The organism is Streptomyces sp. NPDC026515 (genome assembly GCF_055567595.1).
This window is the reverse complement of record NZ_JBVHQD010000009.1, coordinates 335,800-392,900: the sequence shown is the minus strand read 5'-3', so window position 1 is coordinate 392,900 and position 57,101 is coordinate 335,800. Positions and strand designations below refer to the sequence as shown.

Genomic DNA, 57,101 nt, shown 5'->3' with positions numbered 1-57,101 from the left:
ACGCTGCGGATCCCCGGGCGTCGGGTCCCGGTCGAGGTCGAGTGGATGCCAGTCCGCCGGCCGATACCCCGCCATGTCCCCGCAACCCCCGTCGCCGGCGTTCACTCATTGCGCGTGCGTTCGGGCAAAGGTACCGGAGAGGTCAGGAGCGCCTCGGGGTCATGTCCTGCAGGCCCACCACTCTGAGCAGTTGCAGGCGTTCGTGGGAGTCGGTGCCCGGACGGGCGGTGTGGATGACCAGTTGCTGGTGGGTGTCGGCGTTGTGGAGGACCTCGCAGTCCAGTTCCAGGAGGCCGACCGTGGGGTGCTGGAAGCGTTTGACGGTCGCACGCCGGACCGCCACTTCGTGTTCGGCCCACAGGCGGGCGAACTCCTCACTGCTCGCCAGGAGTTCGGCGACGAGGGCGGCTGGGGCCGGGTCGGCGGGGCGGGCCGCGGCCACCGCCCGGAGGCCGGCGACATGGTCCCGGGTGTGTGCCGGCCGGTCCTCCGGCGGGAACAGGTCGCGGGCCGACGGGTCCAGGAAGTAGCGGCGGAGCAGGTTGCGCTCGTGCGGCGGACGGGCCAGGACGTCGCCGCTCAGCGCCCGTGACAGCGCGTTCTGGGCCAGGACCTCGCCGTAGTCGGTCGCCACCAGCGCCGGGGTGTCGTGCAGCCGGTCCAGAACCAGCAGGAGGCCGGGGCGCACGTGCGTGCTCGTCGCCTCCGGGCGCGGGGGTTCCTCGCCGGCCAGGTGGAACAGGTGGTCGCGTTCGTCCTCCGTCAGGCGCAGCGCGCGGGCCATCGCCGTCAGCATCTGGCGGGACGGGCGCGGGCCCCGGGACTGTTCCAGCCGGGTGTAGTAGTCCGCCGACATGCCCGCCAGGGACGCCACCTCCTCGCGGCGCAGCCCCGGGGTGCGGCGGCGGGCGCCCGGGGCCAGGCCCACGTCGGCGGGGTCCAGGCGGGTGCGGGCGTGGCGCAGGAAGTCGGCGAGTTCGGGGCGGTTCACCCCTCCAGGGTCGCCCGGCCCGCCCCGCTTATCCAGGGACTGCCGATCCCCTGATCCGGAGGTCTCTCCCGGCCGTGCCCCGGGAGGCCGAGGGTGGTGGCGTCGAAGCGAAGCCACAGAAGGAGAGCGTCGTGATCACTCTTGTCACCGGTACGACCGGACAGGTCGGGCGGCGGTTCGTGCCCAGGCTGCTGGGGCAGACCCGGCCGGGGGAGCGGGTGCGGGTGCTCGTACGGGACGCGGCCCGCGGCGAGCCGTTCGCCGCCCTCGGCGCCGAGGTGGCCGTCGGCGACCTGCGGGACGAGGAGGTGCTCGGCAAGGCCGTCGCCGGGGCGGACGCCGTCGTGAACGTCGCCGCCGCCTTCCGCGGGGTGCCGGACGAGGAGGCCTGGGCCGTCAACCGGGATGCCGCGGTGGCCCTCGGCAAGGCCGCGCTCGCGGCCGGCGTACGACGGTTCGTGCAGGTCAGCACCGGGAACGTGTACGGCACCGGGCGCGGCCGCCCGCTCACCGAGGACGACGAGAGCCGGCCCGGCGGCGAGCTGTGGGGCGCCTACCCCGAGTCCAAGGCGGCCGCCGAACGGGACCTGCTCGCGCTGGCGGACGGCATGGAGGTGCGGATCGGGCGGCTGCCCTTCGTCTACGGCGAGCAGGACCCGCACCTCGCCGACGTCATGCGCTGGGCCGCGAACTGGGCGCCCGCCCAGCGGCTGCAGATGGCCCACCACGCGGACGTCGGCCAGGGCCTGATGCGTCTGCTGTACGCCCCGGCGGTGAACGGCCCGCTCTACAACATCGCCGACGACGCGCCCGTCACGACCGTGGAGCTGCACCGGCTCAACGGCATCGAGGTGCCCGCGGACCTGCACACCCGCACCGACCCCGACCCCTGGTTCGGGATCATGTCCAACCAGCGGATCCGCCGCGACCTCGGCTTCCGGCCGATCTATCCGAGCGTGTGGACCGCCCGCGACGCCGGCGCCCTGTGAGCGCCTGAGCGGCCGGGGTCTGTCGCGCCCTAGTCGACCCCCCGGATCCGCCCCACCAGCCCCGCCCCCGCCAGCCCGATCACCGCCGCCACCAGGTACAGCACCCGGTAGCCGCCCAGATAGGTCACGATCGGCGCGGCGAGGGCGGGCGCGGCCACCTGGGGCAGGGCGTTGGCCACGTTGATGACGCCGAGGTCCTTGCCGCGGTCCAGGGCCTTCGGCAGGACGTCCGTCATCAGGGCGAAGTCGACCGAGGTGAACACGCCGAAGCCGACGCCGAGGAAGGCCGCCGCGACGATCGCCCCCGGCCAGGTCTGCCACGCCGCCAGCAGCGCCGTGGCCGCCGCCATCAGCAGCCCCGACCAGACCACGAACGGCTTGCGCCGGCCCACCCGGTCCGACCAGACGCCGCCGACCACGACCGTGGCCATCAGCGTCAGCCCGTTCACCGCCGTCAGGATCAGCACGCCCTGGTCGGGGTCGGCGTGGTGGAGGCGGTCGCGGAGGTAGTACAGCAGGTACAGCAGCACCAGCGCGTTGCTCAGGTTGATCAGGAACCGGGTCAGCCAGGCCCAGCCCAGGTCCGGATGGCGGCGCGGGCTCAGCCAGAACCCGGTCAGGAAGGCCCGCCACGACCAGGGCGGCCGGTCCCGCGGGGCCAGCCGCAGGTCCGGGTGGCGGAGCACGTACGGCAGCACGCCCACCGCCGTGAACACCGCGCACGCCGCATAGCCCGCCCCGACGCCCCCGGCGGCCGTCGCCAGCCCGGTGCCGCCGACCACCCCGAGGATCTGCGCGGCGCCCAGCCAGCCGCCCACCGAACCCCGCTGGCTCCTGGGCACCTGGTCCGGCACGGCGGCCGTGACGGCCGCGAAGGCAGCGTTCAGCGTCAGCTGGACCAGACACCAGCCCAGCACCAGCGTCCCCATGCCGCCGGCGCCCCCGAGGAGCAGCAGGGACAGCGCCCCGCCGGCCGTGCCGGCGACGATCCAGGGCGTGCGGCGGCCCCAGCGGGACGTCGTACGGTCCGACAGCGCGCCGAAGACCGGGTTCGCCGCCAGCGACACCACCGCGCCGATGCCGGTCACCCACGCCAGCATCGTCTCCTTCGACATCCCGGAACCGGGCGCGAAGTCCCCAGCCTGGGAGGCGAGGAGGATCTGGAGCGGGCCGTACCAGCCCACCCAGATCGCCCCGTTGGCGAGGGAGAGCGCCGACGTCCAGCCCCGGCCGACCCGCTCGGCCGGTTCGGCCAGCGCGGCCGGTTCCCGAGTCGTCGTCATTCCCGCGCCCGGGACCGCTGCGCCCCGAGCAGGTCCCGGAACCAGGCGTACGACGACTTCGGCGTCCGTGCCAGGGTGTCGTAGTCCACGTGGACCAGGCCGAAACGGCGCGCGTAGCCCTCCGCCCACTCGAAGTTGTCCAGCAGCGACCAGACGAAGTAGCCGCGCACGTCCACCCCGGCCTCCGCCGCCCGGTGCAGCGCCCGGATGTGGCCGTCGAGGTAGGCGATCCGGTCCCGGTCGTCGAGGCCCTCGTAGGAGCAGCCGTTCTCGGTGATGACGATCGGCGGGAGCCGGTCGCCGTAGCGGTCCCGGAAGCCGGTGAGGAGTTCGGTGAGGCCCTCCGGGACCACCGGCCAGCCGAAGTCGGTCACCGGCACGTCCTCGACGTCCTGCACCGAGAAGGGGAGTTCGGCCGGGAGGGTGAGTCCGCCGAACTCGATCTCGGTGCCCCGCGGGGCACCCACCTTCGTCGGCGCGTAGTAGTTGACGCCGTACCAGTCGAGCGGCTCGGAGATCACCTTCAGGTCCGCGGCGACGTCGCCCGGCATCAGGTCGCCCATGCCCTCCGGGTACTCGCCCAGCAGAACCGGCTCCGCGAACAGCCGGTTGAGCAGGAGGTCGTAGAAGCCGGCCGCCTCCAGGTCCGGCTGCTCCCCGGAGGCCGGCCAGGTGGGGCCGTGGGAGTTGGCGATGCCGATGTCCACGGCGCCCGCCGCGCGCAGCGCCCGCACCGCCAGGCCGTGGGCGAGGAGCTGGTGGTGGGCGACCGGGAGCGCGTCGAACATCAGCCGCTCGCCGGGTGCGTGGGCGCCCAGCGCATGGCCGAACAGGGTGTGCTCGGCGGGCTCGTTGAGGGTGATCCATTTCCTGACCCGGTCGCCGAGCCGGTCCGCGACCGCCGAGACGTACTCGGCGAACCGCGCGGCGGTGTCCCGCTCCAGCCAGCCGCCCTTGTCGTGCAGGGCCGCCGGCAGGTCCCAGTGGAAGAGAGTGGGGACCGGCCGTACGCCCGCCGCGCACAGCTCGTCCACCAGCCGGTCGTAGAAGTCCAGGCCGCCCGCCGAGCGCACCCTCGGCCAGGAGACCGAGAAGCGGTACGCGTCCACGCCGAGGCCGGCCAGCAAGGCCACGTCCTCGCGGTGGCGGTGGTAGTGGTCGCAGGCCACCGCCGCCGTCGAGCCGTCCTTGATGCGGCCCGGCCCGGCCGAGAACACGTCCCACACGGAGGCCTCGCGCTCGTCTGCCGCGCCCTCGATCTGGTGGGCCGAGGTCGACACACCCCAGAGGAAACCGTCGGGGAAAGCGGGGAGCGGGGGTATCGGATGGACCGCGTCAGTCGCCATGGCCGGGATCATCCTTACCACCAGTAACGGAAGTCAACGCCCCGGCGTGAACTGCCCGTTGCCGGATCCGTTCAGGCTCCCTCCTTCAACACCCGTGAGACCAGCTCGCGTTGCTCGGCGGTCAGCCGCGGATCGGCCGCGTACACCGTCCGGCCGTCCACCGTGATCCGGTACGCGAACCCGTCCGGCACCCCCTGCGGGGGCGTGCCCCGGCCGGCCGCGAGCGCGTGCTCGGCCAGGGCCTGCCACTCATGGGCGTCGGGCCGCCCCGAGGTGTCCACCTCGGCCTGCCGCTCGATGCCCGCGAACCCGCCCGTACGCCTCACCTGAATACGCATGGGTCCCTGTGTAGTACGGGATCAGCCGGTCTGCACACCCACCTGGGCCCACGCCTTGAGGACCGCCTCGGTCTCCTCGCCCTCCTTGAAGCGGGCCCTGGCGGCGGTCACGGTGAGCTTCGCGAAGTCCGTGAAGCGGGCGTCCGAGCGCAGCTCCCCGCCGGTGAGCACGTCGTACCAGATCAGCCCGGCCCGCTCCCAGGCGTTGCCGCCCAGGGCGGCGGCGAGCAGGTAGAAGGCGTGGTTGGGGATGCCGGAGTTGATGTGCACGCCGCCGTTGTCGCGGCTGGTCCTCACGTACTCCGCCATGGTCGCGGGCTGCGGGTCCTTGCCGAGGCGGGGGTCGTCGTAGGCCGTGCCCGGGGCCTTCATCGAGCGCAGCGCCACACCGCGTACGCCCGGGGCGAGCAGGCCCTCGCCGATCAGCCAGTCCGCCTGGTCGGCGCTCTGCCCGAGGGAGTACTGCTTGATGAGCGAGCCGAAGACGTCCGAGACCGACTCGTTGAGGGCGCCGGACTGGCCGTAGTACTCCAGGTTGGCGGTGTACTGGGTGACGCCGTGGGTGAGCTCGTGGCCGATGACGTCGACGGAGCTGGTGAAGTCGGTGAAGATCTCACCGTCACCGTCGCCGAACACCATCTGCTCGCCGTTCCAGAAGGCGTTGTCGTAGTCGCGGTCGTAGTGCACGCTCGCGTCGAGCGCGAGGCCGTTGCCGTCGATGGAGTCGCGTTCGTACGCCTTCAGGTAGAGGTCGAAGGTGGCGCCGAGGCCGGCGTAGGCGCGGTTGACGCTGGCGTCCTGACCGGGCTCGGAGCCCTCCTCGCGGACCTTGGTGCCGGGCAGATCGGTGCCGTGTCCGGCGTCGTAGACCGTGCGGCGCGGCGCGCTGTCCGGGGCCGCCGGGGCGGCGACGGCGGTCAGGGTGCGCACGGCGGTGACCCGGCGGCGGGTGCGGGCCGCGGAGTCGTGCTGCAGGGTGCGCAGCGCGGAGTCGGCGAGTGCGCCGTCCTCGTGCCGGGCGAGCTGGTCGAGGATGTGCGGCGGCACGATCCCGCAGAAAACGGGCGTGCGGCGGATGACGGGCTCAGAGCCCCCGTTGGTCGTCATGCACCGCACCCTCGCACTGGGTCACTCGACTGTCACTACCCGCAACCATGATTGATGAAATACCGCGACAATTGATGACTCTGCGTGAGCGGGAGTGGTATGGCGCACGTTTTGTCCTTTTCGTCCCCCCGGTCCCGCATACTGATACGGCGCCCCGCGTCCGAAGGGGCTCGACTAGCATGCGGAGCATCATGCGTTTCGGGCTGCTTCTTCTTAGCTGCCGCGGCGAGGGCCTGTAGTCCAGGTCGACTCCCTCCCCGCGGAGCTTCGTGTTGCGTCGTCGGCCGTCCTTCCGGACATCCTGAGGAGCCCCGCATCATGGCGAACCGCCAGCAGCCCACCACCATGCCGGTGCACAAGTACGGCCGCTACGAGCAGGTCGACATCCCCGACCGCACCTGGCCCCAGCAGCGCATCACCACCGCCCCCCGCTGGCTCTCCACCGACCTGCGCGACGGCAACCAGGCCCTGATCGACCCGATGTCGCCCGAGCGCAAGCGCCGGATGTTCGACCAGCTGGTGAAGATGGGCTACAAGGAGATCGAGGTCGGTTTCCCGGCCTCAGGCCAGACCGACTTCGACTTCGTGCGCTCGATCATCGAGGAAGAGGGCGCGATCCCGGACGACGTCACGATCTCCGTACTGACCCAGGCCCGCGAGGACCTGATCGAGCGGACCGTGGAGTCACTGAAGGGCGCCCGGCGGGCCACCGTGCACCTGTACAACGCCACGGCTCCCGTCTTCCGCCGGGTGGTGTTCCGCGGCTCCAGGGACGACATCAAGCAGATCGCCGTCGACGGCACCCGCCTGGTGATGGAGTACGCGGAGAAACTGCTGGGCCCCGAGGCTGATGGGACGACGTTCGGCTACCAGTACAGCCCGGAGATCTTCACCGACACCGAGCTGGACTTCGCGCTGGAGGTCTGCGAGGCGGTGATGGACGTCTACCAGCCCGGTCCCGGCCGCGAGATCATCCTCAACCTGCCCGCGACCGTGGAGCGTTCGACGCCGTCCACGCACGCGGACCGCTTCGAGTGGATGCACCGCAACCTGTCCCGCCGCGAGCACGTCGTGCTCTCCGTCCACCCGCACAACGACCGCGGCACCGCCGTCGCCGCCGCCGAACTGGCGCTGATGGCCGGCGCCGACCGCGTCGAGGGCTGCCTGTTCGGGCAGGGCGAGCGCACCGGCAACGTCGACCTGGTCACCCTGGGGATGAACCTGTTCTCGCAGGGCGTCGACCCGCAGATCGACTTCTCCGACATCGACGAGATCCGTCGTACGTGGGAGTACTGCAACCAGATGGAGGTCCACCCGCGCCACCCCTACGTGGGCGACCTGGTCTACACGTCCTTCTCCGGCTCCCACCAGGACGCCATCAAGAAGGGCTTCGACGCCATGGAGGCCGACGCGGCCGCCAAGGGCGTCACCGTCGACGACATCGAGTGGGCCGTGCCGTACCTGCCGATCGACCCGAAGGACGTCGGCCGCTCCTACGAGGCGGTCATCCGGGTCAACTCGCAGTCCGGCAAGGGCGGTATCGCCTACGTCCTGAAGAACGACCACAAGCTGGACCTGCCCCGCCGGATGCAGATCGAGTTCTCCAGGCTCATCCAGGCGAAGACGGACGCCGAGGGCGGCGAGGTCACCGGTTCCGACATCTGGGCGGTCTTCCAGGACGAGTACCTGCCGAACCCGGAGAACCCCTGGGGCCGGGTCCAGGTGAAGGCGGGCCAGTCGACCACCGACACCGACGGGGTGGACACCCTCACCGTCGAAGCCACCGTCGACGGCGAGGACACCGTCCTGACCGGCTCCGGCAACGGCCCGATCTCCGCGTTCTTCGACGCGCTGCAGGGCCTGGGCATCGACGTACGGCTCCTGGACTACCAGGAGCACACGATGAGCGAGGGCGCCTCCGCACAGGCCGCCTCGTACATCGAGTGCGCGATCGGCGACAAGGTTCTGTGGGGAATCGGGATCGACGCGAACACGACGCGTGCATCGCTGAAGGCGGTCGTCTCCGCCGTCAACCGCGCGACGCGATAACCACTCTGACCGGCGGTTTACCGGCCCTGATCGCGCTGCACGGCGATCAGGGCCCCGTCGTATACCGGCCATCCGGCCGTGGAGGTCACGGAAAGGTCTCGTACGAGGTACTGACTCCACCTCACCGATGTGGCTAACATCACGCCAGCGGTGGCGATGTTGCCACGGCGTTAAGGAGGTGCGACGTGCTGCCAGTACGGGGACGAGACGGCCGAACCGCCAGGCCTGCCCGCATTCTGGGCACCCGCACCGCATGGACGCCCGTCGGCGACGGCGAGTTCTTCTGCCCCGGCTGCGGAGGCGACCGCAACTACCAGCGGCTCACCGGCCGTCGCCGCTTCACCCTGCTCGGCGTGCCGGTGCTGCCGCGCGGCACCACCGGGCCGGTCGTGGAGTGCGCCGCCTGCCGTCACCACTTCGGCACCGACGTCCTCGACCACCCCACCACCTCACGCTTCTCGGCGATGCTCCGCGACGCCGTGCACACCGTCGCCCTCGCCGTCCTCGCCGCGGGCGGCACCTGTGCCCGCACGTCCCTGGAGGCGGCCGCGGCAACGGTCCGCGCGGCCGGCTTCGAGGACGTCACCGAGGACGGCCTGAGCGCGCTCGTCGACGCCCTCGCCGCCGACACCGGCCGGGTCTTCGAGCAGCCCGGCGGGGCGAGCCTCGCGATAGAACTGCACGAGTCCCTCGACCCGCTGGCCCCGCACCTCGCCCCCGGCGGCCGCGAGTCCCTGCTCCTGCAGGCCGCCAGGATCGCGCTCGCCGACGGCCCGTACACCAACGCCGAACGCGAGGTCCTCGGCACGGTCGGTGCCGCCCTGACCATCTGCGCCGACGACGTGACCCGCCTGCTCGCCGCGGCCCGCACCCCCTCCTGAGCCGCCGGCCGGCCCGCCCCGCGAGCTGACGCAGTGCCAGAGCGCGGGACACGTTCGGCCGTTACGGGGATGCGGTGGAGGCAACGGGGAGAAACATGGAAGGGTGACCCATGTGTCTCCTGTGACCCGTGCGAGCCGGATCTCCCTCGCGGCCGCCCTGCTGCTCGGGGCGTTCGCCGTAGAACCCAGGGCCTGGGCGGCCACCTGCAAGTCCGCCGTACCGTACGTGTCCGGCGAGGGGGGGTACGCCCAGTACCGCATCCCGGCCGCCGTCCGCACCCGGCACGGCACCCTGCTGGCCTTCGCCGAGGGCCGGCACAGCACCACCGGCGACAGCGGTGACATCGACGTGGTGCTGCGACGCTCCTTTGACGGCGGCTGCAGCTGGGGCCCGCTGCGGGTGGTGGCCGACGGCAAGGGGGACACCCGGGGCAACCCGGCACCCGTGGTCGACCCGCGCAGCGGCGACATCGTCCTGGTGACCTCCTACAACGACGGCTCGGTGAGCGAGGCGCAGATCATGCGGGGCCAGGTCACCAAGAAGCAGAGCCGCCGGGTGTTCGTGCAGCGCAGCAAGAGCGACGGCCGGTCCTTCACCGCCCCGCGGGAGATCACGGCGCAGGTGAAACCCGCCGGCTGGCGCTGGTACACCACCGGTCCCGGCCATGCCGTCGCCATCACCGAGGGACCGCACCGCGGCCGTCTGGTCGTCGCCGCCGACCACTCCGGCGCGCCGCGCACCGGCTCCTCCGACACCGGCCGGGAGGCCAGGTACTACGGCGGTCACGCCATCTACAGCGACGACGGCGGCCGCAGCTGGCACCTCGGCTTCGTGGACGACTCCTACACCGGCCGCGACAACGCCAACGAGACGACCGCCGCCCAACTCCCCGGCGGCCGCCTCTACTTCAATGCCCGCGACCAGAACGGCAGCAGCCCCGGCAACCGCCTCGACGCATGGTCGAGCGACGGCGCGCAGACCCTGGACGCCCAATTCACCGTGCAGCCGACTCTGCGCCGGGTCCCGGTGGTCGAGGGCTCGGTCCTCCAGCTCCTGGGCGACGAGGCCCCGTTGCTCTTCTCGGCCCCCTCGGTCCCCACCGCCCGCCAGGCCATGGCCCTGTGGACCAGCACGGACGAGGGCATCAGCTTCGACAAGCTCCTCACCCTGTCAGACCGGAAGGCGGCCTACTCGGACCTGGTGCAGCTGGACAGGCGCACGGTGGGGGTGCTGTACGAGACGGGGACCCGGACCGCGTACGACACGATCGAGTTCCGGCGGGTCGCGGCACCCCGGGAGTGAACCGCGGTCGGACACCGGTCGTCGTCGGACACCGGCCGTTGCCGTGCTCCGGGCAACCGAATCGGCCCGGCCGGTGGTCTGGAGGGCGAGGGGGTGGCTGATGCAGGCCGAACTCGAGGCCCAGTTCCAGGAATTCGTCAGAGCGCGGTGGTCCCATCTGGTGCGGACCGCCTATCTGCTCACCGGCGACCCGCACCACGCGGAGGACCTCACGCAGACCGCGCTGGCGAAGGCGTACCGGTCGTGGCGCCGGGTCTCCGGCACCGACCGTCCGGAGGCGTACGTCCGCCGCATGCTGGTCAGCTGCAACAGCGACCGGTTCCGCAAACGGCGGGTCACGGAGTCGCTGACCGCCGCGCCGCCCGAGCGCGCGGGGCACGACGACGCGGTCTCCCGGGCCGACGAGCGCGGCACGCTGCTCGCCGCCCTGGCGGACCTGCCCCCCAGACAGCGCGCGGTGGTCGTGCTGCGGTACTGGGAGGACCTGTCCGAGGCGGAGGTCGCCGACGTGCTCGGCTGCTCCCCTGGCACGGTCAAGAGCCAGGCGTCCAAGGGCCTGGCGAAGTTGCGTACGTTTCCGGGGCTCGCGCAGGCCATGAGCCACGCGGGTTCCGGACAGGGAGGCACCAGGTGAGCGGCGAGAATCAGGGCACGCAGGACGGGCCGGACTTCGAGGACCGGGTCCGGACACTGCTGGCGGGGGACGCCTCGGCGCTCCGGCCGTCACCGGTGCCGTATCCGGAGATCCGGCGGCGGGGCGTGCTGGAGCGCAGGCGGCGGCGCCTCGGGGTGACCGGGGCGGCGCTGGCGGCGCTGGCGGCGGTGCCGGTGGGCGCCTACGCGATCGGCGGCGGCGGGGGCGGTGCGGTGAGCCCGGCGCATCCCGTGCCGTCCGTGCGGACCAGCGCGCGCCCGAGCCCGTCCGGGTCGGCGTCGGTACCCGTGCCGGGTCCCGCGCGGCCCGCCACCGCGGGGCAGCTCCTCGACGACATCACCTTCGACCGGGCGGCCGACGGGCTGGACCGGTGCATCGCCTACAACAAGGCGAATCACGTCGCCAAGGACCCTGCCTACCGCGACCTCGGCACGGCCGCCGACTACCGGATCGTCCTCGCGATGAAGGCCACCGGTGACGCCAACTCACCCGGCGACGGCTTCTCCGTGGTCGCCGTACGCGCGAAGCCGACACCGGCCCGGCTGATCTGCACGGTCAAGGACGGCGAGGCACAGGGGCTGAACACCAGCCTCGGCGACCCCTTCGGCGACTCCCTGACGGCCCTGGTCCCGGACATGAACGCCGGGGAGCTCCACCAGCAGTCCTACCTGGACAAGGGGCATTGGAAGCTGCCGTTCCGCTGGGGTGTCGTCGGCAGTTACCGCAGCTCGGTCAGCAAGGTGACCGTCTCCTACGGGGGCAGCACGCGCCAGGCCGTGCTGGACCACGGCTGGTTCGTCGCCACCGGCACCCTGCACCGGCAGGTCACCGAGGCGCCCCGGCTCAGGGGCTACGACGGCTCCGGCAAGCTCGTCTACGACTCCGACCAGGACGACTCCTACGAGAAGACACTGCCCTAGGCCCGCCCTGGGCCGTGTCCGCCGTGACCGACCCGGAGGCCGGCCGCCCCGGCCTCCGACGCCGTGCGGGAGATCGGGTGACCGGCGTTCCTTCCGGAGGTCTTGTCCCACACCATTGGTCCGACCTCTGATGGTTTACGCCATTCGTGTGCGGTGTCTTGACCGCCCCGAAACCCCCTCTTATGGTCGCGCTTACACATGACGTCCGACGTCTCCTTTCCCCCACGCTGGAGGCACCGTGCGCGACGAGCCGGCCCATGGCCGCAGGACGTTCCTGAAAGGCGCCGGGGCCCTGAGCGCGGCCGCCTCGCTGACGGCCTGCGGCCCGAAGTCCACGATCGACCTCGGCGGCAACGGCACCGACCGCACCCTCACCGCCGTCATCGGCTACGGCAACGACGGCAGCTGGGACCCGACCCAGACGGCGTCCGCGTTCGCGATGGCCGCCAACAACCACATCTACGAGGGCCTCGCCGACACCGACCCGATCACCCGCGCCCCCTATCCGGCGCTGGCGACCCGGCTGCCCGCGGACCCGTCCGCCACCACCTGGCGGTTCACCCTGCGCCCCGGCGCCACCTTCCACGACGGGAAACCGGTCACCGCCGACGACGTGGTCTTCGTCTTCGACCGGATCCTCGACCCGGGCACCCAGACCCTCGCCAAGGGCTTCTTCGCGAGCTGGCTGAAGGAGGTCCGGAAGATCGACACCCGGACCGTCGACCTGGTCCTCAGGTTCCCCTTCCCGGACGGGATCGCCCGCCTCACCCTCGCCAAGATCATGCCGAAGCACGTGTTCTCCCGGCCCGGCGCGTGGGACGACGCGGTCAAGGGACTGGCGGTGGGGACGGGACCGTACCGGCAGACCGGACACCACCCGAAGTCCAACACCACCTTCGCCGCCCACGACGGATACAACGGCCCCCGCGCCCCCGCCTTCCGGCGGATGAACTGGCTGACGATCGTCGACGCGGCCTCACGAGTGGCCCGGATCTCCGGGGCCGACGCCGGCGCGCAGATCTCCGACAACATCCCCTACGCCAACGTCACCCGCCTCGAACAGGGCGGACTGTCGGTCGGCGGCGGCGCCGGGATGAACAACCTGTTCCTGATGTTCAACACCCGGCACCGGCCCTTCGACGACGTCCGGGTCCGCCAGGCCCTGCACTACGCCATCGACACCGCGAAGATCGTCGAGGTCGCCCTCAAGGGCCACGGAAAACCGGCGACTTCGTTCCTGAACGAGACCAACCCGGCCTACCGCAGGGCGAAGACGGTCTACGCGTACGACCCCGACAGGGCCAAGACGCTCCTCAAGGACGCCGGCGTCAGCGGGCTCCGGGTCGACATCCTCGCCGTCAACGTGAGCTGGATCGTCGACTGCCTGCCCACCATCAAGTCGTCCTGGGACGCGATCGGCGTCGCCACGACCCTGTCCCCGCAGGAGACCACGGCCGTGTTCACCAAGATGGACCAGAAACAGGACTACCAGGTCGTCGCCGCCGTCTCCAACCCCAACCAGTTCGGCCTCGACGCCGACCTGGTCATGCACTACAACTACGGCCCCGAGAACCTGTGGATGGGCTACGCCCGCTGGTCCGGCGACGCCGTCGCCAAGCGCCTCTTCAAGGACATGGACGCGGCCACCCGCGAACCGGACCCGGACAGGAAGAGGACGATGATCCAGGACTACGTCGACATCGTCGCCGAACAGGCGGTCCTCTACCCGGTCGTCCACAACGAGCTGATCACCGCCTGGGACCCGCGCAGGCTCACCGGCATAAGGGCCCAGCCGTACCCCGGCATCAACGTCCTGACGGCCAAGTGGGCCTGACGGCATGAACGCCGTCCTGCGCATCCTGCTGCGCCGCGTCGTCCTGCTGGTGCCGCTGCTCCTCGGCATCTCCCTGTTCGTGTTCCTGGTGATGCGCTTCTCCGACGTCGACCCGGCGTCCGCGTTCTTCCAGGGCGCCAACCCCACCCCGCGCCAACTCCACGACTTCCGCGAACGCAACGGCCTCCTGGACCCCCTGCCCCTGCGCTACGTCCACTTCGTCGGCGGCCTGCTCCACGGCGACCTCGGCACCAGCGCCCTCACCCGCACCCCGGTCCTCGACCAGGTCGCCACCGCCCTGCCGCTCACCCTCCAGCTGACCTTCCTCGGCCTCGGCATCGCGGTCGTCCTGGCGCTGGCCGGCGGTGTCACGGCGGCCATCCACCGCGACCGCTGGCCGGACCAGGCCGTGCGGGTGCTCTCGCTCGTCGGCGTCGCCGCCCCCGCCTTCTGGCTGGCGCTGCTGATGATCCAGTACCTGGCGGTCGACCGGGGCTGGTTCCCCTCCGGCGGGTACATCAACCCGGAGGACTCCGTCACCGGCTGGCTGAAGACCATGGCCCTGCCCGCCCTCGCGCTCTCCCTCCCGGTCGCCGCCCAGCTCACCCGGATCGTCCGCACCTCGGTGGTCGAGGAACTCGACCGGGACTACGTGCGCACGGCGATCGGCAGCGGCCTGCCGCCCCATGTCGTGGTCGGCCGCAACGTCCTGCGCAACGCACTCGTCAACCCCCTGACCGTGCTCGGCCTGCGGGTCGGCTACCTCCTCGGCGGCGCCGTCGTCATCGAGACCATCTTCGCCCTGCCCGGCATGGGCAAGCTGATGATCGACGCCGTGCAGAACGGCGACCCGGCCGTCGTCCAGGGCGTGGTCCTCACCACGGCGACCGGCTTCGTCGTCGTCAACCTCGTCATCGACATCCTCTATCTGCTGGTCAACCCCCGTCTGAGGGAGGCGACATGACGACGTTCGACCGCCCGGCCCTCACCGCCGCCCTGGCCCGTCCCGGCGTACGGCTGCGCAGGCTGACCCCGCTGTCCGGGGTCGCCCTCGTCTTCCTGGCCGTGGTCGTCCTGGTGGCCGTGGCCGCGCCCCTCCTCGCCCCCGACGACCCCCTCGCCCAGCAGGCCCCCGCCGACGGCACCGGGCACCCCTCCGCCGGCCACTGGATGGGCCAGGACAGCCTCGGCCGGGACATCCTCAGCCGGCTGATGTACGGCGCCCGCTGGTCGCTGGCCATCGGCCTGGGCGCGACCGGCCTCGCCCTGGTCGCCGGCGCGCTGCTCGGCGCCCTCGCGGCCACCTCCCGCAAGGGCGTCGACGAGACGCTGATGCGCTGCCTGGACGTGGTGATGGCGTTCCCGGGCATCGCCCTGGCCGCCGTCCTGGTCGCCGTCTTCGGTGGCGGCATCACCGTCCTGATCTGTGCGATCGCCTTCCTCTTCACCCCGCCCGTGGCCCGCGTGGTCCGGGCGAACGTCCTCGACCAGTACGGCGAGGACTACGTCACCGCGGAACGCGTGATCGGCGCCCGCACCCCGCACATCGTGCTCCGCCACGTGGCCGTCAACTGCGCCGCCCCCGTCCTGGTGTTCTGCACGGTCCAGGTCGCCGAGGCCATCGTCTTCGAGGCGTCCCTGTCCTTCATCGGCGCGGGCGTACGGCCCCCGGACCCGTCCTGGGGCAGCGTCATCGCGGACGGCCGGAACATGGTGCTGACGGGCGGCTGGTGGGCGACGCTCTTCCCCGGCCTGCTGATCCTGCTCACCGTCCTGTGCCTGAACATCCTCTCCGAGGGCGTCTCGGACGCGTGGGCGTCACCGGCGCCGCGGGAGGTGGAGCCGACGGGGGCCGGCCCGGTCGAGCCGGTCGAGCGGGACGAGGTCCTGGAACTGCCCGGCCTGACGGAGGCGGGGGAGCGGCTCCGCGCCCGCGCCCGGCCCCCCGCTCCGGGCGGCCGGCCGGTACTGGCCGTGGAGAGGCTTGCCATCGGCTTCCCCGACCGCCACCGGGGCGTGGACGTCGTCGACGCCGTCAGCTTCGAGGTGCGTCCCGGTGAGGTGCTGGGACTGGTGGGGGAGTCGGGCTGCGGAAAGTCCCTGACGGCACTCACGATCATGGGTCTGCAGCCGAGGACGGCCAGGGTGACGGGGCGGATCGATTTTCGTCCCGGTGAGGGGACGAGCCACGAAGGGACGCGGGGCCGTACCCCATATGCGGCTACCGCCGCGCGGGCGCGATCGACCCCCACCGGCCCGCGGCCGCCCGTGGACCTGACCACCCCCCACCGCCGCCTCCTCGGCCACGAACTCGCGATGGTCTACCAGGACGCCCTGTCCTCCCTGAACCCCTCCATGACGGTCAATGCCCAGCTCGCGCAACTCACCCGGCGCGGCGGCCACCGGCCCCCGGCCGAGCTCCTCACCCTCGTCGGCCTCGACCCCACCCGCACGCTCCCGGCCTACCCCCACGAACTCTCCGGCGGCCAGCGCCAGCGCGTCCTGATCGCCATGGCCCTCTCCCGCGACCCCCGCCTGATCATCGCCGACGAACCGACCACCGCCCTCGACGTCACCGTCCAGGCCCAGGTGATGGAACTCCTCCTGCGCCTTCGCGAGGAGCTCGGCTTCGCGCTGATCCTCGTCTCCCACGACCTCGCCCTGGTCGCGGACGTCACCGACCGGGTGGTGGTGATGTACGGCGGCCAGATCGTCGAGACCGGCGTCACCGCGGAACTGGTCGCCGCCCCCACCCACCACTACACCCGCGGCCTGCTCGGCAGCGTGCTGTCGCTGGAGTCCGGGGCCGAGCGGCTCACCCAGATCAGGGGCGTGGTGCCGTCCCCCGCCGACTTCCCGGCGGGCTGCCGCTTCAGCGACCGCTGCCCGGCGGCGAGCGAGATCTGCCGTACGACACCACCGGCCCTCGTCGGCGGCCCCGTCCACACCGCGGCCTGCCACCACCCGGCCGTCGACCTGGCGGCGAACACGGAGGCGGTGACATGAGCGCGGTGCAGCTGTCCGGCGTCCACGTGGTCCACCGGGCCCGCGGCGCAGGCCTGTTCGGCCGGGACCGGGTGTACGCGCTGACCGGTGCCGACCTCACCGTGGCACCCGGCGAGACGGTCGGGGTGGTCGGCGAGTCGGGGTGCGGGAAGTCGACGCTGGCGAAGGTGCTGGTGGGCGTCGAGCGGCCGACCGCGGGCACGGTCACCTTCCACGGCCGGGACCTGTGGTCGATGACACCGGGCGAACGGCGGTCGGCCGTCGGCGCGAGCACCGGCATGGTCTTCCAGGACCCGTCGACGGCCCTCAACCGCAGGCTGCCGGTCCGCCGTATTCTCCGCGACCCGCTGGACGTCCATGAACGCGGCACGAAGGGCGAACGGGAGGACCGGGTACGGGAGCTGATGGGCCTGGTCGGTCTTCCCCGGGCCCTCGCCGAGGCGCTGCCCGGCCAGCTCTCCGGCGGCCAGCGCCAGCGGGTGGCGATCGCACGGGCGCTGGCGCTCGACCCCGACCTGGTGGTGGCGGACGAACCGACCAGCGCGCTGGACGTCTCGGTCCGCGCCCAGATCCTCAACCTCCTCCTGGACCTGCGCGAGCGGCTCGGTCTCGCCCTGGTCTTCGTCTCCCACGACATCCAGACGGTACGGCGGATGAGCGACCGGGTGATCACCATGTACCTGGGCCGGATCGTCGAGGAGACACCGGCCGCCGAGGTCACCGGCCACGCCCGGCACCCGTACACCAGGGCCCTGTTCTCGGCCGCCCCCGGCCTGCTCAGCCCGATCGACCCCATCCCGCTCACCGGTCCGGTCCCCTCGGCGACCCGGCCGCCGTCCGGGTGCCCGTTCCGCACCCGCTGCTGGCGGGCGGACGACGCGTGTGCCGTCCGCATGCCTGACTTCACGGCCGCGTCACGCCCCGGTCACCGCTACCGCTGTCACCATCCGTTGGAGGAGGACCAGCCGAGCCACAGCCCGCCCAGGGAGACCAGATGACGCTTCCCACCCCGCTGACCGGTGTCGTACCGCCCGTCTGCACGCCCCTGACACCGGACCGCGAGGTCGACGTCCCCTCGCTGCGCAGGCTCGTCGACCACCTGGTGACGGGCGGGGTGAGCGGCCTGTTCGTCCTCGGCTCGACCTCGGAGGCCGCCTACCTCACCGACCGCCGGCGCAGGCTGGTCACGGAGACGGTGGTGTCCCACGCGGCCGGCCGGCTCCCGGTGCTGGCCGGGGTGATCGACATGACGACACCCCGGGTCCTGGACCACGTCGCGTCCGTCACCGCCGCCGGCGCGGACGCGGTCGTCGTCACCGCCCCCTTCTACACCCGCACCCACCCCGCCGAGATCGCCCGTCACTTCCGCCTGGTCGCCGACCGGTCGCCGGTCCCGGTGATCGCCTACGACATCCCGGCGGCCGTCCACAGCAAGCTGCCCGCGGACCTGGTCCTGGAGCTGGCCGCAGACGGGGTGCTGGCCGGTCTGAAGGACTCCAGCGGCGACCTGGCCGGCTTCCGCGAGGTGGTCACCGGCAGCCGGGGCCTGCCCGGCTTCAGCGCGCTGACCGGCTCCGAGCTGACCGTCGACTCGGCCCTCGCGATGGGCGCCGACGGGGCGGTGCCGGGTCTCGCCAACGTCGACCCGGACGGCTACGTCCGGCTCCACCGGCTGTGCCGGGCCGGCGACTGGGAACGGGCGCGGGCCGAACAGGAGCGGCTGTGCGGACTGTTCGGGATGGTCCGGGCCGGCGACACCCGCCGGATGGGCGGCAGCTCGGCGGCGCTGGGCGCGTTCAAGGCGGCGCTGCATCTGCGCGGGGTCATCGCCTCCCCGGTCACGGCGGAGCCGCAGGTGCCGCTGTCGGAGGCGGAGACCGAGTGCGTGGGCAAGCACCTCGCGGCGGCGGGACTGATGTGACCCGGCGGCGGCCCGCAAGCGCGGATCCGGGCGGTCGTCCGGGACAGACTCCGGCCGAGTCTAGGCACGCAGCGCCACCTCGGTGATGCGAAGCGTGAAACTCGCGGGGGCGGGGGAGCCAGGTGACGTGAACGCGAAGAACCTGCCCGTCGGCTCCTGCGCCGTCGACACCCGTAGCGGACGGCTGGGCATCGTCATGGGGTACGAAGGCCCCTACGTGCAGCTGAGGCCGTACGGGGGAGGGCGGGAGTGGGACGCCCACCCCGACGCCGTGCGGACCGCCACCCAGGCCGAACGGCTCAGGGCGGCCACCGCCCACGCCGACGCCCGCAGCCGCGGCGAGGTGCCTTGAAGGTCCCGGTCCGGGCCGGCCCGCCGGCCCGGCAGGGCAGAATGGGCCCATGAGCCTGTTCCGCGACGACGGCATCGTGCTGCGCACCCAGAAGCTGGGTGAGGCGGATCGCGTCATCACCTTGCTCACCCGCGGTCACGGCCGGGTGCGGGCCGTCGCTCGTGGGGTACGGCGGACCAAGTCGAAGTTCGGGGCGCGGCTGGAGCCGTTCTCCCATGTCGACGTGCAGTTCTTCGCGCGCGGGAGCGAGCTGATCGGGCGCGGGCTGCCGCTGTGCACCCAGAGCGAGACCATCGCGCCGTACGGCGGCGGCATCGTCACCGACTACGCCCGGTACACCGCCGGGACCGCCATGCTGGAGACCGCCGAGCGGTTCACGGACCACGAGGGCGAACCGGCCGTACAGCAGTACCTGCTGCTGGTGGGGGCGCTCAGGACGCTCGCCCGCGGCGAGCACGCACCCCACCTCGTCCTCGACGCCTTCCTGCTGCGCTCCCTCGCCGTCAACGGCTACGCGCCCAGCTTCGACTCCTGCGCCAAGTGCGGGATGCCCGGTCCGAACCGATTCTTCTCGGTCGCCTCCGGCGGCAGCGTCTGCGTCGACTGCCGGGTGCCCGGCAGCGTCGTACCCTCGCCGCAGACCCTGGTTCTCCTCGGCGCGCTGCTTACGGGAGACTGGGAGACCGCGGACGCCGCCGAGGGGCGGCACGTCCGGGAGGGCGGCGGGCTGGTGTCCGCCTATCTGCACTGGCACCTGGAGCGGGGGCTGCGCTCGCTCAGGTACGTAGAGAAAAGCTAGCGAAGAGCTCAGAGGGAGACGAGAAGCACATGGTCGTACGCGGGATCCTGGGGGGCCGGCGCCGCGAGTACAGGACACCGGAGCCGCACCCGTCCGGTGCCAGGCCGCCGAAGCTCCCGGGCGAGCTGGTCCCGAACCATGTGGCCATCGTCATGGACGGCAACGGCCGCTGGGCGAAGGAGCGCGGGCTGCCGCGCACCGAGGGGCACAAGGTCGGCGCCGAGCGCGTCCTCGACGTGCTCCAGGGCTCCATCGAGATCGGCGTCCGGAACATCTCCCTCTACGCCTTCTCCACCGAGAACTGGAAGCGTTCGCCCGAAGAGGTCCGCTTCCTGATGAACTTCAACCGCGACTTCATCCGCAAGACCCGCGACCAGCTCGACGACCTCGGCATCCGGGTGCGCTGGGCGGGCCGGATGCCCCGGCTGTGGAAGTCGGTGGCCAAGGAGCTCCAGGTCGCCCAGGAGCAGACCAAGGGCAACGACCTGCTCACCCTGTACTTCTGCATGAACTACGGCGGCCGCGCCGAGATCGCCGACGCGGTGCAGGCGATCGCCGAGGAGGTCAAGGCCGGCCGGCTCGACCCGTCGAAGGTCTCCGAGAAGACCATCCAGAAGCACATGTACTACGGGGACATGCCGGACGTGGACATGTTCCTGCGCCCCAGTGGCGAGCAGCGCACCTCCAACTTCCTTCTCTGGCAGAGCGCTTATGCCGAGATGGTCTACCAGGACGTCCTGTGGCCGGACTTCGACCGCCGTGACCTGTGGCGCGCGTGCCTCGAATACGCCTCCCGGGACCGCCGGTTCGGCGGCGCCATCCCCAACGAGGAGCTGCTGGCCATGGAGGGCGACCAGCCCGGCGACTGACGGTCACCCGCCGTTCACGAGGACCGTCGAGGATGCGGGAGTTCATTCCGTGCCACCCGGTCTCCCGTCTCTGGAACGGTCCTCATGAAGCGTGTCATCCCTGTTCTCGCCCTGGGCGCCGTGCTGCTGGCGGCGCTGCCCGCGCACGCCACGGACAACGGGCCGGCCCGCCGTGACGGTTACGGCACCAAGGCGGTGTACTCACCCGGCCAGAACCCGCGTACCTACCAGCAGGCGCCCGCCGGGTACACCGCCGTGTTCACCGAGAACGTCTCCCGGCACGGGTCCCGCTCCGCCACCGACGGCGAGGACGGCGACACGGTCCTCGCGCTCTGGAACCAGGCCGCGGCCGACAACGAACTCACCCCGCTGGGCAGGAGGTTCGGCCCGGACGTGCGGGCCCTGGAAGCGGCCATGAGCACCCTCGGGTACGGCAACCTCAGCGGTCGCGGCAAGGACGAACTCCGCGCCACCGCCGTCCGCCTGGAGAAGCGCCTGCCGGGCCTGTTCTCCTCGATCGCCAAGAACGGCGAGAAGATCGACGTCGTCAGCTCGGGCCAGGGCCGCGCGGTCGACAGCGGTACGGTCTTCACCGCCGCCCTCACCGACGCCGACCCGGCGCTGAAGGCCTCGCTCGGCACCGCCCGGACCGACAAGGACCTGCTCTACTTCCACAAGTCCGCCGGCGGCGCCCAGTACCAGAAGTGGCTGGCGGGCGACGAGCGGCTGGCCTCGACCCTGGAGTCGGTCACCTACCGGCCCGCCACGCACCGGGCGGCGGCCCGGGTCCTCGGCCGGATCTTCGAGCCGGCGTTCGTGCGGCGCGTGGTCGACGGCGAGTTCTCCGCCACCGCCTCCGACGTCACCGCCGCCCGGGCCGTGTACAACCTCTACGCCATCGCACCCGCGATGAGCGAGGAGAGCCCGAACGGCGGGGGCTGGGAATTCGACCGCTACCTCGCGCCGCGCGACGCGGCCTGGTTCGGCTACCTGAGCGATGCCGAGGACTTCTACGAGAAGGGCCCGAGCTTCGCGGACAGCGACATCACCTACAAGATGGCGGCCCCCCTCCTGGACGACCTCTTCCGGCAGGTCGAGGCCAGGCGGGACGGCACCAGCACGCTGGGCGCCGAACTCCGCTTCACCCACGCCGAGGAGATCATCCCGCTGGCGGCGCTGATGGGGCTGCCGGGCAGCGAGAAGCCCGCGAAGCCGGGCCGGACCTACAGCTACGCGAACAACCCCTGGCGCGGCGCCGAGGTCGCCTCGCTGGCCTCCAACATCCAGTGGGACGTCTTCCGCAGGGGCGACGACTACCTGGTGCGGATGCTCTGCAACGAGAAGGAGGTCGCCTTCAAGGCCGGCTGCAGGCCGGTCTCGAAGGGCAGCAGGTTCTACGACCTGGACGAGCTGGAGAAGTGCTTCGACCGGAGCTGACCCGCGCCGCTACGATCCGCCCCATGGTCATGGACATGGGGCGGGACGCCGGGCAGGGCGCGGTCGAGCTGAACTACCGGCCGGTCGCGGGGGACTTCACGGACGCGCTGCGGGAACGGGAACGGCTGAGACGGCGCAGATGGCTGCGGTACTGGGCCGTCGGACTGGTGGGGTTCGCCGCCGTGCTGAACGCCGCGCTCGCGGTGGCGGGGTCGGCGGAGCCCGACTGGTTCCTGCTGACCGTCCTGCCCCTCGGGCTGGCCCTGGTGGTCTTCACCCCCTGGCTCCAGGCCCGCGCCTTCCTCAGGCTCGCCGCCCGTCAGGGCGCGTACCGGGCGACCGTGGCGGACACCGGAGTGACGGTGGCCAACGACCACAGCACGACATCGGTCACCTGGGCGGCACAGCCCCGCTACCGGGAGACGAAGGACGTCTTCGTCACCTACAGCGACGACAAGAACGCCTCGTGCTTCACCGTGCTGCCCAAGCGCGGCCTCCTGGATCCCGCCGACGCCGCCCGGCTGCGCGCGATCCTCGACCGGCACCTGGCGCGCGGGTAGCTCAGCAGCTCCCCACGGTCCCGGCGCAGTCCGCGCAGGTCCCGAAGATCTCGACGGTGTGGGCGACGTTGACGTAGCCGTGCTCGGCGGCGATCGCCTCCGCCCACTTCTCGACGGCGGGGCCCTCCACCTCCACGGCCTTGCCGCACACGCGGCAGACCAGGTGGTGGTGGTGTTCGCCGGTGGAGCAGCGGCGGTAGACGGACTCGCCGTCCGACGTGCGCAGGACGTCCACCTCGCCGGCGTCGGCGAGGTTCTGGAGGGTGCGGTACACCGTGGTGAGGCCCACCGAGTCGCCCTTGTGCTTGAGCATGTCGTGCAGATCCTGCGCACTGCGGAACTCGTCGACCTCGTCCAGGGCCGCCGCCACGGCTGCCCGCTGACGGGTCGAGCGGCCCTTCACGGGCGGTCCAGCGGTCGTCACCGGTTGCCTCCTCACATCACTGCTTCTGCCGGGCGCCATTGTGCCAGCCCGGAGTGTCCGCGGTCAGGCGCCGACCTCGTCGGTGGCCTGCCGCCCGGCCGGAATCGCGCACTCCGCCGGATCCCCGGCGGGCCGCCGCGCGGCCGCCGCACGGGCGCGCCGCCGGGCCAGCGGTGCGGCCAGCAGACTCAGCACGACGAACGCGGCGATCGTCAGCAGCACGATCGTCGCCCCCGGCGGAACGTACTGGTAGTACGACGTGATCGTGCCCCCGATCGTCACCGTCACACCGATCGCGACGGCGATCGCGAAGGTGGCCGCGAAGCTGCGGCTCAGCTGCTGGGCCGCGGCCACCGGGACCACCATCAGCGCCGACACCAGCAGCAGGCCCACCACGCGCATCGCGACCGTCACGGTGACCGCCGCCGTGATCGCCGTCAGCAGGTTCAGCGCCCGCACCGGCAGGCCCGTCACCCGAGCGAACTCCTCGTCCTGGCTCACCGCGAACAGCTGCCGGCGCAGCCCGAGGGTGACCAGCAGGACGAACGCGGCGAGCACGCAGATCGCGGTCACGTCCGACTCCGACACCGTCGACAGCGAGCCGAAGAGGTACGACATCAGGTTGGCGTTGGAGCCGCCCGGCGCGAGGTTGATCAGCATCACCCCGCCGGCCATACCGCCGTAGAAGAGCATCGCGAGGGCGATGTCGCCGCGGGTCCTGCCGTACCAGCGGATCAGCTCCATCAGGATCGCGCCGAGGACGGAGACCGCGGTGGCCATCCACACCGGCGAGGTGGAGAGCAGGAAGCCGAGGCCGACGCCGGTCATGGCGACGTGGCCGATGCCGTCGCCCATCAGGGCCTGGCGGCGCTGGACCAGGTAGATGCCGACGGCGGGCGCGGTGATGCCGACCAGGACGGCGGCGAGCAGGGCCCGCTGCATGAAGGCGTAGTTCAGGAAGTCCATCAGCTCAGCAGTCCCGTGCGGATCGGCGCGTGCTCGTGGGGGTGGACGTGGTCGTGGCCGGGGAGGGCGTGCTGGCCCACGGCCCGCGGGGGTGGGCCGTCGTACAGGACGCAGCCGTCGCGCAGCACGACCGCGCGGTCGATCAGCGGCTCCAGCGGGCCCAGTTCGTGCAGGACCAGCAGGACCGTGGTGCCCTGCCCGACCTGTTCGCGCAGCGTCCGGGCGAGGATCTCCTGGCTGGCCAGGTCCACGCCCGCCATCGGCTCGTCCATGATCAGGACCTCGGGCCGGGCGACCAGGGCGCGGGCGATCAGCACCCGCTGGTGCTGGCCGCCGGAGAGGGCCTCGACGTTGTCCTTGGCCCGGTCCGCCATCCCGACCAGGCCGAGCGCGTCCCGTACGGCCTGGTGGTCGGCCTTGCGGAAGAGGCCGAAGCGGGTGCGGGAGAGGAGACCGGCGGAGACGACCTCGGTGACGGTGGCGGGGACTCCGCCCGCGGCGGTGGTGCGCTGCGGGACGTAGCCGACCCGGGACCAGTCCCGGAAGGCGTGGCGCGCGGTGCCGAACAGGGTGATCTCGCCGCCGGTGGCCGGTACCTGGCCGATGATCGTGCGGATCGCGGTCGACTTGCCGGAGCCGTTCGCGCCGAGCAGTGCGACGACCTCGCCGCGGTGCACGGTCAGGTCGATGCCGCGCAGCACGGGGCGCGAGCCGAGCTCGGCAGTGACCCCCCGCAGGGATATGACGGGTTCGCCGGTCATCTTCTTCTCTCCGTTCACTTGGCGTCCAGTGCCGTCCGGAGGGCCTTGAGGTTGGCTTCCTGGACCGCGAAGTAGTCCTTGCCGCGGGACTTGCCGGTGATCCCCTCGATCGGGTCGAGGACGTCCGTCCTCAGTCCGGCGTCGGCGGCGATGGTCTTGGCCGTCCTGTCGCTGACGAGCGTCTCGTAGAACACGGTGGAGACGCCGTCGGCCCTGGCCATGGTCTCCAGGTCCCTCACGCGGGCCGCGCTCGGCTCCGACTCCGGGTCGAGGCCGTTGATGGCCTCCTCGGTCAGGCCGTAGCGCTCGGCGAGGTAGCCGAAGGCGGCGTGGGTGGTGATGAAGACCTTGGTCCGCGTGTCCGCCAGACCGTCCTTGAACCGGGTGTTGAGGTCGTCCAGCTTCTTGACCAGCGCCGCGGTGTTCTTCCGGTAGTCGGCCGCGTGGTCCGGGTCGGCCTTCTCGAAGGCCTTGCCGACCCCCTCGGCGACCTGGGCGTAGCGCACCGGGTCCAGCCAGATGTGCGGGTCGAGGCCGGAGAGTTCCTCGTTGTTGGAGGCGTCGTGCGAGGCCGCGTGGCCGCCGACCTCGTTGCCGTGCTGCTCCAGCGTGGTCAGGGAGGTCGCGTCGATCTTGGTCCGCACCGAGGACTGGGCGACGGCGTCGTCGACGGAGGGCTGGAGGTTCTTCAGGTAGAGGACGGCGTCGGACTTCTCGATCCCGATGATCTGCTTGGGGCTGATCTCCAGGTCGTGCGGCTCCTGGCCGGGCGATGTGAGACTGGTGACGTGGACGTGGTTCCCGCCGATCCGGTCGGCGAGGAAGGCCATCGGATAGAACGACGCGACGACGTCGAACTTGCCCGTCCGGGCCGCCGTGGCGTCACCTCCGCAGGCGGTGAGGGTCGCTATGCCGAGTGCGGTGACGGTGGCCGCGGCGGCCGTGGGTATGAGGCGACGCTGTACGTTCATGAGAGTCATTTTTAACAAAAATGGAAACCGTTGTCAACAACCATCGGTGAGACCTCGGTGAGCCCTGGGCGGTCCGTCTGCCGCGGGGGACCGATTTGGTCGAGGGGGAGCCCCCGCCGGTAACCTGAGGCATTCGCTCTGAAGCATCTCGCTTCGTCGCCCGTCGTCGTAATGAAGAGAGCACCGTGGCCGCCGACAAGATCGACACCATCGTCAGCCTGAGCAAGCGCCGTGGCTTCGTATTCCCGTGCAGTGAGATCTACGGCGGACAGCGCGCCGCCTGGGACTACGGGCCGCTCGGTGTCGAGCTCAAGGAGAACCTGAAGCGCCAGTGGTGGCGTTACATGGTGACGGCGCGCGAGGACGTGGTCGGTCTCGACTCGTCCGTCATCCTGGCCCCGGAGGTCTGGGTGGCCTCCGGTCACGTCGCCACCTTCACGGACCCGCTGACCGAGTGCACCGCGTGTCACAAGCGGTTCCGCGCGGACCACCTGGAGGAGCACTACGAGGCCAAGCACGGCCGCCTCCCGGAGAACGGCCTGGCGGACGTGAACTGCCCGAACTGCGGCAACAAGGGCCAGTTCACCGAGCCCAAGCAGTTCTCGGGCCTGCTCTCCACCCACCTCGGCCCGACCCAGGACAGCGGCTCGGTCGCCTACCTGCGCCCGGAGACCGCGCAGGGCATCTTCACCAACTTCGCCCAGGTGCAGGTCGCCTCGCGCCGCAAGCCGCCGTTCGGCATCGCGCAGATGGGCAAGTCCTTCCGCAACGAGATCACGCCCGGCAACTTCATCTTCCGCACCCGCGAGTTCGAGCAGATGGAGATGGAGTTCTTCGTCAAGCCGGGCGAGGACGAGAAGTGGCAGGAGTACTGGATGGAGCAGCGCTGGAACTGGTACACCGGCCTCGGCCTGCGCGAGGAGAACATGCGGTGGTACGAGCACCCGAAGGAGAAGCTCTCCCACTACTCCAAGCGCACCGCCGACATCGAGTACCGCTTCCAGTTCGGCGGCAACGAGTGGGGTGAGCTGGAGGGTGTCGCCAACCGCACCGACTACGACCTGAACGCCCACTCCAAGGCCTCCGGCCAGGACCTCTCCTACTTCGACCAGGAGGCCGGGGAGCGCTGGACGCCGTACGTCATCGAGCCGGCGGCCGGTGTCGGCCGCGCGATGCTGGCGTTCCTCCTGGACGCCTACGTCGAGGACGAGGCGCCGAACGCCAAGGGCAAGCTGGAGAAGCGCACGGTGCTGCGTCTCGACCACCGCCTCGCGCCGGTCAAGGTGGCGGTCCTGCCGCTGTCCCGCAACCCCGAGCTGTCCCCGAAGGCCAAGGGTCTCGCCGCCGCCCTGCGGCAGAACTGGAACATCGAGTTCGACGACGCCGGTGCCATCGGCCGCCGCTACCGCCGGCAGGACGAGATCGGTACGCCGTACTGCGTGACCGTCGACTTCGACACGCTGGAGGACAACGCGGTCACGGTCCGCGAGCGTGACTCGATGAAGCAGGAGCGGATCTCCCTGGACCAGATCGAGGGCTACCTCGCCGGGCGTCTGGTGGGCTGCTAGCCCCCACGGCTCTTCCGTCCTGTCCGCCCACCCTCCACCCGACTCGGTCGGCTGGAGGGTGGGCGTCTTCGGCCGGGGGCGGCGCGGCGGTGCGTCATGAGGGTCAGGGGTGCGACCGGTCTCAGGAGCGCGGGGAACTGCGCATCGCCCCCACCGGCCTGCGCGGACCCACCGGCCGGTCCGGTGCGGTCAGCGGTGCTGCAACGACTTCACGTTGTCGCCGAACGTCCAGTTCTTCGAGCCGTCCCAGTTGACCGACCAGGTCATCAGGCCCTTGAGGGACGTGCCGTAGTGGTTCCAGGCCTGGCCGACCAGGCTCGGTGACATGTAGCCGCCGCCCGCTCCCGGCTGCGCGGGCAGCCCCGGGACCTGCTTGTCGTACGGCACCTTGATCGTCGTACCCTGCACGACCAGGCCCTTGTCGAGGCAGTCGGTCTGGGCGGTGAAGCCGGCCACCGTGCCAGCCGCGTAGGAATCGCCGGAGCAGCCGTACATGCTGCCGTTGTAGTACTGCATGTTGAGCCACCACAGCCGGCCGTTGTCGGCGTACTTCTTGACGATCGGCAGGTAGGCGCCCCAGATCGAGCCGTAGGTGATGCTGCCGCCGGTCACGTACGCCGTCTCCGGGGCCATCGTCAGCCCGAAGCCCGCCGGCATCCGGGCGAGGACCCCGTCGATGATGCGGACCAGGTTGGCCTGCGACGTGGAGAGCTGGCCGATCGACCCGCTGCCCACCAGGCCGGTCTCGATGTCGATGTCGATGCCGTCGAAGTTGTACTTCTTCAGGATCGGGACGATCGTCGCGACGAACCGGTCGGCCACGGCGGACGAGCTGAGGTCGATGCCGGCCGCCGCGCCGCCGATCGACAGCAGGACGGTCTGGCCGGCCGCCTTCGCCGCGCACATCTCCGCGGGCGTCGCCACCTTCACGCCCGCGTCCATGCCGTCCTCCCACAGGGCTGTTCCGTCGGAACGGATCACCGGGAAGGCCGCGTCGAGGACGTTGTAGCCGTGCGCGGCGATCCGCGAGTCGGTGATCGGGGTCCAGCCGAACGGCGGGTGGACGCCGTTGGCGGAGCCGTCCCAGTTCTCCCAGTAGCCCTGCAGGACCTTTCCGGCCGGCCTCGGCTTCAGCGCGCAGGTGTCGGCGGCGGAGGCGGAGGCGGGTGCGGCGGCGGGGAGCTGGGTGAGCGCGGCGGTCGCCAGGGCGGCGGCGAGCAGGCTGAGGGCGCGGCGGAGCATACGGATCCTCCCGGTGGGGGTGCGGCGAGGTGTCGTAGGCATGACAGTGCTCGTGGTCCAGACCTCTCGTCAATAGGTCTGGACCAGAAAGGCGGGTCCTGTGTATGGAATGACAGATATTGAAATCTGTCAGCTGTCATGCCAAGGTGGAGGCATGACGATGCACACCCACCCTCTCGGAACCACCGGCCCCCGCGTCTCCGCCCTCGGCCTCGGCTGCATGGGCATGTCCGCCCTCTACGGCGAGGCCGACCGCGCCGAGTCCATCGCCACGGTCCACGCCGCCCTCGACGCCGGCGTGACGCTCCTGGACACCGGCGACTTCTACGCCATGGGCCACAACGAGATGCTGATCGGCGAGGCCCTGCGCACCGCCCCCGCCGCCCTCCGTGACAAGGCCCTGACCAGCGTCAAGTTCGGCGCCCTGCGGGGCCCGGACGGCAGCTGGCTCGGTTACGACGGCCGCCCGGCCGCGGTGAAGAACTTCGCCGCCTACTCCCTCCAGCGCCTCGGCGTCGACCACATCGACGTCTACCGGATCGCCCGCGTCGACCCGGACGTACCGATCGAGGAGACGGTCGGCGCGATCGCCGAACTGGTCGAGCAGGGATACGTCCGGCACATCGGCCTCAGCGAGGCCTCCGCGGCCGACATCCGCCGGGCCGCCGCCACCGCGCCCATCTCCGACCTGCAGATCGAGTACGCGATCATCACCCGCGACATCGAGCGGGAGATCCTGCCCACCACCCGTGAGCTGGGCATCGGCATCACCGCGTACGGAGTGCTGTCCCGGGGCCTGATCTCCGGCCACTTCACCGCCGACCGGCAGCTGGGCGCCGGCGACTTCCGCGCCCACTCGCCCCGCTTCCAGGGCGACAACCTCCGGCACAACCTCGACCTCGTCGAGGCGCTGCGCAAGATCGCCGACGAGAAGGGCGTGACCGTCGCGCAGATCGCGATCGCGTGGGTCCTCTCGCGAGGCGCGCAGCACGGCGACGACATCGTGCCGCTCGTCGGCGCCCGCACCCGCGAGCGGCTCGCCGAGTCGCTGGGCGCGCTGGACGTCACGCTGGAGGCGGCCGACCTGGCGGCGATCGAGGAGGCCGTACCGGCGGACGCGGCGGCCGGCACCCGCTACCCGGCCGCGCAGATGATCCATCTCGGCACCGAGCACTGATCCCGGTGCCAGGTACCGTCTAGGCCATGGCAGCGACGTCCCCGACCCCGGCCCTGACCGCCGAGCGCATCCTCGAAGCGACCGAGGAGGTGCTGCGCCGGCACGGCCCGGCCAAGGCCACCGTGGTGGACGTGGCCCGTGCGCTGGGCGTCAGCCACGGCAGCGTCTACCGGCACTTCCGGACGAAGGCGGCGCTGCGGGAGGCGGTGACGAAGAGGTGGCTGGACCGCACCTCCGAGCGGCTGTCCGGCATCGCGGCCGCGGACCGGGACCCCGAGGCCCGGCTGCGCGACTGGCTGTGGGCGCTCTTCGACGCCAAGCGCCGCAAGGCGGGCGACGACCCGGAGCTGTTCGCCACCTACATGGTGCTGGTCGACGAGAACGGCCCGGCGGTCACCGAGCACATCGACGACCTGACCGGACAGCTCGCCCGGATCCTCCGGGACGGGGCCGGCACGGGAGCCTTCGCCGTGTCCGACCCCGCCGCGGCGGCCCGGGTCGTCTTCCAGGCCACCGGCCGCTTCCACGACCCGGGCTACGCGCGCGAGTGGATGCGGCCGGAGGCCGAGGCGGACTTCGCCTCGTTGGCGGACCTGTTGCTGCGCGGCCTCAGTTCACCTTGACGGTGACCGTGGGGGAGTGGGTCTTGCCGGCCGCGAGCCGCAGATGTTCGGTGCCCTTGGTGTTGATCTTCGCGGTCAGTGCGTAGGCGCTGCCGTTCTTGACCTTGACGCTCGCCTTGAGCGGGACCCACTTGCCGTGGTTCTGGTGCTGGAGCACCAGCGGCGTGCCGATCTTCAGGCCCTGGGTGCGACCCGTGAAGGTCACCTTGTCACCGGCCTTGACCGAGGCCTTGTCCGCCTTGATCGCGATCGAGCCCATGGCGGACCTGGACGGGCTCGGCTTCGGCTTGGCGCTGCTGGGTGCGGGGCTCGGCTTGGCCTCCGCGGCGAACGCGCCCGCGGAACCGGCCGACAGCAGGGCCAGGGAGAGGGCGCCGGCGGCGAGGGCCCGGGAGACCGGGCGGTGGATGCGGTGCATGGCAGAGCTCCTGTCGACGAGGACGGGGGACTCGTCCAGGCTTGGCCGGGCCGCGCGCGGCGGCGACCCGGGAGCTTCCGGAACCGGTGGGGACCTCCTCATGGCCCGGTAAAGTCCGCAGGTCGCGGCGTACGCGCTGACCTTGCGACTTTCCCCCGCGGTGTCACCCGAATGCAGTAACGGGCGGCTAGGCGGTGACCCGCCAGAAGTCCCGCATCACCGCTTGCGGGGACGGGCCCGTCATGGCCGCCTGGGTCAGCAGGACCGTGACCGTGCCGGTGGCGGGGACCAGGTGCGCGGTGGTGCCGGTGCCGCCCACCCAGCCGTAGCGCCCGGGCACGTTCCACGGGTCGGCCGGGGTGACGTCGACCTGGCCGCCGTACCCCCAGCCCTGGCCCTCCAGGAAGAGGGAGGCGCGCTCGCGCTGGGCCGCCGTCAGATGGTTGGTGGTCATCCGGCTGACCGAGGTGGCGGACAGGAGCCGGCGGCCGCCCGGGGCGACGCCCGCGTTCAGCAGCAGCCGGGCGAACGCCAGCCAGTCGTCGGCCGTGGACACCAGGCCCCCGCCGCCGGAGGGGAAGCGCGGCACCCGGCTGTAGTCGCCGTCCGGGGTGTCCGTCAGACGCAGGGTGCCGTCCTCGGCGGGGGCGTAGGACGAGGTGAAGCGGTCCCGCTTCGAGACCGGCACCTCGAACGCCGTGTCCCGCATGCCCAGCGGCTCGAAGATCCGCTCCGCCAGGAAGCCGGGGAGGGTACGGCCCGACACCCGGGCGGCCAGGATGCCCTGCAGGGCGGACGAGGTGCCGTACAGCCAGGCCTCGCCCGGCTGGTGCAGCATCGGCACCTGGGCGAGCAGGCCCAGCCAGGTGTCCGGGTCCGGCCAGTCCTGGAAGGGGCGGCTGTGATCCTGCACCGCGAACAGTGCCTGCGCGGCCGGCAGCGTGAAGTCGTCGGGCAGGCCCCAGCCGGCCCGGAAACTGAGCAGGTCCTCCACGGTGACCGCGTGCTCGGCCGGCACGACGTCGTCGACGGGACTCGCGGGTGTCCGGACCACCATCGGCTTGGCCAGCTCCGGGAGCCACTCGGCCACCGGGTCGCCGAGCCCGATCCGCCCCTCGTCCACCAGCATCAGCAGCGCCGCGGCGGTGATCGGCTTGGTGATCGACGCGATCCGGAAGATCGACTCCCGGGTCATCGGCGCGGACCCCTCGGTGTCCAGGTCCCCGACGGTCACGACCTCGACGTCCGCACCCCGGGCGACCAGTCCGACGGCCCCGGGAACCGTGCCGCCCTCGACATGGCGGCGCAGGGTGGCATGCAGCGGTGACTCGCTCATCGGTGGTCCTTCCGTCGGGTGCGGTCGCGGGTACGACTCCCGCACCGGCGGAAACTCATCGGGAGGGCTCGGCTCCCGCGGGGTCCACGGTGGCCTGGTGGGCCTCGGCCAGGTGCTCCTCCGCCTTCAGCCAGGGCAGGAACTGCGCGCTCTGCCGCCAGCCGCAGGTGTCGCACCTGATCGTGCGCTGGATGCCGGTGCGCTGCACCCGGACCGTGTGTTCCCGCCCGTGCTGGTCCCACCTGCTGACCTTGCTCGAATCAAGCTGTGACATGACGCCTCCGAGTCGGTGCCCGATACCCCGTCCGGCACCTGTCGACGGGAGGAGTGTGCAGCATGACCAACATCAACAGGGATTTCTTCACAGCGAGTTGGCCAAGCCGTGTCCGGGCGGCCGCGTTCCGTCGCTGTACGGGCCGTTCCCGGTGTACATCGGGCGCCCTGTGCCAACCCGCGCACCACGAGCCCGACTTGGTGTACCGGCGGAAACCCTGGACACGGCATTGACCAAGGCTCAAGATGAGAGCGACCTTTGCTGAAGCGGCCACCGGCACGGAGAGGCGATGCTGCCGGATCCTCAACGTTTCCTCGCCGTATCAGGCCGCCGGATCGCCCGCGCCGAGGGCGCGGCCCAGGTCGTCAGGGAACTGTCCCTGTCGACCGTCCCGGACCTGGCGGACGGGGTGTTCGTCTACCTCGCCGAGCAACGGCAGGACCCGGACGGCCCGGTACGGCTGCTGCTGGACGGACTGCCGGCCGAACTCGGCGGCCTGATGGGCGGCGCGCCCCCGGCCGCCGCCCCGGTGCCGCCCGGCGGGGTGCTGGCCGGGGTCCTGCGGTGCGGCAGAGCGCGCGGCAGAGGGCAGGACGACGTCGAGGAGGCCTTGCGTGAGCTGCTCGGGAGCGCTCCCCGTCTCCCGCAGGGGAACAGGGTGCTGCTCGCCCCGCTGCGCGCGCCCGACGCCGTCGTGGGCCTGGCGGTTTTCCTGCGGCGCATGGACCGGGAGGACTTCGTGGCGGACGACATCGCCCTGGCCGACGCGCTGTCGGCACAGGCCGCCCTCGGCGTGAGCGAGGACACCGCCGCCCCGCAGGCCCGCCCCGCCGCCCCCAGGGCCCCGGACGAGGACCGGCTGCGCTACGTCGGCGCCGCCACCCGCCGGATCGCCCGCGGCTTCGACACCGACGAGATCGTGCTGGGTCTGTGCCGGGCCGCCGTACCGACGTACTCGGACGCGGCCCTCGTCTATCTGCGCGACCCGCTGCCGGTCGGCGACGAACGCCCCGCGGGACCCGCCGTGCTGCGGCTGCGCCGCACCGACCGGATCAAGGGCCCCGGCGCCGAGGGCCTGGTCTGGCCGGCCGAGGCCGTCGACGACGAGCAGGACGACCTGGACGCGGCCGACTGGAGCGAGGTGGTGCCCGGCGGCGCGCTCGCCGAGGTGCTGCGCGGAGTCCGGCCGGTGTTCGCCGACGACCGGGCGACCCGGGTCGCGCTCAGCGAACTCGTCGGCGAGGACAGCGCGTTGAACGGCTGGTCCGGCATGCACGCGATCCTCGCCCCGCTGCGCGGCCGCCGCCGGGTCACCGGCGCCGTGGTCTTCCTGCGCCGTCCGGAGCGCCCGGCGTTCGAACCCGCCGACCTCCTGGTCGCTGCCCAGCTGGCCACCCACACCGCGCTCGGCGTCGACAAGGCGGTCCTCTACAGCCGCGAGGCCTTCATCGCCGACCGGCTGCAGCGCGCGATGCTGCCGCACTCGCTGCCCCGGCCCACCGGCGTCCGGCTGGCCGTCCGCTATCTCCCCGCCGCCGAGACGGCCCGCGTCGGCGGCGACTGGTACGACGCGATCCCGCTGCCCGGCAGCCGGGTGGCCCTCGTCGTCGGCGACGTCATGGGGCACTCCATGACCTCGGCCGCCGTCATGGGCCAGCTGCGCACCACCGCGCTGACCCTGGCCGGCCTCGACCTGCCGCCGCAGGAGGTCCTCCACCACCTCGACGAGCAGGCCCAGCGCCTTGGCACCGACCGCATGGCGACCTGCCTGTACGTCGTCTACGACCCGGTCTCGCACCGCATCACCGTCGCCAACGCCGGCCATCCGCCGCCGATCCTGCTGCACCCCGGCGGCAAGACGGAGGTGCTCGCGGTGCCGCCCGGCGCCCCGATCGGCGTCGGCGGCATCGACTTCGAGGCGGTCGAACTGGACGCGCCCGCCGGGGCGACGCTGCTCCTCTACACCGACGGCCTGGTCGAGTCCCGGCTGCGCGACGTGTGGACCGGCATCGAGCAGCTGCGCGAACGGCTCGCCGCCACCGCCCAGCTGACCGGCCCCGACCGGCCGCCCCCGCTGGAGGCGCTGTGCGACGAGGTCCTCGACATGCTCGGGCCGGGCGACCGGGACGACGACATCGCGCTGCTCGCCGCCCGCTTCGACGGCATCGCGCCGAGCGACGTGGCCTACTGGACCCTCGAACCGGAGGTCGGCAGTCCCGGCCGGGCCCGCCGCCTGACCCGGCAGGCCCTGGCCGGCTGGGGCCTGGAGGAACTCAGCGACACGGCCGAGCTGCTGGTCAGCGAGATCGTCACCAACGCGGTACGGCACGCCTCCCGCCCGATCAGTCTGCGCCTGCTGCGCACCGACGTGCTGCGCTGCGAGGTCGGCGACGACGTGCCGCAACTGCCCAGACTGCGCCGGGCATCACCCGAGGAGGAGAACGGCCGCGGCCTGTTCCTGGTGAACCGCCTGGCCCGCCGCTGGGGCACCACCCGGCTGGGCACCGGCAAGATCGTCTGGTTCGAACTGACCAGCACCCCCTGAAGCGCCCCGCAGCCGCCCCGGCAGGCCTGGTAGGGGCGCGGGGAACTGCGCGAACGCCCACGATGGCCCCGCAGCCGCCCCGGCAGGCCCGGTAGGGACGCGGGGAACTGCGCGAACGCCCACGATGGCGCCGCAGCCGCCCCCGGCACGCCCGGTAGGTAGGGGCGCGGGGAACTGCGCGAACGCCCACCACGGCGCCGCAGCCGCCCCCGCACGGCCGGTAGGTAGGGGCGTGGGGAACTGCGCGAACGCCCACCACGGCGCCGCAGCCGGGCGACGGGCCGGGCACGGCACGGCGTCCGCGCCCACGCGGCCGGCGCCCTCAGCGCACCGTCCGGGGCAGCCGCAGGCTGAGCAGACCGGTGAGGACCACCAGACCCAACTGCACCAGCAGCGTGACGATCAGGGCGTCCCGGACCCCCTGATGCGGGACCAGGGAGAGGAACAGGGTGCCCAGCGTGGCCACGCCCAGCGCCAGCGCGGACTGCTGGGTGGTGACCATCACCCCGCTGCCGACACCGGCCCGCCCGGCCGGCACCTCCGACATCACGAGCCGCAGCACGTTGGGAAGCTGGAGCGCCTGACCGGCCCCGGCGACCGCGACCCCGGGAAGCAGCCCGCCGAAGTCCAGGTGCGGCCAGTCCCGCCAGGCGGCCAGGGCGATGAGGGCGATGCCGATCCCCTGGATCACCGATCCCGCCGACACCACCCGGCTGCCGTACCGCGCGATCAGCCGCGGCCCGGCCAGTGACACGAACAGGAAGGCGACGGCCATCGGCGCGAGCGCCAGCCCGGCCGGGACCGGGTCCATGTGCTCCCCGCTCTGCAGGGCCACGGCGATCACGAACATGAACCCGCTGAAGCCGATGGAGAACGGCACCATCAGCACCAGACCGCGGCGCAGCGAGGCGAGCGCGAACAGACTAGGCGGGACCAGCGGGGTACGGCCGGCCCGGTCGGCGCGGCGCTCCACGGTGTAGAAGGCGACGGCCACCCCGGGGAACGCGGCCAGCGACAGCCAGGTCCACAGCGGCCAGCCCGCCGCCCGGCCCTCGGTGAGTGGGGCGAGCAGGGTGAGCAGGGAGAGGGCGAGCAGCACGGTGCCCGGTCCGTCGACGGGTTCGGGCCGCTGCGACCGCGTCTCCGGCACGAACCGCGCCCCGAGCACCAGCCCGACGACCACGACCGGCACGTTGACGAGGAACACGGAGCGCCACCCGGTGCCCGCGATGTCCGCGGCGACCAGCACCCCGCCGAGTATCTGCCCGGCGACCATCGAGAGACCGGCGGTGGCACCGTACAGGCTCATGGCCCGGGCGCGACGGCCGCCGCTGGTGGCGGCCTGGATGGTGGCGAGGACCTGCGGGAGCATCGCGGCCGCGGCGGCGCCCTGGGCGACCCGGGCGGCCACCAGCGACCAGGCGCCGGGCGCCAGTCCGCAGGCCAGCGAGGTCAGCCCGAAGGCGGCCATGCCGGCGAGGAAGAGCCGGCGGCGGCCGAACAGGTCGCCGAGCCGGCCGCCGAGCACCAGCAGCACGGCGTAGGCGACGCCGTACCCGGCGACGACGAGTTCGAGGAGGGCCTCGCTCGCGTGCAGGTCGGTTCCGATGGTGGGCAGGGCGACGTTGACGATGAAGAAGTCGACGAGGGGCAGGGCCGCGGCCAGCAGGACGGTGAACAGTCCGGGCCCGCCGAGCGCGGACGGCGCGGACGGCGACCGTACGGCCGGAGTGGTGACGGTTTCGGTCATGGCCATGAGCCTGCGCCGGCGCTCAGACGGGTACCAGAGTCTTCTTGTCCTGGTAGCAGAAGTACCTGGCAACAGGATCCGCGGCGCGGCAGGCTGGAGTCATGACAACCTCGGCCCGTGAGACGGTTCGTACGACGGCGGCGGATTCCAGGGACTCGGCGGCCCGCAGCGCCGTCGGTGTCCGGCGCAGCGAACTGGCCGTGTTCCTGCGCAGCCGCCGGGAGCGGATCACCCCGGAGCAGGTGGGCCTGCCGCACGGCGCCCGCCGCCGCACGCCCGGCCTGCGCCGCGAGGAGGTCGCGCACCTCTCCGCGGTCGGTGTGACCTGGTACACCTGGCTGGAGCAGGCCCGGGACATCCAGGTCTCCGTGCAGGTCCTGGACGCCCTCGCGCGCACCCTCCTGCTCGACGGCAGCGAGCGCGCCCACCTCTTCCAGCTGGCCGGTGCCGCCGATCCGAGCCCGGCCGCGTACTGCACGGGCGTCACCCCGGCACTGCACCAGATGCTGCGCGCCCTGGAGCCGTTCCCGGCCAGCATCCAGAACAGCCGCTACGACATCCTCGCCTACAACCGCACCTACGCCCGTCTGATGGGCGACCTCGAAGCGGTCCCGCCCGAGGACCGCAACTGCATGATCCTCGTCTACACCAACCCCGAGTGGTGCCGCTCGATCGTGCACCTGGAGGAGACCCGCCGTCTGATGGCCGCGAAGCTCCGTGCCTCGATGGCCGGGCATCTGACCGAGCCCGCCTGGAAGATGCTGGTGAAGCGGCTGACCGCGGAGTCCCCCGAGTTCCGCGCGAACTGGGAGCGCTACGAGGTGGTGGACCCGCGCACCAGGACCAAGCAGTTCCTCAACCCGTACGTCGGTTTCCTCTCCCTGGACCACACGGACCTGTGGCTGACCCGCGAGACCGGGGCGCGCCTGGTGACCTACACGCCGACGGACGACGAGTCCCGGGAACGGCTGGAGAAGCTCCACGCGCTGGCCGCCTCCGACCGGCAGGGCTGAGTACGGGTACTCAGGACAGCGCGCCGCCGTCGGCACACCATGCAGGGAGGAAGAGGAACCGACAACCGGCCCCGGGGGGACGTCCGATGACAACCGGCCCTGCGCGCACCCTTGTCCGACTGACCGTCGCCAACCGTGTCTCGGTGGCCTACCTCGCGGTGGTCGCCGTCGTCGTCGCCAAGGCCACCGCGGACTCCCTCGCCGCCGCGGACGGCCCTGCCCACGACTTCGCCTGGCTCTGGCCGCCCCTGGTCACCTTCCCCGCGTACCCGCTCGTCGCGGCGCTGGGCCGGACGGCTTCGGGTGCGGCGGAGCCGCCGACCTGGTCCTTCGTCGCCGTGCTCGTCATATCGGCGTTACTGCAGTCCCTGGTCCTGGGCAGCCTCGGGCAGGCGGTCCGCAGCCGCCACCAGCGCATGCTCGGCTCCTGCTGACCCCGCCGGTGGCGCGGGCGTCACACCCGCTCGCCGGCCCCCACGACCTGGCGTATCTCCGCCGACTCCAGGCGCCGCGCCGCGCGCTCGGCCGTCGCCCTGGCCCAGCTGCCGTTCGTCAGGGCGCCGATGGTGAGGACGGCGAGGCCGCAGGCGGCGAGGATCCACCAGCCGGGGCGGGCGGCGGTCACGAAGGTCTGGCGGTACGACGACGAGCCGATCCCCGACGCGAGGACCGCGCCGATCACCGCCACGCCCAGGGTCTGGCCCAGCTGCCTGCTGGTGGAGGCGACCGCGGCCGCCACACCCGCCTGGGACCTCGGCATACCGGAGACGGCCGTGTTGGTGATCGGCGCGTTCACGAAGCCGAAGCCGATGCCGAACAGCACGTAACCGAGGAACAGGCTGGTGTTGGAGGTCTCCGCCTCGAAGGCCGCGAACAGCACCGCGCTCGCGGTCATCGCGACCCCGGCGATCACCAGCGGCAGCCGCGGACCCCGGCTGCCGACCAGGCGGCCGGCGAACGGGGCGCACAGGAACATCGGGACGGCCATCGGCAGCATCCACAGGCCGGCGTGCAGGGCGTCCAGGCCGCGCACGTTCTGCAGGTACAGCGTGGACAGGAACAGGAAGCCGCCCAGCGAAGCGAACGCGCTGATCGCGATCACGGTGGCCCCGCTGAACGGCGCCGAGCGGAAGAACCGCAGGTCGATCAGGGGTTCGGCGCGCCTCGGCTCGAACCAGAGCAGGCCGGCCAGAGCGGCGAGGGCCACCACCGCGAAGGGCACCACCGTGGCGGCGCTCGCCGTCGGGGCCTCGATGATCGAGTACGTCAGCGCGCCGAACAGGGCGATGACCAGCACCTGCCCGACCGGGTCGGGCCGGCGGGCCTTCGGCGCCCGGGACTCCGGCACGAAGCGCAGCGTCAGCAGCAGTGCGGCCAGGCCCACCGGGAGGTTGACCCAGAAGATCGCGCGCCAACCGACGGACTCCACCAGCAGGCCGCCGATCAGCGGTCCGGCGGCCATGGATATGCCGATCACCGCACCCCACACGCCGATCGCCCGGGCCCGCTCGCGCGGGTCGGTGAAGGTGTTGGTGATGATCGACATGGCCACCGGGTTGAGCATCGAGCCGCCCACCGCCTGGACCATGCGGAACGCGATCAGTGATTCGAGGTTCGGCGCCAGCGAGCAGAGCAGCGAGCCCAGTGAGAAGACGACCAGGCCCGTCATGAAGACCTTCTTGCGGCCGACCCGGTCGCCGGTCGACCCGGCGAGCATCAGCAGCGAGGCCAGGACCAGGGTGTAGGCGTCGATGGTCCACTGCAGGCCGGCGGTCGAGGCGTGCAGTTCGCGCTGCATGGACGGCAGGCCGACATTGAGGGCGGTCGTGTCGAGACTCACGATCAGCAGGCTCATGCAGCAGATCGCGAGAACGAGCATGCGGCGGCGGGAGGTCAGCTCGGGCATGCGTGCCATCCTACGCCGACTTCGATAGTGCGTCTAACTAATGAGTGATACTGGATCATGACGGAGAGTGCGGGAGGCGCGGTTGTCCACAGGCCGGCCGAGCACCGCGCGACGTACGGGACAATGGGGGAATGCCCGAGCCCACGACCCCGCTCCAGATCGGCCCGCACACCGTCGGGCCGCCGGTCGTCCTGGCCCCCATGGCCGGGATCACCAACGCACCCTTCCGTACCCTGTGCCGAGAGTTCGCCGGGGGCAAGGGGCTGTTCGTCAGCGAGATGATCACGACCCGGGCGCTGGTCGAGCGCAACGAGAAGACCATGCAGCTGATCCGCTTCGACGCGAGCGAGCAGCCGCGCTCGATCCAGCTGTACGGCGTGGACCCGGCCACCGTCGGCAAGGCCGTCCGCATGATCGCGGAGGAGGGTCTGGCCGATCACATAGACCTGAACTTCGGCTGCCCGGTCCCGAAGGTGACCCGCAAGGGCGGCGGCTCGGCCCTCCCCTACAAGCGCAACCTGCTCCGCTCGATCCTCCGCGAGGCGGTCTCCGGCGCCGGTGACCTCCCTGTCACCATGAAGATGCGCAAGGGCATCGACGACGACCACATCACCTACCTCGACGCCGGCCGCATCGCCGTCGAGGAGGGCGTCACCTCGATCGCGCTGCACGGCCGCACCGCCGCCCAGCACTACGGCGGCACCGCCGACTGGGAGGCCGTCGCCCGCCTCAAGGAGCACGTCCCGGAGATCCCGGTCCTCGGCAACGGCGACATCTGGTCGGCCGGGGACGCGCTCAGGATGGTCCGGGAGACGGGCTGCGACGGAGTCGTGGTCGGACGCGGCTGCCTGGGCCGGCCGTGGCTGTTCGCGGACCTGGTCGCAGCCTTCGAGGGCCGCCACGAGGACATCGCGCGCCCGTCCCTGCGCCAGGTCGCCGAGGTCATGGTCCGGCACGCCACGCTGCTCGGCGAGTGGGCCGGCGACGAGTCCAAGGGAGTCGTCGACTTCCGCAAGCACGTCGCCTGGTACCTCAAGGGCTTCGCGGTCGGCAGTGAGATGCGCAAGCGGCTGGCCGTCACCTCCTCGCTGGCCGGACTCCGCGCGGGCCTGGACGAACTGGACCTCGACCAGCCCTGGCCGACGGGCGCCGACGGGCCCCGGGGCCGTACGTCCGGCAACAACCGGGTGGTACTGCCGGACGGCTGGCTGAAGGACCCCTACGACTGCGCCGGCATCGGCGAGGACGCGGAACTGGACACCTCCGGCGGCTGAGCCCGCAGCAGCTCGGCCGGGTGCGGGAAGCTGTACGGGAAGGGGCGGCTGCCTGCTGAACCGCGACACGGGCGAACCGGGCCCGGTAGCGGTACTCCCTGGGTGAAGCCGACGCCCGCGACCGCTTCGACGAGGCCCGCCAGGGTTCCACGCGGTGCCTGGAGGTGTTCGTCGAAGTGGCGTGGGCGGCGACGGGGACGGCCTGAGCGTCAGTGGCGTCAGTTCGCCTTCGGGTGCGGGGTGGAGCCGTAGGCGGTCAGGAACTTGTCGCGGAACGCGCTCATCTTCCACACCGGGGCGTTGTGCGCCGGGCGCAGGCCGTCGGTCCAGTTCCAGGAGTCGATCGCGTCCAGCACCTTCGGGTCCTTGGCGACGATCGAGACCGGCACGTCACGGCTGGCGTGGTTGCCGCTGACCCGGGCGATGGGCTGGTGGTCGCCGAGGAAGACGAGGACCGTGTTCTCGTTGCCGTAGCGCTGCAGCCACTGGGTGAGCGCGGTCACCGAGTACTGGACCGACTTGCCGTACTCCTGACGGGACTTGGTGGTGTCGGCGATGACGTCGGACGCCTTGTTGCCGGCCTTCTGGATGGCGTCGAAGACCGAACCGTCGCCCAGCTGGTCCCACGGCACCATCTTCGGGATCGGAGCCCACGGCTGGTGGCTGGAGGTCAGGATCAAAAGCGACATCCGTGACTTGCCGTCGGCCGGCTGCTTGCTGTGCACCCGCTCCTGGAACTGCTGGAGCGCGTACTGGTCGGGCATCGTCGACCAGCTGAACTTGGGTCCCTGGTAGCCGAGCTGGAAGGCGTTGTAGACCTTGTCGAGGCCGTAGTAGCTCTGCTCGGGCCAGCCCTTCTGGATGCCCGGCATCACGCCGACCGTGTCGAAGTCGCCGGTCTTCTGGAAGGCCTTGGTGATGCTGAGGTGGTCGCTGGCCATGACGGTCCGGTAGCGCTGCTGGTTGCTCACCCACAGCCCCGACATGGTCGTGGAGTGCCCGAGCCAGCTGCTGCCGCCGTAGGTCGCCGACGTCAGCCATCCGCTCTTCGCGGCGAACCCGGCCTTGGCGAGGGCCTTGGTCTGGGCGTCGAGCGTGCTGTCGACCCCGGGCGCCTCGATCGGGTCCTCGACGGCGCTACGGCCGTAGCTCTCGATGAACGTGAAGATCATGTCCTTGCCGCGCAGGGCCGGCACCAGCTGGTCGGCCGGGGTGTTCCCGAAGGCGTCCACCTTGGCGACCTTCCGGAACTCCGCCTCGTCGTGCAGGGTGTCCCGCACCTGCCGGGCCTTGATCTCCAGCGCGTTCGCGGTGCGGTCGGAGGCGACCGGCACACCGCCGGCGATCTGGAGGCCGAAGGAGGAGCAGGTGATCCAGACGACACCGGCGATCAGCGTGCCCCGGGTGGCCCGCCGCGGATGCCGGGCCAGCAGATTGCTCAGCCGTACCGTCGCCAGGGCGAGCAGCACGATCAGCAGCAGTACGAGGACGACGGCGCCGACACTGAGGGCGACCGTCGCCGCCTTGCCCAGGGTGTCCTCCAGGTACGACTCCGCGTCGCCGAGCAGGCTCCAGTCCAGGATGGCGTTGAAGCTCCGGCCGAGGTACTCGGTGAACCCCATGTCGAGGAAGTTGATCAGGGTCAGCGCGCCGAGCACGGTGCCGAACACCGCGGCCAGCACGATCCGGGGCCGCCGGGGCAGCGCCAGGGCGACGGCGGCGGCGATGATCCCCTCGGACGGCAGCCGCAGGAACTTCGCCGGGCCGAGTCCGACGAGGGTGTTCGGCATCACCAGCGCGGCGATCACGAGTGCGGCGCAGAGGACGGTGATACCGGCGGACAGCGCGGAGGCGGCGCCGGGGTGAGCCGCCCGCCAGGCCGCCCGCCGCGCACCGACCCGCCCGCTCCAGGAGGCCCAGCCGCGCCGACGGGAACCGGCGGGAGCGCCGGCGGCATCCGCGGCGGAGCCGGCTTCGGAGGCGGGGTCCTCGGACGCGGGGGCCTCGGACTCGGCGGATTCGGACGCTGCGGCGGCCGGGGCGGATTCGGGCTCGGCGGACTCGGCGTCGGTCGGTTCGCCGTCGGCCGAGTCGGCGGCGGGCGCGGTCGGCTCGGCCTCGGGGTCGGCGGGCTCGGACGCCGGCTCGGCGGACTCCGGCTCCGGCTCCGGCTCGGCAGACTCGGATTCGGGCTCGGCCGACTCCGCCGACGCCGATGCCGACGCCGACTCGGGCTCGGGTTCGGGTTCGGGTTCGGGTTCGGGTTCGGTGTCAGCGGATTCGGCGACGGACGCCGGTGCGGGCTCGGGGGCGGATTCCGTGGCCGCGGACTCCTCCGGCGCGACCGCGCGTTCGGACGGCTCCGAGGCCGTGTCCGATGACTGGCGAATGCTCGTGTGCTGCGGCAACCCGGAGGTCCTTCCGTGCGAGACCCGTGAAACGGAAACGGCGGACCACTGCCGGGGAGACCCCGGGCCCGCCGCCTTCCCGTACGGCCCACACAAGCCCCCTGTTCAGGTCTTTCGGCAAACAGGGGGCAAACACAGCGCACCTACGGGGTACGGGACTAAGCCCCGCCCACCGCGGTCAGCAGCGCCAGGGGCGCCGCGGCCGACCGGGACTCCCGCACGCACGCGTGCGGATACGGTACCGGCTCCGGATGCGTGTCCCTCCCGTACCCGGCCAGCACCTCCGGCAGCCGGTGCCCGCCGGCCGTCGCCGCGTCCACCAGCCCGTGCGCCACGGCCCGGGCCTCGTCGTGCAGCCCGTACCGCGCCAGCCCCAGCGCGATCAGCGCGTTGTCGTGCGGCCACACCGATCCCCGGTGGTACGACAGCGGGTGGTACGCCGCCTGCCCCGCAGCCAGCGTCCGCACCCCCCACCCCGAGAAGAAGTCCGGCTGCAGCAACCGCCGTCCGACCTCCTCCCCGTACTCCTTGTCGAGCAGCCCGGACCACAGCAGATGCCCGGCGTCCGAGGCGAGCGCGTCGACCTGCCGGCCCTCGCCGTCCAGGGCCAGCGCGGGGAAGGCGGACGCGTGCATCCAGAAGTCGCGCTGGAACCGGTCCCGCAGATCGGCCGCGGCCTGTTCGAGCAGCGCCGCGTAGGTCTCGTCGGCCCATGCCGTCCGTGCCACCCACGCCGTCCGGCGCAGCGCGTCGTACGCGTATCCCTGCGCCCCGGCCGCCATCACGGTCCCCACCGGCCGGCTGCCGTCGGCGGAGCAGATCGCGCCGGGGGAGTCCTTCCAGTTCTGGTTGGCGAGGCCGCCCTTGTCCGCGCGGTAGACGAGATAGCCGCGTGAGGTCAGCCCGCCGTGGTCGAGCATCCAGCCGACGGCCGCGCGCGCGTTGCGTTCCAGACGCCGGGCCATGCCGGTGTCCCCGGTCCGCTCCACATACGCGCCGAGCAGGACCAGGAAGAGCGGGGTGGCGTCGACGGAGCCGTAGTAACGGCCGTACGGCACCTGCCCGAAGTGCGCCAGCTCCCCGTGCCGTACCTCGTGGACGATCTTCCCGGGCTGGGCCACGGGGTGCGCGCCCGCCTCGGTGGCCTGGGTGGCGGCGAGGGCCGGGAGGGTGGCCGCGGCCAGCCGGGGGCGGTACGGGAGCGCGAAGAGGGAGGTGATCAGGGCGTCCCGGCCGAGCAGGGTGAGGAACCAGGGGGCGCCGGCGGCGGGGACCTTGAGCTCCTCGCCGTCCGGGCCGGTGGCCGGCACCTGCAGCGCGGCGAGGTCGGACAGGCCGCGGGCGCAGGCCGCCGCCAGCTCCGGCCAGCCGGTCGGGAAGGCCACGCCTTCGACGAACTCCCCTTCCAGAGACAGGAGTTGTTCGTTGAGGGCGGCCGGGTCACGGGGGACGCGCAGTGCCCGCCGGTCGCCGTGCGGGCGCCCGATGACCCGCAGCACCAGTTCGGCCGTGCCGTGCGGGGGGAGTTCCAGCGTCCACACCATGCGCCGGGCGCCGGTCCCGGTCTCCTCGACGCCGTCGGGCGCCGGTTCGGCGGTGATCGTCGTACAGGACCGCCATTCGCCCCGGCGGTAGCCGAACTCCATCCCGTCGTCGAGGATCTGGCGGGAGCGTACGGCGCCCGGCTTGGGGTAGGTGCGGTGGTCGGCGCGGAGTTCGAACTGGTCGGTGAAGTCGGCGTCGGCGGTGATCGCGAGCCGGATGGTGGTCGGCACCGGACGGTTGCTGGTGACCCGCAGGGCCTCGGCGAACGCTCCGTCGCCGACGGCCTGTTCGCGGAAGAGGGTGTGCGCGGGCGGTTCCTGGCGGCCGCCGCGCGGAACCAGGACGCACCGGGTGCTGTCCCCGTCGGAGACCGGGGTGAGCACCTCGGGCAGCGCCCCGTCGACCGTCAGCTGCCAGCGGCTGAGGTGCCGGGCGTCCCGTACGAATAACCCGTCCGGGGAGCCGCCGCCCCGGACGCCGCTGATGTCCCCGCGGTCGTCCACGGCGGCGAACGTCGCGCCGTGCACGAGCAGATGATGCCGGTCCGTCATCCCCGGTCCCCTCCTTTGTTCCACAGGCCGAACGTGCGGTGTCTGCCGAAGACACCCCGTTTTGTCAGCTCTTGTCCATCTTTTGAAGCTAGTGGTGCTTCTGGCCTTCGTGGCGCGGTGCGTGCCGCCGGTGGTGCAGATCGATCGCGAGCGCCGCCGTCCAGCTGAACCCCGTCGCGCCGCACGCCTCGCCCGTGTACGGGTCGACGTACTCGGCGAACCCGGTCGCGTCGGCGGTCCGCAGGACCGCCTCTCCGAGGGCGTCCGCCCGTTCCCGCTCGCCGTGTTCGCGCAGCCCCCGTTCCAGCAGCCAGCCGGTGTTGGCCCAGGCCGGGCCCCGCCAGTACCGGTGCGGGTCGAAGGCCGTGCCGAGCAGGTCGTAGCTGGGGACCAGCCGGGTGCCGGTGGCGAAGTGCGGGCCGCTCAGCGTCCGGACGAGCGCGGCGGCGATCTCGCGCGGCAACTCCGGAAGGATCAGCGGGATCAGGCCCGAGATCCCGCGCTCGGGGATCGGTCCGCCCCGCAGGTCCCGGCAGAGGAAGATCTCCCGCTCCGGATCCCACAACCGGTCCACCAGGGCCGCCGTCAGCCGCTCGGCGCGCGCGTGCCGGGCCGTCCCGGTGGCCCCCAACTCCTGCGCGATGCACGCGAGGGCGTGCTCGGAGGCGATGAGCAGGGCGTTGAACGCCGGGTCCTCGACGGCGAACTCCCGCTGCCGGTCCACGTACTCGGCGTCCCGGTACTGGGTCGCCAGCCGCACGTACCGCCCGTAGTCCAGATCCGTCGGCCGGTCCTCGGCGGCGCCGTGGTCCAGGTCGGCGCGGTGGAACGAGCGTGCCGGAGCGGGTGCGACACGGGCCAGCGGGGCGTCCCAGCAGGGGCTGTTGTCCATACCCTGTTCCCAGGGGTGCACGACGGACGCGAGACCGCCCCCGCCGAGATCCCGCCGGTGCAGCAGATAGCGGTGCCAGGCGGCGAGCCGGGGGTAGGCGGTCGCCAGGAAGCCGCGCGCCCGGGACAGGCCGGGATCGGCGCGGTGCACCAGCCAGGCCGCCAGCGCGTGCACCGGCGGCTGCACGATTCCGGAGGTCTGTACGGTGCGCGGGGCGCCCGCGGCACGGCCCGCGGTCGAGGAACGCCAGAAGTCGGGGCTCGGGAAGTACGCGTCGAGGGGCACGGAGGGGTTGAACACGATGTGCGGGATCCGCCCGTCCGCCCACTGGGCGGACAGCAGCGTCTCCAGCTCGGTCTGCGCGCGCAGCGGCGACAGGTGCCTCAGGCCGATCGCGATGAAGGCCGAGTCCCAGGACCACTGGTGCGGGTACAGACTCCGGGAGGGGACGGTCGAAACACCGGTCCAGTTGTCGGCGAGCACGCGTGCCGCCCTGACGTGCAGGGATCCTGGGCCGGCGGTACCGGGGGCGCGTGTGGCCGGCGGATCGTATGCGATCCCGGAACCGAGCGCATGGGCAGTGAGCTGGGCAGTGCGATCCACTCGGGGCTCCCCGAAGACGTCCGGCCGGCCGGGTTTGGCGGTGGCTACCGTAGGGTTACGTCTATTTAACACGCAAAACTCAATATGTAATGCAAGCTTGAGAAACACAAGGGGGTGCGCATGACCGGACGTCCCGTCAGGACCGGTACGACCGTCAGGACCGGCAAGGGCGGCGGACAGGCGAGCTCGGGCGAACTCCTGGAGCTGGTGCGCAGCGGGCGGGCCGTGACCCGCGGCGCCCTCCAGCAGGCCACCGGACTCTCCCGCGCGACCGTCGGCCTGCGCCTGGACCGGCTGTTCCGTGCCGGCTGGCTGCGCGAGGGCGCCGGCGGCCCGGTCGACTCCCCGCTCGGCGGCCGCCCCTCCATCACCCTCGAATTCGACGACTCGCACGCCGTGGTCCTGGCCGCCGACCTCGAGACCCGGCACGCCAGGGCCGCCGTCCTCTCCCTGACCGGCGAGATCCTGGCCGAACACGCCGGCACGCTGGTGATCCAGGACGGCCCGGACGCCGTGCTCACCGAACTCGGCCGCTGGTTCGGCGAGCTGCTGGAGAAGGCCGGCCACGAAGCGGCGGAGGTGTGCGGGATCGGCCTCGCGGTACCGGGTCCGGTGGAGAGCGGGAGCGGCCGGGTCGTCCAGCCGCCGATGATGCCGGGGTGGGACGGCTACGACATACGCGGCCGCATGGCCAGGGCGTTCACCGAGCACACCGGGGCGCCGCCGGGGGTCCCGGTCCTGGTGGACAACGACGCGAACCTGATGGCCTACGGGGAACAGCGCACCGGACACCCCGACTGCTCGGCGTTCGTCCTGGTGAAGGTCTCGACGGGTATCGGCGCCGGGGTGGTGGTCGACGGCTCGATCTACCGGGGCATCGACGGCGGCGCCGGGGACATCGGTCATATCCGGGTGGGCGCCGAGGCGCGGTGCCGCTGTGGTTCCTACGGCTGCCTCGCCGCCGTGGCGAGCGGCGGCGCGGTGGCGAGGCGGCTGGCGGAGACCGGGGTTCCGGCGGCCTCGGGCTCGGATGTGCGCGATCTGCTCGCCTCCGGCCATCCGGAGGCGGCGGCACTGGCCAGGGAGGCCGGCCGCCGGGTCGGGGACGTCCTGGCGACGGTCGTGACCCTGCTGAATCCGGGCGTGCTGATGATCGCGGGGGACCTGGCGGGCACGTCGTTCCTCACCGGCGTGCGGGAGCTGCTGTACCAGCGGGCGCTGCCCCGCTCCACCGCCCATCTGGACGTCGTGACCTCGCGGCTGGGGGACCGGGCGGGGGTGATCGGCGCCGGGGCGCTGGTCGTGGAGCACCTGTACACGCCGGAACGGGTGGAGGAGCGGCTCCTCGCGCTCGGGATGTGAGGCGGCCGCCGCCGGTGGGATGACGGCGGGGTTTCCGTCCGTTTGCGGCGTCCGTTCCATGTCCGCATGGTGAAATCCCGGCGCCTGTGACAGCGTGATTCTCGCCACCCTTGATAAGGGTTGCGCTCAGATGAGCGGATCATGAGCGGCTGCACTTCTCCAAGGGGTGGCACTGGGTGCCACCCCTTGATCGTTCATCGATCGAAATCAGGCGTGCGACTGCCCCGCTCATCTGAGCGAATTAGTGCCGCCTTGAGCGGTCATGCGTTCAAGAAGTGAAAACATGATCTCGTCTCCGCTTGCCAAGCTTTGACTTTCGATCCGGTGGCGGACGATCGGTTACGGGCGCATGACACACGAGCAGACGTACCCAGGCGCCTTCGATCTGGGTATGTTCCTCGCCGTCAGGGCAGCCACCGCGTCCTTCAGGGAGTCGAGACCCGTGTCGGAAAACAAAGAACCCCACGTAGCGAAGTTCGTTTACGACTTCACCGAGGGAAACAAGGACCTCAAGGACCTCCTGGGTGGCAAGGGCGCGAACCTCGCCGAGATGACCAACCTCGGGCTGCCCGTTCCCCCCGGCTTCACGATCACGACGGAAGCCTGCAAGGTCTACCTGGACAGCGGCGAGGAACCGGCGGCACTGCGTGACGAGGTGAGTGCGCACCTCGACGCGCTGGAGCAGCGGATGGGCAAGAAGCTCGGCCAGGCCGACGACCCGCTCCTGGTCTCGGTCCGCTCCGGCGCGAAGTTCTCCATGCCGGGCATGATGGACACGGTCCTGAACATCGGTCTCTCCGACAAGTCCGTGCAGGGCCTGGCCAAGCAGGCCGGTGACGACCGCTTCGCGTGGGACTCCTACCGCCGCCTCATCCAGATGTTCGGCAAGACCGTCCTCGGCGTCGACGGCGAGCTCTTCGAGGAGGCCCTCGACGGGGCCAAGGACGCCAAGAAGGTCACCGTCGACACGGAACTGGAGGCGGCCGACCTCAAGAAGCTGGTCACCAGGTTCAAGAAGATCGTCAAGTCGGAGGCCGGCCGGGACTTCCCGCAGGACCCGCGCGAGCAGATGGACCTCGCCATCCGCGCGGTCTTCGACTCCTGGAACACCGACCGCGCCAAGCTCTACCGCCGCCAGGAGCGCATCCCCGGCGACCTCGGCACCGCGGTCAACGTCTGCTCGATGGTCTTCGGCAACCTGGGCCCCGACTCGGGCACCGGCGTCGCCTTCACCCGTGACCCCGCCTCGGGCCACCAGGGCGTCTACGGCGACTACCTCCAGAACGCCCAGGGCGAGGACGTGGTGGCGGGCATCCGCAACACGGTCGCCCTGGCCGAGCTGGAGACCATCGACAAGAAGTCGTACGACCAGCTGATGCAGATCATGGAGACGCTGGAGAACCACTACAAGGACCTCTGCGACATCGAGTTCACCATCGAGCGCGGCCGGCTGTGGATGCTCCAGACCCGCGTCGGCAAGCGCACCGCGGGCGCCGCCTTCCGCATCGCGACCCAGCTGGTGGACCAGGGCCTGATCGACGAGACGGAGGCCCTGCAGCGCGTCACCGGTGCCCAGCTCGCGCAGCTGATGTTCCCCCGCTTCGACGAGCAGGCCAAGGCGCAGCAGGCCGGCCGGGGCATCGCGGCCTCGCCGGGCGCGGCGGTCGGCAAGGCGGTCTTCGACTCGTACACGGCGGTCAAGTGGTCCCGCTCCGGCGAGAAGGTCATCCTGGTCCGCCGCGAGACCAACCCCGACGACCTCGACGGCATGATCGCGGCGGAGGGCATCCTGACCTCCCGCGGCGGCAAGACCTCCCACGCGGCCGTGGTCGCCCGCGGCATGGGCAAGACCTGTGTCTGCGGCGCGGAGGAGCTGGAGGTCGACACCAAGCGCCGCCGGATGACGGTCCCCGGCGGTCACGTCGTCGAGGAAGGCGACGTCATCTCCATCGACGGCTCCTCGGGCAAGGTCTACCTGGGCGAGGTCCCGGTCGTGCCCTCCCCGGTCGTCGAGTACTTCGAGGGCCGGATGCACGCGGGTGCCCAGGACGCCGGCGAACTCGTCGAAGCGGTGCACCGGATCATGGCCTTCGCGGACCGCAAGCGCCGGCTGCGGGTGCGCGCCAACGCCGACAACGCCGAGGACGCGCTGCGCGCCCGCCGCTTCGGCGCCCAGGGCATCGGCCTGTGCCGCACCGAGCACATGTTCCTCGGCGACCGCCGTGAACTGGTGGAACGCCTGATCCTGGCGGACACGGAGGAAGACCGCGAGGAGTCGCTCAAGGCTCTCCTCCCCCTCCAGAAGAAGGACTTCGTAGAGCTCTTCTCGGCGATGGACGGCCTCCCGGTCACCGTCCGCCTCCTCGACCCGCCGCTCCACGAGTTCCTCCCGGACATCACGGAGCTCTCGGTCCGGGTGGCGCTCGCCGAGTCCCGTCAGGAGCCGCACGAGAACGAACTCCGACTCCTCCAGGCCGTCCACCGCCTGCACGAGCAGAACCCGATGCTGGGCCTGCGCGGCGTACGCCTCGGCCTGGTCATCCCCGGCCTGTTCACCATGCAGGTCCGCGCCATCGCCGAGGCCGCGGCCGAACGCAGGAGCGCCAAGGGCGACCCGCGCGCCGAGATCATGATCCCGCTGGTCGGCACGGTCCAGGAACTGGAGATCGTCCGCGAGGAGGCCGACCAGGTCATCGCGGAGGTGGAGGCGGCCACCGGCACCAGCCTCAAGCTGTCGATCGGCACGATGATCGAACTCCCCCGGGCCGCCCTGACGGCCGGTCAGATCGCGGAAGCGGCCGAGTTCTTCTCCTTCGGCACCAACGACCTCACCCAGACCGTCTGGGGCTTCAGCCGCGACGACGTCGAAGCCTCCTTCTTCACCGCGTACCTGGAGAAGGGCATCTTCGGCGTCTCCCCCTTCGAGACGATCGACAGGGACGGCGTCGGTTCCCTGGTGGCGGCGGCGGCCCAGGCCGGCCGCGCGACCCGCCCGGACCTGAAGCTGGGCGTCTGCGGCGAGCACGGCGGCGACCCGGAGTCCGTCCACTTCTTCCACGAGGTGGGCCTGGACTACGTCTCCTGCTCCCCGTTCCGCATCCCGGTGGCCCGCCTGGAGGCGGGCCGGGCGGCGACCCAGTCGGCGGGCAGCGACCACCGCTGATGAACCCCGGGTCCGTCGTCCGTCCCCGACCCTCAAGACCGATGGACGACGGCCCCGGCACGCAAGAGAGGGGCGGCACCCTGTGCGGGGGTGCCGCCCCTTGGGCCATCATCTGCGGGGTCTGTCAAGACAAGCCGCTGACCAGGCTAAATGACGTTTACTGACGTTGGTTTCCGTTGAACTGGTGTAACCCTGTTGTGCCCTCGTTGCACCCTCTGGGTGCGGCTGAGTCTCGTCAGGCGTCGGCATCACAGAGGCCCCGCCGTGTTGCCCTCACGGGCCTACCGTCCAGGGTTCCGGCCGTCTCACAGGTCGAAGCGAGCTGGAACCTCAAGCAGGTCGCTCAGATCGGCGTTCCGGCGGAGCTGCACAGGCGAGTACCCACGCCGGAAGAGCACACCTCCCGATTCAGAGCCGCCGAGGGCCAGACGGTCAGCGAATCGCCGGAGCCACGTCCCCTCTCGCATCGCCACCACAGGAACATCGTTCTCCTCAAGGAATTCTTCCAGTCGCTTGGAGCGGGTTTCGCCCATGTGAGTGCTGTCAGGACTGCGCTCAACATAGTGGGGATTTATCTGGAACGGCACCAAGCCCAGTGCATCAAAGGTTGTCGGCTGAACGATGGGCATGTCATTCGTGGTGCGTAGGGTGGGACAAGCCATATTTGTCCCCGCACTTGATCCCATGTAGGGGACGCCGCCTCGGATGCGGTCGCGAATGACAGGGAGGAGACCCTGAGCGTGCAGCGCTTTAAGTAGCCGGAAGCTGTTCCCTCCACCGATGAATATTGCTTCTGCACCTTTTACAAAGTCAACCGAGTTGCCGGTGTGCGCGCCTCTGACCTTCACCCCCAAGGGGGCGAGAGCTTCGGCGGCCTCGGCGGTGTATCCATCATGATCGGCCAAGGCGAAGGGTACGAACAGGACTTCTTTTGTCCCGCTCAACGCTTCCGATATCGGCTCCAACGCGTGTTCCAGGTACTTTCGCCCGAACGCTGTGGAGTTGGAAAGCAGCAGTAGTTCCATGGCGGCGCCCTCTCTACGGCAGTAGGACGGGAATAATCAGCTTGGCACCGAAGGCAATTACAACCACGCCGGCGACGCAATCCAGGCCGCGTTGGACCGCTGGCTTGTCGAGCCAATGCCCCAGAAAATGGACACCGAGTATCAGCAGGCTGAACCAAATCAAATCTATGGCATTGTGGATCAAAGCCAGGAGGAGCCCCATCAGAAAATGAGGGGCGCCTTCCGGGATGAACTGCGGCAGCATTGCCATGTAGAACAGACCGAAACGGGGATTGAGCAGGTTCGAGAAGAACCCGCGCGACCATGAGCGAATGGGCAGCTCGCCCCTTGGTGAACTCGCGGCATCGGCTTCGGAGACACCCGCCCCCCTTCCTCTGGTTCGGGCACGACGGAGCATGCCGATTCCCAGCCAGATCAAGTAAGCGGCGCCCGCGATGCAGAGCACCGTGTAGGCGGTCGGCGAGGCTGCGAGAATCGCGCTTGCCCCGACAGCGGCAGCCAGGCCCCAGCACAGTACTCCCACACTGATACCGAAGACGGTCGCGTAAGCGTTCCGCGTTCCCTGACTAGCCGCTGAGCGGAGGACGAGAGTGGTGTCCAACCCTGGAGTAACAGTGAGAACGGTAGCAACAGCTACGAAGGGGCCAGTCTCCGATAGCACGCTCATGAGGCGATCCCTTTACGGCACAAAGAGGATGTAGCTGGCAAGTGTAGCGATGGAAAATCCAATGATTCCACGAGGCTTCAAAAGTGCAAAACCTGTGTGCAGTAGCAATCCAATGGAGATGGCCCATGGTCGGGCTTGCGGAAGGAAAAGCGCAATCGGTATCACTGCCTCCAGGACTATTGTGGCCTGCGCGGCGAGCCGCCACTTCTTGATCCCGGCAGGGCTGTCATCCAGTGCCTTCAGCGCAGGACGCGGGTAGAAGAACTCCCTGTACGGCAACCGATCCTTGACCTCTTCCGCTCCATGGACGTATTGCGCGAGCAGTAATCCGCTCATGAAATGAGGCGATCGAACCTTCAGCCACACGCCGTTCCAGTAGAGGTCAAGAGTTATCAAAACCGCTAGAAACTGTGCCCAGGTGTTTGTCGAGGAAATTCGATCGGAAAATGAGAATCCGGTGCCAAGATTTCCGGCGGGCAGCAGGCATGCAACCATCAGAGCCATGTAGATGGTGTTGTATCGGTACTCGTAGATGAGTTCGTAGAAGAGTCCACAAAGTACCAGTAGTGCTGAAATTTTTGGTTCGACTCCGCAGATTACGGCAACACTCGCAAGGAGGCGTATCGCAAATACGGGTCGGTAGGTGGTGCTTATTAGATCTGCCTGTTCCTCTCCCATCCGATGTTTCAGCGCGTAGTGTGTGTATCCGCCCCGTTCGAGGCGGAACCATCCGCGATGGAGCAGCGCCAACGCAAACTTGACGAAGCACGCGACACCGATCAGGATTCGGAAGTATTGGAGCCGGTTCTCAGATGTTGGAGTCGAGAATCCGGACGTAAGCGCGTCAAGCAACCACATGACTGTCCTCGACTGTGATCGGCTTTTCACCCTCAGCCCAGAGCATGCGGCCAGTGCCGTTTACTTGGCCGTGCTCGGTGGATACGTAGTCGACTACCAACTGAAGTTCGCTAAGAGAGATTGCGAACTCCCCCGATGGTAAGACCTCGAAGATGTTGACTTCCTCGGCAGCTTCGGCATCGCCCGCTCTAAGGTTGACGATCACGGAGGAGCCGAGTGTGAACATCGGCCAACTGAGAATTTTCCCTGATTCTCGAAGGAAGCCAACCCAGATCATCCTCAAGACAACGAGTACCGTCACAGATACCTGCGCGGCACTGACCAGGTCGATTCGTGACATCGAATCCCCTTATACCGAAGCGGGCTTCAAGCGGAGTGGACCGCCCGGCCCCCTTCTCGCGGGGCCGGGCGGTCCTTTGAGTCCGTGACTCAGTGGTCGCGGCGCTCCGCCTTGGCCGGGTTGGCGAGGGTGATGCCGCTGATGATCTTCACGATCTTCTTCATTTCATCCTCCACTTGGTTACACCGTATGCGCTTCACGATTCCCGTTGTCCGGGGGAAGCGCATGATCCCGACGCCAGAAACGTAAGAGGTGCCGGCGATACCGGTCAAGAACATGGTGGGAAAACGTTGAAGGTTACACGCATGTGTGACTTGGGGCAAAGTGGATGTAGTCAACGCGGTACAGGGGGATATCTGGACAGCGCATTCTGATGGGTGATCCGCAGGATTTCCGCATCGGTCTTTTGTTGAATGTTAATCCGAGATTTGCCGTGCTGTCATCCGCGATGATACGGGGTGCTGACCGAAGGTGATGCCGAGTGGTCATGCCTGATGGAAGGTAAAATGATTCCCATGGATTCGCGTGCCGGCGGTTTGGAGCCGATGATTCAAGGATTTCCTGTTGGCTGGAAAACGGAAGCAAGGACATGGCGCGATATGAACGGTTCAGGAGTGGCGGACCAAGTCCAGGACAGCCAAAAGGGGCGCCATCCCGGCCCTCGGCGTCGCGGCGCGCCCTCGGCGTCGCGGCGGCGCCTGTCATCGGGACGAAGGCCGGTGGCTGGCCCGCTTGGACGCAGCTTGCCGACTGGCCGAACCGCGCGTGCGGACACCGCATGGAGCACCTTCTGACCATCACCGGCGACATGCAGCTGGGCGACTGCGGTGGCGTCTGCTTCTTCCGTTGCCGCCGGTGCCCCGGCCTCCCGTGGGACTGGCGCTTCGACTGCCACTGACAGCTGAGGTCGGTGCGGTCTTCAGGACCGGGTCAACCCTCCGGGGTGCCGGTCCCTTCTCCCGTGCCCACTCGTGACGGCAGGCCGGCGTCGACTGCCGACGGGGCTCAGAGCAGGCCCAGGTCGCCGAGTTCCTTGTACAGGTCGGAGCGTGGCTGCGGGGCGTCGCCGGTCACCGCCCGGGGGGTTCCTCCGCCGGTGCCGGTCCGCGGGCGCCGGTCCCGCAAGAGCCAGGCGCCCAGCAGCCCGCCCAGCAGCCCGCCGAGGTGTCCGAGCCAGCTCACTCCCGGCGTGCCGGGCACGGCCACGGTGAGGAGGTAGGCGAAGGAGGCGCCCATGACGATCCCGACCAGCGTGTCGATCAGGTGCCGGTCGAAGAGCCCGCGTACGACGACGTAACCGAAGTACCCGAAGATCAGGCCGCTGGCGCCGACCGTGGCCACGTCGCCCTTCTCGAAGAACCAGACCACGACACCGCTGCTCACCGCGATCAGCAGCGTCAGCGCGAGGAACCGCAGCACTCCGCGGTAGGCGGCGAGGAAGCCGAAGACGAACAGCGGACCGGAGTTGCTCTCGATGTGCGCCCAGCTCCAGTGCAGCAGCGGCGCGACCAGGACGTCGGGCAGCGTGCCGGCGTCCCCGGAGACCACGGCGTAGTTGCGGGAGAGGGCGTAGTGGTCGGCGAAGTTGGCCAGTTGCACCAGCCAGACGACGGCGAGCAGCGCGAACATCACGAAGAACGCCTTCCGCGCCTCCGCGATCATCTCCTCGGGACTCGCCGGTGCCGTACCGGCCCGGTTCACGTTCTCTCCACCCATGGCAGGATCCCCCTCCGTTTTCACCTGCCAGGTTACGCGCGGCAAGCCGACGGGCACGGGCCCGTGGACACCGGGAGGTAGGCATGGGCCGAGCGGGAACAGCCGTGCCCGCACTGCTTCTTCTGCTGACCGGCTGCACCGGTGCGGTGTCGGCCGGCGACCGGACGACCGCGGTCGGGACGCCGGCCGGGACGGCTTCCGCCGGTGAGGTCTCCGCCACCGCGGCTCCCACCGCCTCCGGCGGCTGGGACCCCCGTACTCCGCCTCAGCTCCCGGACGCGCAGAGGACGTTCGTCGAAGCCGGTGGAGAGACGGGCGCTCGCTCGTTTCCGGTGATCTCGGACATCCGGCGGGGAACCCTGCAGGTCTCGGTGGTCTGCTCCGGTTCCGGGACCGTCGAGGTCAAGGTCGGCTCCATGACGGGTTCCTCCACCGTGTGCGCCGACGGCGGTCCTGGGCAGTATGACGAGATGGTTGTCGACCGCGAGTGCAGAAACGTTTCTGTGTCGGTCACTTCCAGGACGACCGGATCCTGGGGGCTCTCGGTGGGATGGACGAAGGTCGTCGCCGAGCCGCCGGGCTGACACGCGTGGGAGCCGCCGTGCGGTCACAGCGCCGGCTCCGCCCACAGGTCGGCCGGTACGACGCCGGTGGAGCGGCCGTAGGGGTCCAGGAGGCGGCCGAGGAGTTTGTCCTGGCGCAGGGTGATGACCCGGTCGGCGATGTCCAGGGCGGGGTGGGTCGCGGCCAGTTGGCTCTCCAGGCGGAGGATGTCCGCGAGTGAGTGGAGCGTGGCCTGGAGGATCAGGTTCTCGGGGCCGCTGATCGCGGCGCAGTTGCGGGTCTCGGGGAGGCGGATGAGGGCCTGCCCGACGTGCGGGAGGTCGGCGGGCGGGACCTTCGCCCAGAAGGTCACGGCGACCGGCCAGCCGCCCAGCGGGCGGGCGAAGTCGCAGCGGAAGCGGAGCAGACCGCCGCGGGTCAGGGTCTCGATACGGCGTTTGGCGGTGGAGAGGCTGACGTCCAGGTGCCGTGCCAGGGTCTGGTAGGAGATACGGCCGTCGTGGGCGAGGTGGGTGATCA

51 protein-coding genes (1 of these 51 running past the window's edge) are annotated in these 57,101 nt (G+C 71.0%); 26 read left to right on the top strand and 25 right to left on the bottom strand.

All coding sequences use genetic code 11. The features are described 5' to 3' along the window. Positions 1–142: 142 nt before the first annotated feature. Positions 143–991 carry a helix-turn-helix transcriptional regulator gene (locus ACZ4O3_RS21665; protein ID WP_467723646.1) on the bottom strand — a complete coding sequence of 283 codons (849 nt, stop codon included), beginning with the start codon at positions 989–991 and terminating at the stop codon, positions 143–145. 131 nt (positions 992–1,122) lie between these two features. Between ACZ4O3_RS21665 and ACZ4O3_RS21660 the strand changes: the two genes are divergently transcribed. Continuing rightward, on the top strand, positions 1,123–1,980 hold the full coding sequence (locus ACZ4O3_RS21660; protein ID WP_384987887.1) for an NAD-dependent epimerase/dehydratase family protein: 858 nt from the start codon (positions 1,123–1,125) through the stop codon (positions 1,978–1,980). 29 nt (positions 1,981–2,009) lie between these two features. Here ACZ4O3_RS21660 and ACZ4O3_RS21655 read toward each other — a convergent pair whose 3' ends face one another. The 4 genes from ACZ4O3_RS21655 to ACZ4O3_RS21640 form a co-directional block, all read right to left on the bottom strand. Next, complete coding sequence (locus ACZ4O3_RS21655) at positions 2,010–3,263, bottom strand: MFS transporter (RefSeq protein WP_467723645.1); 1,254 nt, start codon at positions 3,261–3,263, stop codon at positions 2,010–2,012. Then, entirely contained in the window at positions 3,260–4,609 is a 1,350-nt protein-coding gene (locus ACZ4O3_RS21650; protein WP_467723643.1) for a GH1 family beta-glucosidase, read from the bottom strand. The genes ACZ4O3_RS21655 and ACZ4O3_RS21650 overlap by 4 nt, the downstream gene beginning before the upstream one ends. A gap of 71 nt (positions 4,610–4,680) precedes the next feature. Beyond that, a complete protein-coding gene (locus ACZ4O3_RS21645; RefSeq protein ID WP_362720868.1) occupies positions 4,681–4,947 on the bottom strand; it encodes a protealysin inhibitor emfourin in 267 nt (88 codons plus the stop codon). Between the two features lie 21 nt (positions 4,948–4,968). Next, entirely contained in the window at positions 4,969–6,054 is a 1,086-nt protein-coding gene (locus tag ACZ4O3_RS21640) for a M4 family metallopeptidase (protein WP_467723641.1), read from the bottom strand. A 318-nt stretch (positions 6,055–6,372) separates the two neighbouring features. On the opposite strand from ACZ4O3_RS21640, the gene leuA reads away from it, so the two are divergent. The 15 genes from leuA to ACZ4O3_RS21565 all read left to right on the top strand — a co-directional run bounded on the left by leuA (position 6,373) and on the right by ACZ4O3_RS21565 (position 22,640). Then, positions 6,373–8,103, top strand: a complete 1,731-nt coding sequence (gene leuA, locus ACZ4O3_RS21635; protein WP_362720863.1) for a 2-isopropylmalate synthase — start codon at positions 6,373–6,375, stop codon at positions 8,101–8,103. A 185-nt stretch (positions 8,104–8,288) separates the two neighbouring features. Next, complete coding sequence (locus ACZ4O3_RS21630) at positions 8,289–8,984, top strand: TerB family tellurite resistance protein (RefSeq protein ID WP_467723639.1); 696 nt, start codon at positions 8,289–8,291, stop codon at positions 8,982–8,984. A gap of 121 nt (positions 8,985–9,105) precedes the next feature. After that, complete coding sequence (locus ACZ4O3_RS21625) at positions 9,106–10,287, top strand: sialidase family protein (protein WP_467723667.1); 1,182 nt, start codon at positions 9,106–9,108, stop codon at positions 10,285–10,287. Positions 10,288–10,387: 100 nt separating this feature from the next. Further along, entirely contained in the window at positions 10,388–10,921 is a 534-nt protein-coding gene (locus tag ACZ4O3_RS21620) for a SigE family RNA polymerase sigma factor (protein ID WP_362731257.1), read from the top strand. After that, positions 10,918–11,862 (top strand): hypothetical protein, encoded by a 945-nt coding sequence (locus tag ACZ4O3_RS21615; RefSeq protein ID WP_467723638.1) that lies wholly within the window; start codon positions 10,918–10,920, stop codon positions 11,860–11,862. Before ACZ4O3_RS21620 ends, ACZ4O3_RS21615 begins: the two co-directional genes overlap by 4 nt. A gap of 238 nt (positions 11,863–12,100) precedes the next feature. Then, positions 12,101–13,696, top strand: a complete 1,596-nt coding sequence (locus ACZ4O3_RS21610; RefSeq protein ID WP_362721871.1) for an ABC transporter substrate-binding protein — start codon at positions 12,101–12,103, stop codon at positions 13,694–13,696. A 4-nt stretch (positions 13,697–13,700) separates the two neighbouring features. Continuing rightward, the gene (locus ACZ4O3_RS21605; protein WP_362721873.1) at positions 13,701–14,660 is read left to right on the top strand and encodes an ABC transporter permease; all 960 of its coding nucleotides are present in this window, start codon (positions 13,701–13,703) and stop codon (positions 14,658–14,660) included. After that, entirely contained in the window at positions 14,657–16,702 is a 2,046-nt protein-coding gene (locus tag ACZ4O3_RS21600; protein WP_467723636.1) for a dipeptide/oligopeptide/nickel ABC transporter permease/ATP-binding protein, read from the top strand. The genes ACZ4O3_RS21605 and ACZ4O3_RS21600 overlap by 4 nt, the downstream gene beginning before the upstream one ends. After that, positions 16,699–17,700, top strand: coding sequence for an oligopeptide/dipeptide ABC transporter ATP-binding protein (locus ACZ4O3_RS21595; protein WP_467723634.1), 1,002 nt, complete (start codon positions 16,699–16,701; stop codon positions 17,698–17,700). Before ACZ4O3_RS21600 ends, ACZ4O3_RS21595 begins: the two co-directional genes overlap by 4 nt. Next, on the top strand, positions 17,697–18,623 hold the full coding sequence (locus ACZ4O3_RS21590) for a dihydrodipicolinate synthase family protein (protein WP_384987865.1): 927 nt from the start codon (positions 17,697–17,699) through the stop codon (positions 18,621–18,623). Before ACZ4O3_RS21595 ends, ACZ4O3_RS21590 begins: the two co-directional genes overlap by 4 nt. A 127-nt stretch (positions 18,624–18,750) precedes the next feature. Next, positions 18,751–18,975: a hypothetical protein gene (locus ACZ4O3_RS21585; protein WP_467723668.1), complete on the top strand. Its 225-nt coding sequence runs from the start codon at positions 18,751–18,753 to the stop codon at positions 18,973–18,975. A gap of 49 nt (positions 18,976–19,024) precedes the next feature. Beyond that, positions 19,025–19,774: a DNA repair protein RecO gene (recO, locus tag ACZ4O3_RS21580; RefSeq protein WP_362716042.1), complete on the top strand. Its 750-nt coding sequence runs from the start codon at positions 19,025–19,027 to the stop codon at positions 19,772–19,774. A 29-nt stretch (positions 19,775–19,803) separates the two neighbouring features. Beyond that, entirely contained in the window at positions 19,804–20,643 is an 840-nt protein-coding gene (locus ACZ4O3_RS21575; RefSeq protein WP_362716045.1) for an isoprenyl transferase, read from the top strand. Positions 20,644–20,727: 84 nt separating this feature from the next. Beyond that, the gene (locus ACZ4O3_RS21570) at positions 20,728–22,080 is read left to right on the top strand and encodes a histidine-type phosphatase (protein ID WP_467723632.1); all 1,353 of its coding nucleotides are present in this window, start codon (positions 20,728–20,730) and stop codon (positions 22,078–22,080) included. A 23-nt stretch (positions 22,081–22,103) separates the two neighbouring features. Next, positions 22,104–22,640 carry a YcxB family protein gene (locus ACZ4O3_RS21565; protein WP_467723630.1) on the top strand — a complete coding sequence of 179 codons (537 nt, stop codon included), beginning with the start codon at positions 22,104–22,106 and terminating at the stop codon, positions 22,638–22,640. A 1-nt stretch (position 22,641) separates the two neighbouring features. On the opposite strand, the gene ACZ4O3_RS21560 is transcribed toward ACZ4O3_RS21565, so the two are convergent. From ACZ4O3_RS21560 to ACZ4O3_RS21545, 4 genes are all read right to left on the bottom strand, one after another. Continuing rightward, the gene (locus ACZ4O3_RS21560) at positions 22,642–23,064 is read right to left on the bottom strand and encodes a Fur family transcriptional regulator (RefSeq protein ID WP_362716054.1); all 423 of its coding nucleotides are present in this window, start codon (positions 23,062–23,064) and stop codon (positions 22,642–22,644) included. 63 nt (positions 23,065–23,127) lie between these two features. Further along, positions 23,128–24,030 (bottom strand): metal ABC transporter permease, encoded by a 903-nt coding sequence (locus ACZ4O3_RS21555; protein WP_384987851.1) that lies wholly within the window; start codon positions 24,028–24,030, stop codon positions 23,128–23,130. Next, entirely contained in the window at positions 24,030–24,791 is a 762-nt protein-coding gene (locus tag ACZ4O3_RS21550; RefSeq protein ID WP_467723628.1) for a metal ABC transporter ATP-binding protein, read from the bottom strand. Before ACZ4O3_RS21550 ends, ACZ4O3_RS21555 begins: the two co-directional genes overlap by 1 nt. A 14-nt stretch (positions 24,792–24,805) precedes the next feature. Beyond that, positions 24,806–25,762 carry a metal ABC transporter substrate-binding protein gene (locus ACZ4O3_RS21545; RefSeq protein WP_467723626.1) on the bottom strand — a complete coding sequence of 319 codons (957 nt, stop codon included), beginning with the start codon at positions 25,760–25,762 and terminating at the stop codon, positions 24,806–24,808. A gap of 185 nt (positions 25,763–25,947) precedes the next feature. Between ACZ4O3_RS21545 and ACZ4O3_RS21540 the strand changes: the two genes are divergently transcribed. Continuing rightward, positions 25,948–27,330 (top strand): glycine--tRNA ligase, encoded by a 1,383-nt coding sequence (locus ACZ4O3_RS21540; protein ID WP_362716066.1) that lies wholly within the window; start codon positions 25,948–25,950, stop codon positions 27,328–27,330. 189 nt (positions 27,331–27,519) lie between these two features. Here the strand turns inward: ACZ4O3_RS21540 and ACZ4O3_RS21535 are convergent, their stop codons facing one another. After that, positions 27,520–28,572 carry a chitinase gene (locus ACZ4O3_RS21535; RefSeq protein ID WP_467723624.1) on the bottom strand — a complete coding sequence of 351 codons (1,053 nt, stop codon included), beginning with the start codon at positions 28,570–28,572 and terminating at the stop codon, positions 27,520–27,522. A 154-nt stretch (positions 28,573–28,726) separates the two neighbouring features. On the opposite strand from ACZ4O3_RS21535, the gene ACZ4O3_RS21530 reads away from it, so the two are divergent. Then, positions 28,727–29,749, top strand: a complete 1,023-nt coding sequence (locus ACZ4O3_RS21530; protein WP_362716072.1) for an aldo/keto reductase — start codon at positions 28,727–28,729, stop codon at positions 29,747–29,749. A gap of 26 nt (positions 29,750–29,775) precedes the next feature. Then, positions 29,776–30,372, top strand: a complete 597-nt coding sequence (locus ACZ4O3_RS21525) for a TetR/AcrR family transcriptional regulator (RefSeq protein ID WP_467723621.1) — start codon at positions 29,776–29,778, stop codon at positions 30,370–30,372. On the opposite strand, the gene ACZ4O3_RS21520 is transcribed toward ACZ4O3_RS21525, so the two are convergent. The 3 genes from ACZ4O3_RS21520 to ACZ4O3_RS21510 all read right to left on the bottom strand — a co-directional run bounded on the left by ACZ4O3_RS21520 (position 30,359) and on the right by ACZ4O3_RS21510 (position 32,400). Further along, the gene (locus ACZ4O3_RS21520; protein WP_362716078.1) at positions 30,359–30,790 is read right to left on the bottom strand and encodes a hypothetical protein; all 432 of its coding nucleotides are present in this window, start codon (positions 30,788–30,790) and stop codon (positions 30,359–30,361) included. The genes ACZ4O3_RS21525 and ACZ4O3_RS21520 overlap by 14 nt on opposite strands. A gap of 187 nt (positions 30,791–30,977) precedes the next feature. Next, complete coding sequence (locus ACZ4O3_RS21515) at positions 30,978–32,126, bottom strand: serine hydrolase domain-containing protein (RefSeq protein ID WP_467723619.1); 1,149 nt, start codon at positions 32,124–32,126, stop codon at positions 30,978–30,980. Positions 32,127–32,181: 55 nt separating this feature from the next. Beyond that, positions 32,182–32,400: a hypothetical protein gene (locus ACZ4O3_RS21510; protein WP_362716084.1), complete on the bottom strand. Its 219-nt coding sequence runs from the start codon at positions 32,398–32,400 to the stop codon at positions 32,182–32,184. Positions 32,401–32,689: 289 nt separating this feature from the next. Between ACZ4O3_RS21510 and ACZ4O3_RS21505 the strand changes: the two genes are divergently transcribed. After that, positions 32,690–34,945 (top strand): ATP-binding SpoIIE family protein phosphatase, encoded by a 2,256-nt coding sequence (locus tag ACZ4O3_RS21505; RefSeq protein WP_467723618.1) that lies wholly within the window; start codon positions 32,690–32,692, stop codon positions 34,943–34,945. Positions 34,946–35,267: 322 nt separating this feature from the next. On the opposite strand, the gene ACZ4O3_RS21500 is transcribed toward ACZ4O3_RS21505, so the two are convergent. Beyond that, positions 35,268–36,695: an MFS transporter gene (locus ACZ4O3_RS21500; protein ID WP_467723616.1), complete on the bottom strand. Its 1,428-nt coding sequence runs from the start codon at positions 36,693–36,695 to the stop codon at positions 35,268–35,270. A gap of 101 nt (positions 36,696–36,796) precedes the next feature. On the opposite strand from ACZ4O3_RS21500, the gene ACZ4O3_RS21495 reads away from it, so the two are divergent. Beyond that, positions 36,797–37,708, top strand: coding sequence for a helix-turn-helix transcriptional regulator (locus ACZ4O3_RS21495; RefSeq protein ID WP_467723615.1), 912 nt, complete (start codon positions 36,797–36,799; stop codon positions 37,706–37,708). 86 nt (positions 37,709–37,794) lie between these two features. Next, entirely contained in the window at positions 37,795–38,142 is a 348-nt protein-coding gene (locus ACZ4O3_RS21490) for an SCO4225 family membrane protein (protein WP_362725561.1), read from the top strand. A 20-nt stretch (positions 38,143–38,162) separates the two neighbouring features. Here ACZ4O3_RS21490 and ACZ4O3_RS21485 read toward each other — a convergent pair whose 3' ends face one another. Next, the gene (locus tag ACZ4O3_RS21485; protein WP_362725564.1) at positions 38,163–39,614 is read right to left on the bottom strand and encodes an MFS transporter; all 1,452 of its coding nucleotides are present in this window, start codon (positions 39,612–39,614) and stop codon (positions 38,163–38,165) included. Positions 39,615–39,745: 131 nt separating this feature from the next. Between ACZ4O3_RS21485 and dusB the strand changes: the two genes are divergently transcribed. Then, positions 39,746–40,888, top strand: coding sequence for a tRNA dihydrouridine synthase DusB (gene dusB, locus ACZ4O3_RS21480; RefSeq protein ID WP_362725567.1), 1,143 nt, complete (start codon positions 39,746–39,748; stop codon positions 40,886–40,888). A gap of 218 nt (positions 40,889–41,106) precedes the next feature. Here dusB and ACZ4O3_RS21475 read toward each other — a convergent pair whose 3' ends face one another. The 3 genes from ACZ4O3_RS21475 to ACZ4O3_RS21465 form a co-directional block, all read right to left on the bottom strand. Then, positions 41,107–42,678, bottom strand: coding sequence for a sulfatase-like hydrolase/transferase (locus ACZ4O3_RS21475; protein WP_467723665.1), 1,572 nt, complete (start codon positions 42,676–42,678; stop codon positions 41,107–41,109). A gap of 776 nt (positions 42,679–43,454) precedes the next feature. After that, positions 43,455–45,392: an amylo-alpha-1,6-glucosidase gene (locus tag ACZ4O3_RS21470; protein WP_384987823.1), complete on the bottom strand. Its 1,938-nt coding sequence runs from the start codon at positions 45,390–45,392 to the stop codon at positions 43,455–43,457. A gap of 88 nt (positions 45,393–45,480) precedes the next feature. Continuing rightward, a complete protein-coding gene (locus ACZ4O3_RS21465; RefSeq protein WP_362728357.1) occupies positions 45,481–46,887 on the bottom strand; it encodes an MGH1-like glycoside hydrolase domain-containing protein in 1,407 nt (468 codons plus the stop codon). A gap of 120 nt (positions 46,888–47,007) precedes the next feature. On the opposite strand from ACZ4O3_RS21465, the gene ACZ4O3_RS21460 reads away from it, so the two are divergent. Further along, on the top strand, positions 47,008–48,249 hold the full coding sequence (locus tag ACZ4O3_RS21460) for an ROK family protein (protein WP_467723612.1): 1,242 nt from the start codon (positions 47,008–47,010) through the stop codon (positions 48,247–48,249). 442 nt (positions 48,250–48,691) lie between these two features. Next, on the top strand, positions 48,692–51,412 hold the full coding sequence (gene ppdK / locus ACZ4O3_RS21455; protein WP_362720111.1) for a pyruvate, phosphate dikinase: 2,721 nt from the start codon (positions 48,692–48,694) through the stop codon (positions 51,410–51,412). Positions 51,413–51,717: 305 nt separating this feature from the next. On the opposite strand, the gene pepE is transcribed toward ppdK, so the two are convergent. The 6 genes from pepE to ACZ4O3_RS21425 all read right to left on the bottom strand — a co-directional run bounded on the left by pepE (position 51,718) and on the right by ACZ4O3_RS21425 (position 56,018). Then, entirely contained in the window at positions 51,718–52,437 is a 720-nt protein-coding gene (gene pepE, locus ACZ4O3_RS21450) for a dipeptidase PepE (protein ID WP_467723610.1), read from the bottom strand. A gap of 13 nt (positions 52,438–52,450) precedes the next feature. Further along, positions 52,451–53,104, bottom strand: coding sequence for a LysE family translocator (locus ACZ4O3_RS21445; RefSeq protein ID WP_467723608.1), 654 nt, complete (start codon positions 53,102–53,104; stop codon positions 52,451–52,453). Positions 53,105–53,116: 12 nt separating this feature from the next. Next, on the bottom strand, positions 53,117–53,956 hold the full coding sequence (locus ACZ4O3_RS21440; protein WP_467723606.1) for a hypothetical protein: 840 nt from the start codon (positions 53,954–53,956) through the stop codon (positions 53,117–53,119). Beyond that, entirely contained in the window at positions 53,949–54,302 is a 354-nt protein-coding gene (locus ACZ4O3_RS21435; protein ID WP_467723604.1) for a hypothetical protein, read from the bottom strand. Before ACZ4O3_RS21435 ends, ACZ4O3_RS21440 begins: the two co-directional genes overlap by 8 nt. Before the next feature lie 89 nt (positions 54,303–54,391). Further along, on the bottom strand, positions 54,392–54,580 hold the full coding sequence (locus ACZ4O3_RS21430) for a hypothetical protein (RefSeq protein WP_467723602.1): 189 nt from the start codon (positions 54,578–54,580) through the stop codon (positions 54,392–54,394). Between the two features lie 727 nt (positions 54,581–55,307). Continuing rightward, on the bottom strand, positions 55,308–56,018 hold the full coding sequence (locus ACZ4O3_RS21425; RefSeq protein ID WP_362720096.1) for a rhomboid family intramembrane serine protease: 711 nt from the start codon (positions 56,016–56,018) through the stop codon (positions 55,308–55,310). A 104-nt stretch (positions 56,019–56,122) separates the two neighbouring features. Between ACZ4O3_RS21425 and ACZ4O3_RS21420 the strand changes: the two genes are divergently transcribed. Further along, positions 56,123–56,602 carry a hypothetical protein gene (locus tag ACZ4O3_RS21420; RefSeq protein WP_467723600.1) on the top strand — a complete coding sequence of 160 codons (480 nt, stop codon included), beginning with the start codon at positions 56,123–56,125 and terminating at the stop codon, positions 56,600–56,602. 23 nt (positions 56,603–56,625) lie between these two features. On the opposite strand, the gene ACZ4O3_RS21415 is transcribed toward ACZ4O3_RS21420, so the two are convergent. Further along, a protein-coding gene (locus tag ACZ4O3_RS21415; RefSeq protein WP_467723599.1) for an Lrp/AsnC family transcriptional regulator crosses the window boundary here: on the bottom strand, positions 56,626–57,101 show its final stretch. Its footprint extends 574 nt past the window's final position; 476 of the gene's 1,050 nt are visible here — the last part of the coding sequence; the start codon falls outside the window, past its right edge; the stop codon is at positions 56,626–56,628.

Bases quoted from the DNA above. Each gene is read 5' to 3' on its own strand.
- ACZ4O3_RS21655 (WP_467723645.1), bottom strand. From the start codon at position 3,263: ATGACGACGACTCGGGAACCGGCCGCGCTGGCCGAACCGGCCGAGCGG.
- ACZ4O3_RS21650 (WP_467723643.1), bottom strand. From the start codon at position 4,609: ATGGCGACTGACGCGGTCCATCCGATACCCCCGCTCCCCGCTTTCCCC.
- ACZ4O3_RS21645 (WP_362720868.1), bottom strand. From the start codon at position 4,947: ATGCGTATTCAGGTGAGGCGTACGGGCGGGTTCGCGGGCATCGAGCGG.
- ACZ4O3_RS21640 (WP_467723641.1), bottom strand. From the start codon at position 6,054: ATGACGACCAACGGGGGCTCTGAGCCCGTCATCCGCCGCACGCCCGTT.
- leuA (WP_362720863.1), top strand. From the start codon at position 6,373: ATGGCGAACCGCCAGCAGCCCACCACCATGCCGGTGCACAAGTACGGC.
- ACZ4O3_RS21620 (WP_362731257.1), top strand. From the start codon at position 10,388: ATGCAGGCCGAACTCGAGGCCCAGTTCCAGGAATTCGTCAGAGCGCGG.
- ACZ4O3_RS21605 (WP_362721873.1), top strand. From the start codon at position 13,701: ATGAACGCCGTCCTGCGCATCCTGCTGCGCCGCGTCGTCCTGCTGGTG.
- ACZ4O3_RS21600 (WP_467723636.1), top strand. From the start codon at position 14,657: ATGACGACGTTCGACCGCCCGGCCCTCACCGCCGCCCTGGCCCGTCCC.
- ACZ4O3_RS21595 (WP_467723634.1), top strand. From the start codon at position 16,699: ATGAGCGCGGTGCAGCTGTCCGGCGTCCACGTGGTCCACCGGGCCCGC.
- ACZ4O3_RS21590 (WP_384987865.1), top strand. From the start codon at position 17,697: ATGACGCTTCCCACCCCGCTGACCGGTGTCGTACCGCCCGTCTGCACG.
- recO (WP_362716042.1), top strand. From the start codon at position 19,025: ATGAGCCTGTTCCGCGACGACGGCATCGTGCTGCGCACCCAGAAGCTG.
- ACZ4O3_RS21575 (WP_362716045.1), top strand. From the start codon at position 19,804: ATGGTCGTACGCGGGATCCTGGGGGGCCGGCGCCGCGAGTACAGGACA.
- ACZ4O3_RS21570 (WP_467723632.1), top strand. From the start codon at position 20,728: ATGAAGCGTGTCATCCCTGTTCTCGCCCTGGGCGCCGTGCTGCTGGCG.
- ACZ4O3_RS21565 (WP_467723630.1), top strand. From the start codon at position 22,104: ATGGTCATGGACATGGGGCGGGACGCCGGGCAGGGCGCGGTCGAGCTG.
- ACZ4O3_RS21555 (WP_384987851.1), bottom strand. From the start codon at position 24,030: ATGGACTTCCTGAACTACGCCTTCATGCAGCGGGCCCTGCTCGCCGCC.
- ACZ4O3_RS21550 (WP_467723628.1), bottom strand. From the start codon at position 24,791: ATGACCGGCGAACCCGTCATATCCCTGCGGGGGGTCACTGCCGAGCTC.
- ACZ4O3_RS21545 (WP_467723626.1), bottom strand. From the start codon at position 25,762: ATGAACGTACAGCGTCGCCTCATACCCACGGCCGCCGCGGCCACCGTC.
- ACZ4O3_RS21535 (WP_467723624.1), bottom strand. From the start codon at position 28,572: ATGCTCCGCCGCGCCCTCAGCCTGCTCGCCGCCGCCCTGGCGACCGCC.
- ACZ4O3_RS21530 (WP_362716072.1), top strand. From the start codon at position 28,727: ATGACGATGCACACCCACCCTCTCGGAACCACCGGCCCCCGCGTCTCC.
- ACZ4O3_RS21525 (WP_467723621.1), top strand. From the start codon at position 29,776: ATGGCAGCGACGTCCCCGACCCCGGCCCTGACCGCCGAGCGCATCCTC.
- ACZ4O3_RS21520 (WP_362716078.1), bottom strand. From the start codon at position 30,790: ATGCACCGCATCCACCGCCCGGTCTCCCGGGCCCTCGCCGCCGGCGCC.
- ACZ4O3_RS21515 (WP_467723619.1), bottom strand. From the start codon at position 32,126: ATGAGCGAGTCACCGCTGCATGCCACCCTGCGCCGCCATGTCGAGGGC.
- ACZ4O3_RS21510 (WP_362716084.1), bottom strand. From the start codon at position 32,400: ATGTCACAGCTTGATTCGAGCAAGGTCAGCAGGTGGGACCAGCACGGG.
- ACZ4O3_RS21505 (WP_467723618.1), top strand. From the start codon at position 32,690: ATGCTGCCGGATCCTCAACGTTTCCTCGCCGTATCAGGCCGCCGGATC.
- ACZ4O3_RS21500 (WP_467723616.1), bottom strand. From the start codon at position 36,695: ATGACCGAAACCGTCACCACTCCGGCCGTACGGTCGCCGTCCGCGCCG.
- ACZ4O3_RS21495 (WP_467723615.1), top strand. From the start codon at position 36,797: ATGACAACCTCGGCCCGTGAGACGGTTCGTACGACGGCGGCGGATTCC.
- ACZ4O3_RS21490 (WP_362725561.1), top strand. From the start codon at position 37,795: ATGACAACCGGCCCTGCGCGCACCCTTGTCCGACTGACCGTCGCCAAC.
- ACZ4O3_RS21485 (WP_362725564.1), bottom strand. From the start codon at position 39,614: ATGCCCGAGCTGACCTCCCGCCGCCGCATGCTCGTTCTCGCGATCTGC.
- dusB (WP_362725567.1), top strand. From the start codon at position 39,746: ATGCCCGAGCCCACGACCCCGCTCCAGATCGGCCCGCACACCGTCGGG.
- ACZ4O3_RS21475 (WP_467723665.1), bottom strand. From the start codon at position 42,678: ATGCCGAACACCCTCGTCGGACTCGGCCCGGCGAAGTTCCTGCGGCTG.
- ACZ4O3_RS21470 (WP_384987823.1), bottom strand. From the start codon at position 45,392: ATGACGGACCGGCATCATCTGCTCGTGCACGGCGCGACGTTCGCCGCC.
- ACZ4O3_RS21460 (WP_467723612.1), top strand. From the start codon at position 47,008: ATGACCGGACGTCCCGTCAGGACCGGTACGACCGTCAGGACCGGCAAG.
- pepE (WP_467723610.1), bottom strand. From the start codon at position 52,437: ATGGAACTACTGCTGCTTTCCAACTCCACAGCGTTCGGGCGAAAGTAC.
- ACZ4O3_RS21445 (WP_467723608.1), bottom strand. From the start codon at position 53,104: ATGAGCGTGCTATCGGAGACTGGCCCCTTCGTAGCTGTTGCTACCGTT.
- ACZ4O3_RS21435 (WP_467723604.1), bottom strand. From the start codon at position 54,302: ATGTCACGAATCGACCTGGTCAGTGCCGCGCAGGTATCTGTGACGGTA.
- ACZ4O3_RS21430 (WP_467723602.1), bottom strand. From the start codon at position 54,580: ATGTTCTTGACCGGTATCGCCGGCACCTCTTACGTTTCTGGCGTCGGG.
- ACZ4O3_RS21425 (WP_362720096.1), bottom strand. From the start codon at position 56,018: ATGGGTGGAGAGAACGTGAACCGGGCCGGTACGGCACCGGCGAGTCCC.